59 protein-coding genes (2 of these 59 running past the window's edge) are annotated in these 54,927 nt (G+C 65.5%); 29 read left to right on the top strand and 30 right to left on the bottom strand.

Annotated elements, in window-relative coordinates; genetic code table 11:
• The 6 genes from A3M7_RS0138895 to A3M7_RS0138870 form a co-directional block, all read right to left on the bottom strand.
• Nucleotides 1–2: a 2-nt sliver of a hypothetical protein gene (locus A3M7_RS0138895; protein ID WP_027548714.1), read on the bottom strand. It extends 202 nt beyond the left edge of the window; only 2 of the gene's 204 nt are visible here; the start codon is cut by the window's left edge — 2 of its three bases fall inside, at nt 1–2; its stop codon lies beyond the left edge, outside the window.
• Between the two features lie 145 nt (nt 3–147).
• The gene (locus A3M7_RS0138890) at nt 148–1,455 is read right to left on the bottom strand and encodes an adenylate/guanylate cyclase domain-containing protein (protein ID WP_027548713.1); all 1,308 of its coding nucleotides are present in this window, start codon (nt 1,453–1,455) and stop codon (nt 148–150) included.
• Between the two features lie 108 nt (nt 1,456–1,563).
• Entirely contained in the window at nt 1,564–2,727 is a 1,164-nt protein-coding gene (locus tag A3M7_RS0138885) for an ABC transporter permease (RefSeq protein WP_027548712.1), read from the bottom strand.
• The gene (locus tag A3M7_RS0138880; RefSeq protein ID WP_027548711.1) at nt 2,724–3,656 is read right to left on the bottom strand and encodes an ABC transporter ATP-binding protein; all 933 of its coding nucleotides are present in this window, start codon (nt 3,654–3,656) and stop codon (nt 2,724–2,726) included. The genes A3M7_RS0138885 and A3M7_RS0138880 overlap by 4 nt, the downstream gene beginning before the upstream one ends.
• The gene (locus A3M7_RS0138875) at nt 3,653–4,570 is read right to left on the bottom strand and encodes an HlyD family secretion protein (protein WP_245284421.1); all 918 of its coding nucleotides are present in this window, start codon (nt 4,568–4,570) and stop codon (nt 3,653–3,655) included. Before A3M7_RS0138875 ends, A3M7_RS0138880 begins: the two co-directional genes overlap by 4 nt.
• Complete coding sequence (locus A3M7_RS0138870) at nt 4,567–5,247, bottom strand: TetR/AcrR family transcriptional regulator (RefSeq protein WP_027548709.1); 681 nt, start codon at nt 5,245–5,247, stop codon at nt 4,567–4,569. The genes A3M7_RS0138875 and A3M7_RS0138870 overlap by 4 nt, the downstream gene beginning before the upstream one ends.
• A 108-nt stretch (nt 5,248–5,355) precedes the next feature.
• Here A3M7_RS0138870 and A3M7_RS0138865 point away from each other — a divergent pair, with 108 nt between their 5' ends.
• From A3M7_RS0138865 to A3M7_RS0138855, 3 genes are read left to right on the top strand one after another with little or no spacing between them, the layout of a single operon-like run.
• The gene (locus A3M7_RS0138865) at nt 5,356–5,691 is read left to right on the top strand and encodes a helix-turn-helix transcriptional regulator (RefSeq protein ID WP_027548708.1); all 336 of its coding nucleotides are present in this window, start codon (nt 5,356–5,358) and stop codon (nt 5,689–5,691) included.
• Nucleotides 5,688–6,152: an SRPBCC domain-containing protein gene (locus A3M7_RS0138860; RefSeq protein WP_027548707.1), complete on the top strand. Its 465-nt coding sequence runs from the start codon at nt 5,688–5,690 to the stop codon at nt 6,150–6,152. The genes A3M7_RS0138865 and A3M7_RS0138860 overlap by 4 nt, the downstream gene beginning before the upstream one ends.
• A 12-nt stretch (nt 6,153–6,164) precedes the next feature.
• Nucleotides 6,165–6,578 (top strand): GFA family protein, encoded by a 414-nt coding sequence (locus A3M7_RS0138855; RefSeq protein ID WP_027548706.1) that lies wholly within the window; start codon nt 6,165–6,167, stop codon nt 6,576–6,578.
• Nucleotides 6,579–6,582: 4 nt separating this feature from the next.
• Here the strand turns inward: A3M7_RS0138855 and adhP are convergent, their stop codons facing one another.
• The 11 genes from adhP to A3M7_RS0138800 form a co-directional block, all read right to left on the bottom strand.
• Nucleotides 6,583–7,608 carry an alcohol dehydrogenase AdhP gene (gene adhP, locus A3M7_RS0138850; protein ID WP_027548705.1) on the bottom strand — a complete coding sequence of 342 codons (1,026 nt, stop codon included), beginning with the start codon at nt 7,606–7,608 and terminating at the stop codon, nt 6,583–6,585.
• 143 nt (nt 7,609–7,751) lie between these two features.
• Complete coding sequence (locus A3M7_RS0138845) at nt 7,752–8,162, bottom strand: DUF2000 family protein (protein WP_027548704.1); 411 nt, start codon at nt 8,160–8,162, stop codon at nt 7,752–7,754.
• A gap of 168 nt (nt 8,163–8,330) precedes the next feature.
• A complete protein-coding gene (locus A3M7_RS0138840) occupies nt 8,331–8,720 on the bottom strand; it encodes a DUF4189 domain-containing protein (protein WP_027548703.1) in 390 nt (129 codons plus the stop codon).
• Between the two features lie 197 nt (nt 8,721–8,917).
• Nucleotides 8,918–10,522 carry an NTP transferase domain-containing protein gene (locus tag A3M7_RS0138835; RefSeq protein ID WP_027548702.1) on the bottom strand — a complete coding sequence of 535 codons (1,605 nt, stop codon included), beginning with the start codon at nt 10,520–10,522 and terminating at the stop codon, nt 8,918–8,920.
• Nucleotides 10,519–11,220, bottom strand: coding sequence for an XdhC family protein (locus A3M7_RS0138830; protein ID WP_027548701.1), 702 nt, complete (start codon nt 11,218–11,220; stop codon nt 10,519–10,521). The genes A3M7_RS0138835 and A3M7_RS0138830 overlap by 4 nt, the downstream gene beginning before the upstream one ends.
• A 2-nt stretch (nt 11,221–11,222) precedes the next feature.
• A complete protein-coding gene (locus tag A3M7_RS0138825; RefSeq protein ID WP_008564652.1) occupies nt 11,223–11,546 on the bottom strand; it encodes an XdhC family protein in 324 nt (107 codons plus the stop codon).
• Nucleotides 11,547–11,557: 11 nt separating this feature from the next.
• Nucleotides 11,558–12,760 carry a VWA domain-containing protein gene (locus A3M7_RS0138820; protein ID WP_027548700.1) on the bottom strand — a complete coding sequence of 401 codons (1,203 nt, stop codon included), beginning with the start codon at nt 12,758–12,760 and terminating at the stop codon, nt 11,558–11,560.
• A gap of 146 nt (nt 12,761–12,906) precedes the next feature.
• Nucleotides 12,907–13,815 (bottom strand): MoxR family ATPase, encoded by a 909-nt coding sequence (locus A3M7_RS0138815; RefSeq protein ID WP_027548699.1) that lies wholly within the window; start codon nt 13,813–13,815, stop codon nt 12,907–12,909.
• 63 nt (nt 13,816–13,878) lie between these two features.
• On the bottom strand, nt 13,879–14,685 hold the full coding sequence (locus A3M7_RS0138810; RefSeq protein ID WP_027548698.1) for a xanthine dehydrogenase family protein subunit M: 807 nt from the start codon (nt 14,683–14,685) through the stop codon (nt 13,879–13,881).
• A 36-nt stretch (nt 14,686–14,721) separates the two neighbouring features.
• On the bottom strand, nt 14,722–15,207 hold the full coding sequence (locus A3M7_RS0138805) for a (2Fe-2S)-binding protein (RefSeq protein WP_027548697.1): 486 nt from the start codon (nt 15,205–15,207) through the stop codon (nt 14,722–14,724).
• A 135-nt stretch (nt 15,208–15,342) separates the two neighbouring features.
• Nucleotides 15,343–15,789, bottom strand: a complete 447-nt coding sequence (locus tag A3M7_RS0138800; protein ID WP_027548696.1) for a carbon monoxide dehydrogenase subunit G — start codon at nt 15,787–15,789, stop codon at nt 15,343–15,345.
• Between the two features lie 172 nt (nt 15,790–15,961).
• Between A3M7_RS0138800 and A3M7_RS0138795 the strand changes: the two genes are divergently transcribed.
• From A3M7_RS0138795 to A3M7_RS0138785, 3 genes are all read left to right on the top strand, one after another.
• On the top strand, nt 15,962–17,317 hold the full coding sequence (locus A3M7_RS0138795; RefSeq protein WP_027548695.1) for a 3-carboxy-cis,cis-muconate cycloisomerase: 1,356 nt from the start codon (nt 15,962–15,964) through the stop codon (nt 17,315–17,317).
• A gap of 99 nt (nt 17,318–17,416) precedes the next feature.
• Nucleotides 17,417–18,199 carry a 3-oxoadipate enol-lactonase gene (gene pcaD, locus A3M7_RS0138790; protein ID WP_027548694.1) on the top strand — a complete coding sequence of 261 codons (783 nt, stop codon included), beginning with the start codon at nt 17,417–17,419 and terminating at the stop codon, nt 18,197–18,199.
• Nucleotides 18,200–18,326: 127 nt separating this feature from the next.
• Entirely contained in the window at nt 18,327–18,719 is a 393-nt protein-coding gene (locus A3M7_RS0138785; RefSeq protein WP_027548693.1) for a carboxymuconolactone decarboxylase family protein, read from the top strand.
• On the opposite strand, the gene A3M7_RS0138780 is transcribed toward A3M7_RS0138785, so the two are convergent.
• The gene (locus tag A3M7_RS0138780; protein ID WP_027548692.1) at nt 18,681–19,205 is read right to left on the bottom strand and encodes a hypothetical protein; all 525 of its coding nucleotides are present in this window, start codon (nt 19,203–19,205) and stop codon (nt 18,681–18,683) included. The two genes, A3M7_RS0138785 and A3M7_RS0138780, sit on opposite strands and share 39 nt — an antisense overlap.
• Before the next feature lie 221 nt (nt 19,206–19,426).
• On the opposite strand from A3M7_RS0138780, the gene A3M7_RS48005 reads away from it, so the two are divergent.
• From A3M7_RS48005 to A3M7_RS0138750, 6 genes are all read left to right on the top strand, one after another.
• Complete coding sequence (locus A3M7_RS48005) at nt 19,427–19,648, top strand: hypothetical protein (RefSeq protein WP_198033898.1); 222 nt, start codon at nt 19,427–19,429, stop codon at nt 19,646–19,648.
• Nucleotides 19,649–19,901: 253 nt separating this feature from the next.
• Nucleotides 19,902–20,819, top strand: coding sequence for a branched-chain amino acid ABC transporter permease (locus A3M7_RS0138770; RefSeq protein WP_027548690.1), 918 nt, complete (start codon nt 19,902–19,904; stop codon nt 20,817–20,819).
• Between the two features lie 59 nt (nt 20,820–20,878).
• Complete coding sequence (gene livM, locus A3M7_RS0138765) at nt 20,879–22,156, top strand: high-affinity branched-chain amino acid ABC transporter permease LivM (RefSeq protein WP_371090253.1); 1,278 nt, start codon at nt 20,879–20,881, stop codon at nt 22,154–22,156.
• Entirely contained in the window at nt 22,153–22,986 is an 834-nt protein-coding gene (locus tag A3M7_RS0138760; RefSeq protein WP_027548688.1) for an ABC transporter ATP-binding protein, read from the top strand. The genes livM and A3M7_RS0138760 overlap by 4 nt, the downstream gene beginning before the upstream one ends.
• Entirely contained in the window at nt 22,983–23,726 is a 744-nt protein-coding gene (locus A3M7_RS0138755; RefSeq protein ID WP_027548687.1) for an ABC transporter ATP-binding protein, read from the top strand. The genes A3M7_RS0138760 and A3M7_RS0138755 overlap by 4 nt, the downstream gene beginning before the upstream one ends.
• Nucleotides 23,727–23,876: 150 nt before the next feature.
• On the top strand, nt 23,877–24,995 hold the full coding sequence (locus A3M7_RS0138750; protein ID WP_027548686.1) for a branched-chain amino acid ABC transporter substrate-binding protein: 1,119 nt from the start codon (nt 23,877–23,879) through the stop codon (nt 24,993–24,995).
• A gap of 105 nt (nt 24,996–25,100) precedes the next feature.
• On the opposite strand, the gene A3M7_RS0138745 is transcribed toward A3M7_RS0138750, so the two are convergent.
• Entirely contained in the window at nt 25,101–25,487 is a 387-nt protein-coding gene (locus A3M7_RS0138745) for a response regulator (RefSeq protein ID WP_027548685.1), read from the bottom strand.
• 227 nt (nt 25,488–25,714) lie between these two features.
• Here A3M7_RS0138745 and A3M7_RS0138740 point away from each other — a divergent pair, with 227 nt between their 5' ends.
• Nucleotides 25,715–28,540: a PAS domain S-box protein gene (locus A3M7_RS0138740; RefSeq protein WP_084302902.1), complete on the top strand. Its 2,826-nt coding sequence runs from the start codon at nt 25,715–25,717 to the stop codon at nt 28,538–28,540.
• Between the two features lie 59 nt (nt 28,541–28,599).
• The gene (locus A3M7_RS0138735) at nt 28,600–29,598 is read left to right on the top strand and encodes a P1 family peptidase (protein WP_027548683.1); all 999 of its coding nucleotides are present in this window, start codon (nt 28,600–28,602) and stop codon (nt 29,596–29,598) included.
• Between the two features lie 222 nt (nt 29,599–29,820).
• Here A3M7_RS0138735 and A3M7_RS0138730 read toward each other — a convergent pair whose 3' ends face one another.
• Nucleotides 29,821–30,615, bottom strand: coding sequence for an EF-hand domain-containing protein (locus A3M7_RS0138730; RefSeq protein WP_027548682.1), 795 nt, complete (start codon nt 30,613–30,615; stop codon nt 29,821–29,823).
• 254 nt (nt 30,616–30,869) lie between these two features.
• Here A3M7_RS0138730 and rpe point away from each other — a divergent pair, with 254 nt between their 5' ends.
• The 4 genes from rpe to A3M7_RS50120 all read left to right on the top strand — a co-directional run bounded on the left by rpe (nt 30,870) and on the right by A3M7_RS50120 (nt 32,850).
• Complete coding sequence (gene rpe / locus A3M7_RS0138725; protein WP_027548681.1) at nt 30,870–31,571, top strand: ribulose-phosphate 3-epimerase; 702 nt, start codon at nt 30,870–30,872, stop codon at nt 31,569–31,571.
• 49 nt (nt 31,572–31,620) lie between these two features.
• A complete protein-coding gene (locus A3M7_RS0138720; protein WP_027548680.1) occupies nt 31,621–32,220 on the top strand; it encodes a hypothetical protein in 600 nt (199 codons plus the stop codon).
• A 234-nt stretch (nt 32,221–32,454) separates the two neighbouring features.
• Nucleotides 32,455–32,595 carry a hypothetical protein gene (locus A3M7_RS50125; RefSeq protein ID WP_198033897.1) on the top strand — a complete coding sequence of 47 codons (141 nt, stop codon included), beginning with the start codon at nt 32,455–32,457 and terminating at the stop codon, nt 32,593–32,595.
• 63 nt (nt 32,596–32,658) lie between these two features.
• A complete protein-coding gene (locus tag A3M7_RS50120; RefSeq protein WP_027548679.1) occupies nt 32,659–32,850 on the top strand; it encodes a hypothetical protein in 192 nt (63 codons plus the stop codon).
• A gap of 27 nt (nt 32,851–32,877) precedes the next feature.
• Here the strand turns inward: A3M7_RS50120 and A3M7_RS0138705 are convergent, their stop codons facing one another.
• From A3M7_RS0138705 to A3M7_RS0138685, 5 genes are all read right to left on the bottom strand, one after another.
• Nucleotides 32,878–34,317 carry a bifunctional serine/threonine-protein kinase/universal stress protein gene (locus A3M7_RS0138705; RefSeq protein ID WP_027548678.1) on the bottom strand — a complete coding sequence of 480 codons (1,440 nt, stop codon included), beginning with the start codon at nt 34,315–34,317 and terminating at the stop codon, nt 32,878–32,880.
• A 5-nt stretch (nt 34,318–34,322) separates the two neighbouring features.
• Nucleotides 34,323–35,063 (bottom strand): metallophosphoesterase, encoded by a 741-nt coding sequence (locus A3M7_RS0138700; protein ID WP_027548677.1) that lies wholly within the window; start codon nt 35,061–35,063, stop codon nt 34,323–34,325.
• 117 nt (nt 35,064–35,180) lie between these two features.
• Nucleotides 35,181–35,786, bottom strand: coding sequence for a hypothetical protein (locus A3M7_RS0138695; RefSeq protein ID WP_027548676.1), 606 nt, complete (start codon nt 35,784–35,786; stop codon nt 35,181–35,183).
• Complete coding sequence (locus A3M7_RS0138690; protein ID WP_027548675.1) at nt 35,779–36,450, bottom strand: hypothetical protein; 672 nt, start codon at nt 36,448–36,450, stop codon at nt 35,779–35,781. Before A3M7_RS0138690 ends, A3M7_RS0138695 begins: the two co-directional genes overlap by 8 nt.
• A complete protein-coding gene (locus A3M7_RS0138685) occupies nt 36,447–37,217 on the bottom strand; it encodes a MotA/TolQ/ExbB proton channel family protein (protein WP_027548674.1) in 771 nt (256 codons plus the stop codon). The genes A3M7_RS0138690 and A3M7_RS0138685 overlap by 4 nt, the downstream gene beginning before the upstream one ends.
• A gap of 179 nt (nt 37,218–37,396) precedes the next feature.
• Here A3M7_RS0138685 and A3M7_RS0138680 point away from each other — a divergent pair, with 179 nt between their 5' ends.
• From A3M7_RS0138680 to A3M7_RS0138670, 3 genes are all read left to right on the top strand, one after another.
• Entirely contained in the window at nt 37,397–38,767 is a 1,371-nt protein-coding gene (locus A3M7_RS0138680) for a sensor histidine kinase (RefSeq protein ID WP_027548673.1), read from the top strand.
• A gap of 7 nt (nt 38,768–38,774) precedes the next feature.
• Nucleotides 38,775–39,428 (top strand): response regulator transcription factor, encoded by a 654-nt coding sequence (locus A3M7_RS0138675; RefSeq protein WP_027548672.1) that lies wholly within the window; start codon nt 38,775–38,777, stop codon nt 39,426–39,428.
• Nucleotides 39,429–39,535: 107 nt separating this feature from the next.
• Nucleotides 39,536–39,841, top strand: coding sequence for a hypothetical protein (locus A3M7_RS0138670; protein ID WP_027548671.1), 306 nt, complete (start codon nt 39,536–39,538; stop codon nt 39,839–39,841).
• Nucleotides 39,842–39,857: 16 nt separating this feature from the next.
• Here A3M7_RS0138670 and A3M7_RS0138665 read toward each other — a convergent pair whose 3' ends face one another.
• Nucleotides 39,858–40,445, bottom strand: coding sequence for a TetR family transcriptional regulator (locus A3M7_RS0138665; RefSeq protein ID WP_027548670.1), 588 nt, complete (start codon nt 40,443–40,445; stop codon nt 39,858–39,860).
• Nucleotides 40,446–40,987: 542 nt separating this feature from the next.
• On the opposite strand from A3M7_RS0138665, the gene purB reads away from it, so the two are divergent.
• Both purB and A3M7_RS0138650 read left to right on the top strand, forming a co-directional pair.
• Nucleotides 40,988–42,295, top strand: coding sequence for an adenylosuccinate lyase (purB, locus tag A3M7_RS0138655; protein WP_027548669.1), 1,308 nt, complete (start codon nt 40,988–40,990; stop codon nt 42,293–42,295).
• Between the two features lie 129 nt (nt 42,296–42,424).
• Nucleotides 42,425–43,597 (top strand): M20 aminoacylase family protein, encoded by a 1,173-nt coding sequence (locus A3M7_RS0138650; protein WP_027548668.1) that lies wholly within the window; start codon nt 42,425–42,427, stop codon nt 43,595–43,597.
• Between the two features lie 139 nt (nt 43,598–43,736).
• Here the strand turns inward: A3M7_RS0138650 and A3M7_RS0138645 are convergent, their stop codons facing one another.
• A complete protein-coding gene (locus A3M7_RS0138645) occupies nt 43,737–45,590 on the bottom strand; it encodes an ATP-binding protein (protein WP_027548667.1) in 1,854 nt (617 codons plus the stop codon).
• A 202-nt stretch (nt 45,591–45,792) separates the two neighbouring features.
• Here A3M7_RS0138645 and A3M7_RS0138640 point away from each other — a divergent pair, with 202 nt between their 5' ends.
• A complete protein-coding gene (locus A3M7_RS0138640) occupies nt 45,793–47,154 on the top strand; it encodes an ABC transporter substrate-binding protein (protein ID WP_027548666.1) in 1,362 nt (453 codons plus the stop codon).
• Between the two features lie 64 nt (nt 47,155–47,218).
• Here A3M7_RS0138640 and A3M7_RS0138635 read toward each other — a convergent pair whose 3' ends face one another.
• Nucleotides 47,219–49,126, bottom strand: a complete 1,908-nt coding sequence (locus tag A3M7_RS0138635) for an acyl-CoA synthetase (protein WP_027548665.1) — start codon at nt 49,124–49,126, stop codon at nt 47,219–47,221.
• A 248-nt stretch (nt 49,127–49,374) separates the two neighbouring features.
• Here A3M7_RS0138635 and A3M7_RS0138630 point away from each other — a divergent pair, with 248 nt between their 5' ends.
• Together A3M7_RS0138630 and A3M7_RS0138625 are read left to right on the top strand one after the other, a co-directional pair.
• On the top strand, nt 49,375–50,472 hold the full coding sequence (locus tag A3M7_RS0138630; RefSeq protein ID WP_027548664.1) for a preprotein translocase subunit SecD: 1,098 nt from the start codon (nt 49,375–49,377) through the stop codon (nt 50,470–50,472).
• Nucleotides 50,473–50,732: 260 nt separating this feature from the next.
• Entirely contained in the window at nt 50,733–51,539 is an 807-nt protein-coding gene (locus A3M7_RS0138625) for a Crp/Fnr family transcriptional regulator (protein WP_027548663.1), read from the top strand.
• 13 nt (nt 51,540–51,552) lie between these two features.
• Here the strand turns inward: A3M7_RS0138625 and A3M7_RS0138620 are convergent, their stop codons facing one another.
• Together A3M7_RS0138620 and A3M7_RS0138615 are read right to left on the bottom strand one after the other, a co-directional pair.
• Complete coding sequence (locus tag A3M7_RS0138620; protein WP_027548662.1) at nt 51,553–52,194, bottom strand: glutathione S-transferase family protein; 642 nt, start codon at nt 52,192–52,194, stop codon at nt 51,553–51,555.
• 145 nt (nt 52,195–52,339) lie between these two features.
• Nucleotides 52,340–52,891: a cytochrome b gene (locus A3M7_RS0138615; RefSeq protein WP_027548661.1), complete on the bottom strand. Its 552-nt coding sequence runs from the start codon at nt 52,889–52,891 to the stop codon at nt 52,340–52,342.
• A 173-nt stretch (nt 52,892–53,064) separates the two neighbouring features.
• Here A3M7_RS0138615 and murI point away from each other — a divergent pair, with 173 nt between their 5' ends.
• The 3 genes from murI to A3M7_RS0138600 all read left to right on the top strand — a co-directional run.
• Complete coding sequence (gene murI / locus A3M7_RS0138610; RefSeq protein WP_027548660.1) at nt 53,065–53,862, top strand: glutamate racemase; 798 nt, start codon at nt 53,065–53,067, stop codon at nt 53,860–53,862.
• A gap of 81 nt (nt 53,863–53,943) precedes the next feature.
• Entirely contained in the window at nt 53,944–54,717 is a 774-nt protein-coding gene (locus tag A3M7_RS0138605; protein WP_027548659.1) for an HpcH/HpaI aldolase/citrate lyase family protein, read from the top strand.
• A 70-nt stretch (nt 54,718–54,787) separates the two neighbouring features.
• A protein-coding gene (locus tag A3M7_RS0138600; RefSeq protein ID WP_027548658.1) for a cupin domain-containing protein crosses the window boundary here: on the top strand, nt 54,788–54,927 show its 5' portion. It continues 244 nt past the right edge of the window; the window shows 140 of its 384 coding nt (coding positions 1–140); its start codon is at nt 54,788–54,790; its stop codon lies off the right edge, out of view.

Below are 54,927 nucleotides of genomic sequence, written 5' to 3'. Positions count from 1 at the left end.
ATTGGCTTTCTCCGGGTGACAAACGGAAGCCGAGCTGTTTCGGCTTCCACTGTGCAAGACCCGAAAGCTAGCAGAGATATTTCATCACGCGCCTTCAACGGAACGCGACTGCGCTTCAACCAAACGCGACTCACATTTGAACGCGCGCTATCCCAGTTGAAACACTGCCACCTTCTGCTCGTAGCCGCGCACCTCGACTTCGCCGAGCGCGACGGCATCGTTGCCGTCATCGCCGAGCGCCTCGCGCACGGACGCCGAGATCAGGAGCTGCGAGCCGAACTCCTTGTTCAGCGCCTCCAGCCGCGAGGCGAAGTTCACGGTGTCGCCGATCACGGTGTATTCCTTGCGCCGGGGCGAGCCGATATTGCCGGCGACGACCTCGCCGAAATGGATGCCGATGCCGATCCGCAGCGGCCAGCTCGTCTGCGCGTTGATGCGGTCCATCGCGGTCAGCATCTCGCGGCCTGCGGCGACCGCGCGGTGCGCAGCGTCGGAGGCCTCCAGCGGCGCGCCGAACAGCGCGAGGAAGCCGTCGCCGAGAAACTTGTTCACGATGCCGCCCTGGCGGTCGAGGATGTCGACCAGCACGGCGAAGGCGCCGTCGAGCCGGTCGACCACCTCCTGCGGGGTGCGCGACTGCGCCCCGGCGGTGAAGCCGCGGAAATCGACGAACATCACGGCGACGCGGCGGAGGTCGCGGGCGGCGCTCGTCCCCTCCGCCATCAGCCGCTCCACCACCTGCGGCGAGACATGCTGGCCGAACAGGTTCGTCACCCGGTCGCGCGCGGTGGCGGCCGCGATGCTCGCAGCAAACTGACGGCGGAGCCGCGCGCCGACGGAGCCGGCGAGCACGCCGCAGACCAGGATGATGGTGCTGCGCACCGCGTGGAAGTAGATCAGGGGCTCGCCGGCCTCGCTGGCCGAATTGAAATACAGCGCGACGGCCAGGAGTTCGGCTGCGGCCACAAATCCCGTGAAGGTGGACAGCCAGAAATCGAGCCGCAGCGTCGAAAGAATGACGAAGATGAAATAGACCAGGGGCAGCACGAAACCGAGCGCCTGGCTCGCACCCATGCTGCGGATCTGCAGGATCAGGATGATCGTCGGCAGCGACGTTTCGATAAAGGCGCCGATATAGCGCCTGATCACCGGCAGGTCGCGATCGAGCTTGAGGTTTCGCCTGATCTGGCTGTGGACCCAGACCTCGAAGAGGATGAAGCCTCCCAAGAGGATGTATTCGCGGACGAGGCCCTCCGTTCCGCGCCAGACCCGGTTCACCAGAGCAGGGTCGATCAGGAAGGTTGAGGTGAGGAACAAGATCATGACGCAGCCGGTGATGATCAGTGTCCGCACCCGCAACAGCTCGGTGCGCAGCACCTCCCGCGTCAGCTCGCGCTCGAAATCCTCCGACAAGGCGGCGTGCTGCCGCGCCTTCCTGCTCGCAAAACTGACCATTCCATCCCCCGGTCATTCCGGGGCGCGACGCAGTCGCGAACCCGGAATCTCGAGATTCCGGGTTCACGCTACGCGTGCCCCGGAATGACTCTCAAGGGTTAGTTTGCCTCAATCCAGCGTGCGGCGGAAGCGCGTCACGGCGATGGTCATGGCGATCAGCATCAGGACCGCCAGCGCCAGCGCGTCATAGCGCAAATTCTCCATGGTCGCGCCCTTCAGCATGATGGCGCGGACGATGCGCAAATAATGGGTCAGCGGCAGGCCCTCGCCGACATATTGCGCCCAGGCCGGCATGCCCGCGAACGGGAACATGAAGCCGGAGAGCAGAATGCTCGGCAGGAAGAACATCATCGACATCTGCATCGCCTGGAGCTGGTTCTGCACCAAGGTCGAGATCGTGTAGCCGATCGACAGGTTGGTGGTGATGAAAAGCGTCGACAGCAGCGCCAGCAGGAACAGATTGCCGAACACGGGCACGCCGAACAGGCCGACGCCGATGCTGATGATCAGGAAGGCCTGGACGAAGCCGACCAGCACGTAAGGGATGATCTTGCCGAACATCACCTCGACCGGCTTGATCGGCATCGACAGCAGGCTCTCCATGGTGCCGCGCTCGACCTCGCGCGTGACCGAGAGCGCGGTGAAGATCAGCATGGTCATGGTGAGGATAGTGCCGACGAGACCCGGCACGATGTTGAGGCTTGACGCTGCGGCCGGATTGTAGCGCGCATGCGCGCGGATCTCGAACGGCATCTCCGGGGGATCGCCGATATAGAGATCATGCTTGAGCGCGGTCTGCACGACCATGCCGAGCGAGCCGATCGCCGAGCTCGCCGCAACGGGATCGGTGGCATCGGCCGCGACCAGCAGCGCCGGCCTGTCGCCGCGCCGCACCGCCCGCTCGAAGCCGCGCGGGATCTCGACGCCGAACAGGACCTTGCCCGATTTCAGCAGATTGTCGAAGTCCTCGACGTCGTGCACCTCGTAGAGGAAGCGGAAATAGGCGGTGTTCTCCAGCGCCTTCAGGATCGAGCGGGCGAGATCGGAGTCCTCCTGGAGCAGCACGGCGCTGGGCAAATTGTGCGGCGTGGTGTTGATGGCATAGCCGAACAGCATGAGCTGCATCACCGGCAGCATCACGATCATCGCGAACGAGACGCGGTCGCGCTTGAGCTGGATGAACTCCTTGATCAGCATCGCGTAGGAGCGCCGCAGGAAGCCGAAGCGCTCGCGGATTTCGTGTGCGGGAGCCGGATGATCGACGGCGCTCATTGGAAATTGTCCTTGGACCGGCCCATCAGTTCGATGAACACGTCTTCCAGCGAGGGATTCGACTTCTGCCAGTGCAGGCCGCTCTTCTCGCGCCACGGTGCGATGCTGGCTTCGAGCGCGGCAACGTCGCGCCCCGAGACGTGCAGCGAGGTGCCGAACGGCGCCACCATGTCCACGCCGGGCTTGCCGGTGAGCGCAGCCGCGAGCTCGTTGAGGTCCTCACCGGTCACAGTATAGGTCGAGAGCGCGGATTTCGCGATCACCTCCTCCACCGTGCCGTGCGCAAGCAGATGTCCGTAGGCGATGTAGGCGATCTCGTGACAGCGTTCGGCTTCGTCCATGTAGTGGGTCGAGACCAGCACGGTGAGGCCGTCGGCGGCGAGCGCATGGATCTCGTTCCAGAAATCGCGCCGTGCCTTGGGATCGACACCCGCCGTCGGCTCGTCGAGCAGCAGCAGCTTCGGACTGGGCAGCGTACAGGCACCTAGCGCCAGCCGCTGCTTCCAGCCGCCGGAGAGCTCGCCGGCAAGCTGCTCCTCGCGCCCCGAGAGCCCGAGCCGCTTGATCATGTCGCGCGCCGCGCCGCGTGCATCGGCAAGGCCATAGAGCCGTGCCACGAATTCGAGGTTCTCGCGCACCGACAGGTCCTGGTAGAGGCTGAAGCGCTGGGTCATGTAGCCGACCTGGCGTTTGATCTTCTCGGCATCGCGCCGGATGTCGTAGCCGAGGCAGGTGCCCTCGCCGCTGTCGGGCGTCAGCAGGCCGCAGAGGATGCGGATGGTGGTGGTCTTGCCCGAGCCGTTGGGACCGAGGAAGCCGTAGATCGAGCCGCGCTTCACCTGCATCGACAGATCGTGCACGACCTCGCGGCCGCCGAACGACTTCGTCAGGCCCTTGACGTCGATTGCGATGCCGTTGCCGCCGTTCATCGCTTGTCCGCCATCGGAGTTTTTGGATTGAGATAAACGTCGATCGGCTGCCCGACGCGCAAGGCATCGGGGCGCGAGGGCCGCGCCTGGATCAGGTAAACGAGCTTGTTGCGCTCATCGAGGCTGTAGATCACCGGCGGGGTGTATTCGGCCGAGGTCGCGATGAAATAGATCTTGGCGGTCAGGTCGGCGGCGCAATTGTCGCAGCCGATCCGGACCGTGTCACCGATCGCAAGCTTGGGCAGCTCGGTCTCCGGCACGAAGAAGCGCAGCTTCATGTTGCCGGGCGGCATGATCGAGAGCACCGGCCGCTGCGCGGCCACCATCTCGCCCTCGCGGAAATAGATCTGCTGGATGGTGCCGGCGACCGGCGCAAAGCCCCTGCGCCGCGCCATCCGCGTCTCCGACGTCGCTACCCGCGCTTCCGCCACGCGCAAGGCGGACACGGCGGAATCGAGATTGGCCTGCGTGCCCGAACCGGTCTTGTTCAGCGAGGCCGCACGGTCATAGGTCTGCTGCGCATTGGCGAGCGTCGCCTTGTTCTGGTTGAGATCGGCAAGCTGGAGATCGTCATCGATGGAATAGAGGGCGTCGCCGACCTTGACCTCGTCGCCCTCGCGGACGCTCAGCTTCGTCACCCGGCCCGCCTCATCCGGGCTGACGAAGATCATGTCGGCCTCGACCCAACCCTGGAAGCCGGGATCGCGCTTCTCCTTGCAAGCCGCCAGCCCAGTTGCGAGCACCAGAACCGCGATCGAACAGAGGCGCGGCAGATACCCCTGTCGACCCCTCACCCTGAGGAGCCGTGAAGCGGTGTCTCGAAGGGCGAGGAGCCACAGTGGGGCCTGCATCCTTCGAGACGCGCGTTCCGCGCTCCTCAGGATGAGGTGAGAGATGGTTCGCGACGACCTCATGTCGTCCTCCGTTCGCCAAAAATCAAATCGAGATGGACGCGCAGCATGTCCCGCGCGTCGAGCGGCGCGTGACGCTCAAACAGGCTCTGCCAGATCACCGCGATCATCGCGGGCGCGATCAGGATCTGCGGATAGCGCGCAAGGTCCTTCTCGCGGATCTCGCCGCGGGCGATGCCGAGCTCGATCAGCGCGCGCATGGCGGCGACCCCGCGCGAGACCACCTCGCGATAGTAGAAGTCGGCGACGGAGGGAAAGCGCGGCCCCTCCGCAACGATCAGGCGCACGAGATCGCCGCGCCTGGTGCCGATCACCTCCTTGAGGAAGTTGCCGGCGAAGGCTTCGATGAGGTCGCGCACCGAGCCCACCGGCGGCGGCAACGTGGTCAGCCGCGCCACCACAGGCACGATCACGACGCGCACCAGCTCCTCGAACATCGATTCCTTGTCCTTGAAGTGCAGGTAGATCGTGCCCTTCGCGACTCCGGCCCGCTTCGCAATGTCGTCGAGCCGCGTCGCGGCAAAGCCGCGCGCGATGAACTCCTCCATCGCCGCCTCCACGATCGCCGCTCGCCGCTCCGCCGCGCGTGTCGCGCGGTTCGAGGCGGGCGCGGCTTCGGGCATGTGGCCCCCGGCATGGACCACAGATGCCGAGGCGGCTTTGGAAGGCTTCCTTGTCATCTATTATTTATGACTGACTAGTCAGTCATAGTCAATCGAAGAGTCGGACCGGGACGGCCCAGTTGAATTAGCATTGACTAATGCATTAGCCTTCGCTAATTTATCGGCATGATCGAAGCCGCCCCAAACCCCGTCACCACCGTGATGCGCGCCCTCGCCGATCCGACCCGCCGCGCCGTGTTCGAGCGCGTCTTTGAGAGCAAGGAGATCAGCGTTGCCGAACTGACGCGCGGCAGTGGCGTGACGCAGGGTGCGATCTCGCAGCACCTGAAGTCGCTGAAGCAGGCCGGCCTCGTTGCCGAGCGCGCGGAGGGCCGCAACGTCTACTACCGCGCTGCGCCGCAAGGACTCGAGCCGCTGGTGACCTGGATGGATCATTACGGCGTCTTCTGGCGCGAGCGCTTCCAGAACCTGCGTGACCTCTTGAAGGAGATCGATTCGTGAGTGCTGCCGAGTTGAAAGCTGAAACCAAAGACATCGTCATCGACGAGGTCTTCCCTCACACGGCCGAGACGATCTGGAAGGCGCTGACCAGCGCGCAGCTGATCGCGCGCTGGCTGATGCAGCCGACCGGCTTCGAGGCCGTCGAAGGCAAGGCCTTCACGTTCCAGACCAAACCGGGTGGCGACTGGGACGGCGTCATTCATTGCCGCGTTCTGGAGGTCGTGGCCAACAGGCGGCTCGTTTACGCCTGGAAGGGCGGCGACGAGCGCAACACCGGCTATGGCGCACCGCTCGACACCGTCGTGACCTGGTCCCTCACCCCGGTCGAGGCCGGCACGCGGATCCAGCTGATTCATGCGGGCTTCGTGCTGCCCAGGAACGAGAGTGCCTACACGATCATGAGCGGCGGCTGGAAGACGGTCGTCCGACAGCTCGACGAGATCAGCGGCGAAGACAAGTAAGGAGTCATCACGATGGACAAGCCCTATACCGGCGGCTGCGCCTGCGGCGCGATCCGCTATTCGATCACCAGTGAGCCCATCTTCAGCAATCACTGCCAGTGCCGGGACTGCCAGCGGGAAAGCGGCAGCGGCCACGGCTCCTACGCGACCTTCGCGCGCGCCGGCGTCACGCTGAGCGGCGAGGCGAAGCATTGGGACATGGTCGGCGACAGCGGCAATGTGAAGACGCGCGGCTTCTGCCCCCAGTGCGGCTTGCCTGTTTACCTGACCTTTGCCGCCATGCCCGACATCTTCACCATCCGCGCCGCAAGCCTCGACGAGCCCGCCCGCTACAAGCCGCAGGCGGTGACCTACGGAGCGCGCGGGCATGGCTGGGATCATCTCGACCCAGGCCTGCCGAAATTCGAAAAGATGCCGCCCGGGTGAGGCACTAGCCAAAATCCAGCACCATGCGGCCGTCGATCTTGCCGGCCTTCATCCGATCGAAGACGTTGTTGATCTCTGCGAGCGGCACCTTCGTCACCTCGGCCTTGACCTTGCCGTCCGCGGCGAACGCGATGGCTTCGTCGAGGTCGCGGCGGGTGCCGACGATGGAGCCGCGCACGGTGATGCGCTTGAGCACGACGTCGAAGATCGGCGTCGGGAATTCGCCCGGCGGCAGGCCGACGAGACTGACGGTGCCCTTCCGGCGCACCATCTTCAGTGCCTGGGCAAAGGCGGCGGTCGAGACCGCCGTCACCAGCACGCCGTGCGCCCCTCCCCCGGTTGTCGCCAACACCTTGTCCACGGCATCGGCCGCGAGCGCGTTGACCGCGAGGTCGGCGCCGGTCTCGCGGGCGAGCTTGAGCTTGTCCTCGGCGATATCAACGGCCGCGACCTTGAGCCCCATCGCCTTGGCATACTGGATCGCGACATGGCCGAGCCCGCCGACACCCGAGATCACGACCCACTCGCCGGGCTTTGCCTCCGTCTCCTTCAAGCCCTTGTAGGTGGTGACGCCGGCGCACAGGATCGGCGCGACGCCGGCAAAATCGATCGTCGCCGGCAGTTTGGCGGCGAAGGCAGCCGAGGCGATCACATATTCGGCAAAGCCGCCGTTCACGCTGTAGCCTGTGTTGTGCTGGTGCTCGCACAGCGTCTCCCAGCCGGTCTCGCAATATTCACAGGACATGCAGGCATCGTGCAGCCAGGCGACGCCGACGGCATCGCCCACCTTCAGATTTTTCACGCCGGATCCGAGCGCGGCGACGATGCCGGCGACCTCGTGGCCGGGAATGAAGGGCGGAACCGGCTTCACCGGCCAGTCGCCGGAGGCGGCGTGCAGATCGGTGTGGCAGACGCCACAAGCCTTGACCTTGACCAGAACCTCGCCGGGACCGGGCTGCGGCACCGGCACGTCCTCGATCACCAGCGGCTTGCCGAATTGTTTGACGATTGCGGCTTTCATGGTCGGCATCGGTCTGCTCCTTTGCATTGCGCGGCGCAGACTAGCGAGGCCGCAAGGCTCCCCCTTGATTGGAATCAAACCGCACAAAGTTTGCGCAAGCGCTCGCGCCATCGTGACATCGCGATGACGATGCGGCGCGAGGCGCGGGCGTGTCAGCTATGGAACTTGAGGCCGTCGACGATCTTGTCGATCACCTTGCGCTCGGCGCGAACAGCGATGCCGACGAGGTTGAGATCGGCGCGCACCACCGCCCTCACCACCTCGCGATTGGCGGCATCGTGCGTGGTCTTGAACATGTCCTCGGTATAGACCGCCGGCACCACGTTGCGGGTGAGCGCACGGTCGAGCGCGCGCGACAGCGCCGGACCGTCGGCGCCGTAGATCAGGATCGGCTGGCCGATCAGCGCGTGATATTTCGCGCCCGAGGCATCCTCATAGGGCTCACCGATGCATTCGGAAAAAGCCGCGGCGATACCGCTGGTGAGGAAAGCCGCCACGTTGAGCTTCTGCCAGGCCTGAAGATCGGAGCGGATCACGACGGCGATCTTGGTGTCGAACTGCATGAATACCTCGAACTGTCATTCCGGGGCGCGCCGAAGGCGCGAGCTATGGTGCGCAATTGCGCACCTGAGAATCCATCGGGCCACAGAGTCGGCGGACGAATGGATTCCGGCTTCGATGCTACGCATCGCCCCGGAATGACAGCAAGAGAAATTCAGCGCTCGAAGAATTCAACCCTTCGCGTCGCAGGCCCAGGCGCGGATCACGCATTCCTTGCCGCCGTACTTGTAGCATTCGCGCGTGGCGGCGTTGAGCGAGGCGGAGATCTTCGGCTTGACGGCATAACCATACGCGCCGCAGGGGTTGGCGAGGTCGACCGACATCGCAGCGCAGGCGCGCTTGATGGTCACCGTCGTGCAATCGCCCTTGCACTGCTTCTGCGCCGCGGCGCGCGCCTCGTGCTCGGCGCCGTAATCGAAAGCCTGGCCATAGGCGCCGCACTTGCCGACCGCAAACGCGCCGGCGGCGTGAGCATCCGTGATGTGGCGAGCGCCCGCGACACAAACAGACAACGCAAAGAAAAACATCGCGCAACGGCGCGCGACGACATTCGAAGCCATAAAAAAACCCCTCCCCCCAAGGCAGGTGCGGAGGACTCTAAGCGGTGGTCGTTTCCAGATGGTGAACGGGTGGTTGAAATCGGAGCCCTGGGAGGTGCCGTAGGGTGGGCAAAGCGAAGCGTGCCCACCGCATCCCATCGTGATCCGACGAGATGGTGGGCACGGCGCTGCGCGCCTTTGCCCACCCTACGGCAGCGTCATCCCCGCCGTGCCGCTTCCAGCGCCTGCGGCGTGTCGATGTCGAGGAAGGCGCTCTCGCCGTCGACGGGCACTTCGGCGACCGCCTCGGTGTGCTTGGCGATCAGGTGACGCGCGCCGACGTCGCCGTCGAGGGTCATCAATTCCCTGAAGAAGCGGCGCGACCACAGCACGGGATTGCCGCGGCGGCCTTCGCTGACAGGTACGACGATCAGATTGCCGCGGTCCGGCGCGAAGCTGTCGATGAGACGGTCGATCAGGCCGGCATCGATCAGCGGCATGTCGCCGAGGCAAACCACGGCGCCGTCGCAAGCTTCGGACACGGCCGCGATGCCGGCCTTGACCGAGCTCGCGATGCCGCCGGCGAAATCCGGATTCCTGGCGAATCTCACCTTCAGGCCTTGCAGCGCCTGCTCGACCAGCTCGGTCTGGTGGCCGGTGACGACGATCACCTCGGATGCCTTCGAAGCCAGCGCCTGCTCGGTCGCGATCCGCACCAGCCTCTTGCCGTCGAGCTCGGCGAGCAGCTTGTTCGGACCGCCCATGCGGGTCGAACGGCCCGCCGCAAGCACGATGGCCGCGACCCGGCTGTTGCCCTCGATCTCCGGCGTCGCGCGGGGCTGCGGGCGCGTCACGATCTCCATCAGGAGCCCGCCGACGCCCATGCCCATCAGCTCGGCGCGCGTCACCTTGATGCCGGCAAGCAGCCGCATCAGCACCCAGTCGAATCCGTTTTCGACCGGCGAGCGCGCGCAGCCCGGCGCGCCCAGCACAGGCACGCCGCCGGCCCGCGCGATCAGCAAGAGATTGCCGGGATCGACCGGCATGCCGAAATGCTCAATCTCGCCGCCAATTCCCGTGACGGCCGCCGGGATCACGTCGCGGCGGTCGGCGATCGCGGAGGCGCCGAACACGATGACGAGCTCGGCGCCAAGTCCGAGCAATTCCTTGATCGCGGCCGACAGTGCATGCTCGTCATGCTGGACGCGCCGCTCGGCGATGATGCTGGCGCCGGCCGGCGCCAGGCGCTCGGCGGTGACGCGCAACGTCTTGTCGATCACCTTGGAGGACAGGCCCGGCAGCAGCGTCGAGACCACGCCGACGCGCTGGATGACGTAGGGGGCGATCTTCAGGGCGTCCCTGCCGGCGGCCTTCACCGCGGCATCGCGCAAGGCGCCCTCGACGCCGAACGGGATGATCTTGACGGTGCCGACCATCTCGCCCTCGACCACCGGCTTGTAGGCGGTGAGCGTCGCAAAGGTGATGGCCTCGTCGATATTGTTGATGCGGTCAACGGCGGCGCGGTCGATCACCAGCACGCCCGGGCGCGCGGCGAACAGGTTGGCGCGGCCGGTGAAGGCGCGCTCGACATGGATGCCCTCGCCGCCGACCGCAAGCGCGATGCTGGCGGCTGCGACGTCCTCGGAGACGTCGCCCTCCTCCATCCGCACCACCACGACGTCCTTGATACCGGCGCGCTCCAGCGCCTCGACCTCGGCAGGACCGATCGTCGTGCCCTTCTTCAGCACCAGCGGTCCCTGGCGCAGGGTGTGGACGGTCACCCCGCCGATCGCATCCCTGGGGCTCGCCGGGCCGAATTTCATGCCGCTACTTCTTTTTCTTTGGGTGGCAGCCGAAGCACCGCCGTGATCTCGGCCATGATCGACACCGCGATCTCCGACGGCGAGACGGCGCCGATCGCAAGGCCAATGGGCGCGTGGATGCGCGCGATGTCGCTGTCCTTGGCGCCCTGCGCCCGCAACCGGTCACCGCGCTTGGCATGGGTTTTCCGCGAGCCGAGCGCGCCGATGTAGAAGCAGCCGCGCTCGAAGGCGTGCAGCAGCGCGGGATCGTCGATCTTGGGATCGTGCGTCACCGCGACGAACGCCGTGTAGGCATCGACGTTGAGCGGCGGCAGCGCGGTGTCGGGCCATTCGGCCACCAGCGGAATGTCGGGGAAGCGCTCTGCGCTTGCAAAGGCCGTGCGCGGATCGACGACGGTGACGTCGTAGCCGAGCGAGCGCGCCAGCGGCGCCAACGCCTGACTGATATGGACGGCGCCGACGATGACGAGCTTTGCGGTCGGCGCGTAGACGTTGAGGAAGAGCTTCTTGCCGCCGACCTCGACATTGGCACTCTTGCCTATGCGAAGCTGTTTTTCGAGCTCGACGCGCAGCGGGTCCTTGGCAAAGTCCGCAGCCTTGACCAGGCGCTGTTCGCCGCTCTCGGTGTCCGTCACCAAGATCGCGGGACGGCGCGCGGCGCGCTCGGCATTGAGTTCGTGCAAAATCGCGAGCTTCACGGCTAGCCGACCTTCTCGACGAAGACGCGGATGGTGCCGCCGCAGGACAGCCCGACATTCCAGGCGGTCTCGTCGGCAACGCCGAACTCCAGCATCTTCGGCTTGCCGCTCTCGATCACGTCCATGGCCTCGGTGACCACGGCACCCTCGACGCAGCCGCCGGAGACGGACCCTAAGAACGTGCCCTCGTCGTTGATGACGAGGCTCGAGCCCGCCGGGCGCGGCGCCGAGCCCCAGGTCTCCACCACGGTGGCGAGCGCGACGCCACGGCCGGCCTTCTGCCAGTCCTCCGCCGCCTTCAGAATGTCCTCGTCGCGATCGAGCATGGGGTAACCTCTCAAGCTGCGGAACGGATCAGGCTGCGGTGATGCGGCGGCAGCGGCCGGGAGAGCGTCGTGATCAGCTCCTGGATCGAACTCAAATTATGTACCGGGCGGAATTCGTCAACGTGCGGGAGCATCATTTTGATGCCCTGCGCCTTGGCCTCGAAGCCGCCGAAACGCAACAGCGGGTTGAGCCAGATCAGCCGCCGGCAGGAGCGGTGCAGCCGGTCCATCTCGAAGGCGAGCCTGGAATCGGCCTCCCGCTCCAGCCCGTCGGAGATCAGGAGCACGATGGCGCCCTGGCTCAGGACGCGGCGCGCCCACAATTTGTTGAAGTTGTGCAGCGAGGCCGAGATCCGCGTGCCGCCGGCCCAGTCCTCGACCGAGGCCGAGCAGCTCGCCAGCGCCTCGTCGGGATCGCGCTGGCGCAGCGCGCGGGTGACGTTGGTCAGGCGGGTGCCGAACAGGAACACCGAGACGCGCTTGCGCGCATCGCCGATGGCATGGAGGAAATGCAGGAACAGGCGGGTGTATTCGTTCATCGAGCCCGAGATGTCGAGCAGCGCGACGATCGGCGCCGGCTTCTCGATCCGCCCGAGCCGATGGATGTCGATGATGTCGCCACCGGTGCGCAATGACGCACGTAGCGTGCGGCGCAGGTCGAGGCGCAGGCCTCGGGAATCGGGCCGGTGCCGGCGCGTCAGCAGTTCGGCCTGCGGCAGCCGCATCCGCTCGACGGCGTGCAAGGCCTCGGAGATCTCCGCTGCGCTCATCTGCGCAAAATCCTTCTTCTGCAGGATTTCCTTGTCGGACACCGACAGACGCAGATCCTGCTCCTGGTGCTGCGCCGTCTCCGTCATGCGCGGCTGCGACATCGCTTCCTGCACACGCCGTGCGCCGGCCTGCGGCTTCTTCTTGGCCTGATCCGGCAGCGGCACCGAATCCAGCATGTGCTTCCACTCCTCCGAGGCGCGGAAGAACAGGTTGAAGGCCTGCTTGAAGATCAGCGCATGCTCGTGACGCTTGACGAAGATCGCCTCCAGCGTGGTGAAGACGTCGGCCCGGTTGCCGATGTCGATCACCTCAAGCGCGTTCATGGCATCGATCACCGCACCCGGCCCGACCGGCATGCCCGCCGCGCGCAGCGCGCGGGCGAAGCCGACGATGTTGTCGGCAAACTGCTCGGTCTGCTCGGGTGCCAGGTGGTTGATGGCCATGGTTCGTATCCATCCCCTCGTCATTCCGGGGCGCGCCCTCTTGGGCGCGAGCCCGGAATCCATTTACCCGCGGTCCTCGTGGCTCAATGGATTCCGGGTTCGCGCTGACGCGCGCCCCGGAATGACGAGCTAACTTTGCCGCGAGATCAATCCTCGCTCGTCGCTTCCTTCAGCACCTTCTGCAAGGCGTCGCCCTGCATGCGGGTGATGTCGTCCTGGTACTTGAGCAGCGCGCCCAGCGTGTCGCCGACCACTTGCGGGGTCAGCGAGCGGGCGTCGAGCTCGGACAGCGCGGTGGCCCAGTCGATGGTCTCGGCGACGCCCGGAGACTTGTAGAAGTCCTGGTTGCGCAGCGCCTGGACGAAGCGCACCACCTGCTGCGACAGCTTTGCGGAGATGCCGGGCACGCGCGTCTTGACGATCGCGAGCTCGCGCTCGGCGGCGGGATAATCCACCCAGTGATAGAGGCAGCGCCGCTTCAGCGCGTCGTGGATCTCGCGGGTGCGGTTGGAGGTGATGATGACGATCGGCGGATGCGGCGCCTTCACGGTGCCGAATTCGGGGATCGTCACCTGGAAGTCGCTGAGGATTTCCAGGAGGTAAGCTTCGAACGCCTCGTCGGCGCGGTCGAGCTCGTCGATCAGGAGCACCGGCGGGCCGGCAACGTCGGGCTCCAGCGCCTGGAGCAGCGGCCGCTTGATCATGTAGCGGTCGGCGAAGATGTCGCTCGACAGTTGATCGCGATCGGTGTCGCCGGCGGCTTCCGCCATCCGGATCGCGATCATCTGCGCGGCGCTGTTCCACTCGTAGACCGCGGAGGAGACGTCGAGGCCTTCGTAGCACTGCAGGCGGATCAGCTTCCGCCCCAGCGCCGCCGACAGCACTTTTGCGATCTCGGTCTTGCCGACGCCGGCCTCGCCTTCGAGAAACAGCGGCCGACCCATGCGCAGCGACAGGTAGGTCACCGTCGCCAGCGAGCGCTCCGCGAGGTAGCCGCGCGACGTGAGGAGTTCGAGCATCGCATCGACCGATGCCGGTAGGGCCGCTGAAGTCATGAAAGGGCCAGTCTCGTTTACGCCCTCACCGGGGCAAGTCGTTGGGCCAATTGGTGAGGCCCATCATTCCTTGGCATTGGCGGCGTCGACGGCCCGCCGCGTCAGCACCCCGATGAGGTGCGCGCGGTATTCGGCACTGCCGTGGATGTCGCTGTTAAGACCCTCGGCCGGCACCTCGATGCCATCGAGCGCCTTCGCCGAAAAGCGCTTCTTCAGGGCTTCCTCGAACGCGGTGACGCGGAACACGCCTTCGGAGCCGGCGCCGGTGACGGCAACGCGCACGTCCGAAGGACGCCGCGCCACGAACACGCCGACCAGCGCGTAACGCGAGGCCTGGTTGCGGAATTTGACGTAGGCGGCCTTCTTCGGCAGCGGGAACATCACCTTGGTGATGATCTCGTCGGCCTCGAGCGCCGTCGTGAACAGCCCCTGGAAATACTCTTCGGCCTTGAGGCGACGCTTGTTGGTGACGATGGTGGCGCCGAGCGCCAGCACCGCAGCCGGATAGTCCGCGGTCGGATCGTTGTTGGCGAGCGAGCCGCCGATCGTGCCCTTGTGGCGCACGGCGGGATCGCCGATTCCGCCGGCAAGGCTCGCGAGCGCCGGGATCGCTTCGCCCACGATGGCGGAGGTCGCGACCTCAGCGTGCCTGGCGGTGGCGCCGATCACCAGCGAGCGGCCCTTCATCTCGATCGTGTTGAGCCCCTCGATGTGGGAGAGGTCGACCAGATGCGGCGGGCTGGCGAGGCGCTGCTTCATGACGGGAATCAGCGTGTGACCGCCGGCGATCACCTTGGCGTCTTCGTTCTTCACCAGGAGGTTGGCGGCCTGCCGGACCGTCCCGGGGCGATGATATTTGAATTCGTACATCTGAATGTCCTGATCGCGGGATGCGCGCGTGTCGATTTAGGCGAGGTCGGATTTCGCCATCGCCTTGGCGCCGGCGGAAATCGAGGTGACGATGTTCTGGTAGCCGGTGCAGCGGCAGAGATTGCCTTCCAGCTCCTCGCGGATGGTGTGGTCGTCGACCTCGTGGCCCTTGCGATGAACGATGTCGATCGCGGTCATGATCATGCCGGGCGTGCAGAAGCCGCACTGCAGGCCATGGTGCTCGCGGAAGGCTTCCTGCATCGGATGCAGCGGCGCACCATCGGCGGCCAGCCCCTCGATCGTCTTGACCTCGTGGCCGTCGGCCATCACGGCAAGCGTGGTGCAGGACTTCACGGCCTTGCCGTCGAGATGCACGACGCAGGCGCCACACTGCGAGGTGTCGCAGCCGACATGGGTGCCGGTCAGCCGCAGATTCTCGCGCAGGAACTGCACCAGAAGCGTGCGGGGATCGACGTTGGCCGTCACAGGATTGCCGTTCACGATGAGGGAGATTTTGGCCATAAGCACTCTCTATCAGCGCCCCGACGGGTCCCGTCGAAGCGGTTCTTATAATTATTCCAACCCATCATATGGGCCATTATGGCCCGGGGCAACATCGCCCCGGACGCAAGGCGCCATGCCGAAAGGCGATAGCCTTCAGCCCTGTACCGCCTTGGCGAAGTTCGCGAAAAACTCGTCGGCCAGCTTCTTGGCGGCGCCGTTGATGAGGCGCTGTCCGAGCTGCGCCAACTTGCCGCCGATCTGCGCCTCGACGTCGTAGGAGAGCAGCGTGCCGCCGTCCTTCTCCGCGAGGTTGACCACGGCGCCGCCCTTGGCGAAGCCGGCCACCCCGCCCTCGCCTTCGCCGGAGATCTTGTAGCCGTTCGGCGGATCGAGATCGGAGAGCGTCACCTTGCCCTTGAAGCGCGCCGACACCGGGCCGACCTTCATTTTGGCTGTGGCGCGAAAGCCGCCGTCGTCGGTCTTCTCCAGCTCCTCGCAGCCGGGGATGCAGGCCTTCAGCACCTCGGGATCGTTGAGCTTGGCCCACACAGCCTCGCGCGGCGCCGCAAGCTGGACTTCGCCGTTCATCGTCATGGCCATGGGGTGCCTCCCGGGATCGTGCAACTATAATGCTGTTCAAGTAACGCACGGGGGCCGCAAAGGAAAGGGCGGCCTCCGGTCACGTGCAATGCATATTCGCAACTGCAAAAAATCTTGTGCGGTCGGTTTTGGATTGGCACAGGCGAGCCATGATGGTTAGGTCCCGCGCAACATGAGCACAGCCCTCTCCCCCCTGCTCGCGCCGATGCTGTCGAGCACCGCCATGCGCGCCGTCTGCGACGACCGCTCCACCCTTCAGTACATGCTCGATTTCGAGGCAGCCCTCGCCCGGGCCGAGGCCGCCACCGGCGTGGTTCCCGCCGCCGCCGTGGGCCCGATCGAAGCCGCGTGCAAGGCGGAGACCTTTGACATGGCCGCGCTGGCCGAGGCCGCGACACGGTCCGGCAATCTCGCGATTCCCCTGGTCAGGGCGCTGACCGCCAATGTCGCCAAGGCCGATGCGGAGGCCGCCCGCTACGTGCATTGGGGCGCAACCAGCCAGGACGTCATCGACAGCGCGACCATGCTCGCACTGCGTGCCGGCATCGATGCACTCGACGCCGACCTCAGCCGTGCCATCAAGGGCTTTGCCGCACTGGCGCGTAATCATCGCAACACCGCCATGGTGGCGCGGACCTGGCTCCAGCACGCGTTGCCGATGCCGTTCGGGCTCAAGGCCGCCGAATATGCGGCAAGCCTTGCCCGCGCCCGCTGCCGCCTCAGGCGGTTTTCCCGCGAGGGCCTCGCGCTGCAATTCGGCGGCGCGGCCGGCACGCTCGCGGCCCTCGGCGACAAGGGGCTCGTCGTTGCGGAACGACTGGCGCAGGAGCTCAACCTGCCGCTGCCGGAAGCGCCCTGGCACACCCATCGCGACCGCATCGCGGAAGCCGCATCGGCTCTTGCGATTCTCGCCGGCAGCTGCGGCAAGATCGCGCGCGACGTATCGCTGATGATGCAGACCGATGTCGCCGAGGCGTTCGAGCCGGCCGGCGAAGGCCGCGGCGGCTCCTCGACCATGCCGCACAAGCGCAACCCGGTCGCGGCCGCAAGCGCGCTGGGATGTGCGACCATGGCCCCACAGCTCGCCGCGACGATTTTTGCCGCGCAGGTGCAGGACCACGAGCGCAGCGCCGGCCCCTGGCACGCGGAATGGCCGACGCTGCCGCAACTGATGCTGGTCACCTCGGGCGCGCTCGCCGCCATCGTCGACATCGCCGAGGGCCTCGACGTCGATGCGGCGCGCATGCGCAGCAATCTCGATGCGACGCACGGGCTGATCATGGCCGAGGCGATCACCTTCGCGCTGGCCGAGACCATCGGCAAGAGCGATGCGCATCATCTCATCGAGGCCGCGAGCAAGCGCGCAGTCGCCGAGAAGAAGCATCTGCGCGAGGTGCTGTCAGGCGATTCGCAGGTCACCGCGCATCTTTCGCCGGAAAAAATTGCGGCATTGTTCGAGCCGATGGCCTATCAAGGGGCTTCCCAAGCCCTGATCGACCGGCTGCTCGATTCATTGGATCTCTCCTGATGTCATTGCCGGGCTTGACCCGGCAATCCATCATCCTGGATAGATTCCACTTCTTAGATGGATGCGCGGCTCAAGCCCGCGCATGACGAGGAACATGCCATGCCCATGATCGATGCCGACGGTTGCCTGATCAACGTCTCTGTCGAGGGCCGCGACGGCGGGCCGACCCTGATGCTGTCCAATTCGCTCGGCTGCACGCTTCAGATGTGGGAGCCGCAGATGAAGGCGCTGACGCAGGTCTTCCGCGTCATCCGCTATGACCGCCGCGGCCACGGCAAGTCGAACGTTCCCCCCGGCCCCTACACGATGGAGCGCTTCGGCCGCGACGTGCTGGCAATCCTCGACGATCTCAACATCGAGAAGGTGCATTGGTGCGGCCTGTCGATGGGCGGCATGGTCGGGCAATGGCTGGGCGCGAATGCGCCGGAGCGATTCGGCAAGCTGATCCTCGCCAACACCTCCTGCTACTATGCCGAGCCGACCAAATGGCTGGAACGCATCGATGCCGTGAAGAAGGGCGGCATCGCGGCGGTGGCCGATGCCGTGATCGCGGGCTGGCTCACCCAGGATTTCCGCGAGCGCGAGCCCGACATCGCCGCCCGGATGAAGGCGATGCTGCTCGCCTCCCCCGTCGAGGGCTATCTCGCCTGCTGCGAGGCGCTGTCGACGCTCGACCAACGTGAGCTGCTGCCAAAGATCAAGAGCCCGACATTGGTGATCGCCGGCCGCCACGACATGGCGACGCCGATATCCGCGGGCGAACTGATCCGCTCAAACATTCCCGGCGCGAGCATGACCATCATCGACGCCGCCCATATTTCCAATGTCGAGCAACCCCACGCGTTCACCGATGCGGTGGTGGGGTTCCTGACGCAGCGTTGATTGCGCCTATCGTCATTCCGGGGCGATGCAAAGCATCGAACCCGGAATCTCGATCGGCATTCACAACCTCGAGATTCCGGGTTCGCCTCTTCGAGGCGCCCCGGAATGACTGATCCGGAGAAACACCATGGACGACCAGAAGCGCCGCGATGCCGGCATGAACGTGCGCCGCAAAGTGCTGGGCAATGCCTGGGTCGACAAGTCGATCGCGGGTCGCAATGCCTTCAACACCGATTTCCAGGACCTGATCACCCGCTACGCCTGGGGCGAGATCTGGACGCGGCCGCATTTCGACGAGCGCACCCGGCGGGTGCTTGTGATCGGCACCATGGTCGCGCTCGGGCAATGGGACGAATTCCGCCTGCATGTGCGCGCGGCACTCGCCGAAGGCGGCTTCACCCCCGACGACATCAAGGAAATTCTGCTCCAGCAGGCGATCTATTGCGGCGTGCCGGCGGCGAACCACGCCGTCAAGGAAGCCTCAGCGATTGTGCAGGAGCTCGGCCTGCTCAAGACCTAGCGGCGCAGCGGCCTCGACGGCCTTTGGCGCCGCCACAGGCCGCTCGATCACCATCACGATCGCAGCTCCCAGCAGCAGCAAGAGCTCGGTGGCGTGCAGCCGGAGCGCGGCCATCTCGCCGACCTTCGAGGCCATGACCATGCTCGCAAACGAGATCAGGCTGCCGATCGCCAGCGCAATGCCGAGCGCCTCGTCACTGCCGCCAGTCCTGCGGACGCGGGGAATGCACAGCAGCGCGAGGTAGATCGCGAAGAACGCCACCACGGTCAGCCGTCCCAGTGCCAGCAGCCAGGCCGCGCGCACCGTGTCCATCCCCGCCATCTGGAGATGGTCGCTGAGGTACAGCGCCACCGCGACGCTCGGCCGCTCGTAGAGGCCGTGCACCGGTGCCACTATGATGTTGAAGGCAACCAGCGTCCAGGCCGGGATGAAATAGGCCGCCAGCAGCGCGCCGTTGACCGAGTCGATCCGCCAGTTCCTGAACATGCCGCTTCCCGCTTCGCCTGCCACGCAGCCTTCAATGGGAAGGCTTTGCCGGGAGCTAACTCGCATCAGTCTGCGGCGGCAATTTAAACCCTTTGTTTACCTTAACCGCCAGGCGGCCGGCGCCCCAGACGAAAAAGGCCCCGCCTTTCGGCGGAGCCCGTCCTCACTCACTCCTGCTCACTCGCAACTGCTCACTGGGCTCCCAACTAGTTGTCCTGACCGTGCTGGCCACCCTGCTGGCCGGGCCGGTTACCCTGGCGCATCGGGTCATCCTGCCGCTGCTGTCCGGGTTTCTGCCCGCCGCCCTGCTGCTGCCCTGGCTGCTGACTTGGCTGCTGACTTGGGCGCTGCTGACCGGGGCTCTGAGTCTGCTGACCCGGATTCTGGTTCTGCTGCTTCGTCATCGGGGGGAACTCCCTTGTTGGACGTCAGAGGGACAGTAACAACGGGCCCTGGATTTGGTTGCCATGCGGAACCCGGTTCCTCGCAGCTGCGGAACCCGGGGAGATGACGTCCGTCACCAAATGAGTTCTGTACAAGCCCTTATGCCTAGGCCTGCACTGTTGCGGCCGCCAGTTCCCTCCTGTTACAAAACGAGAAGAATGCTCAAGGGCTGCCGGGGCCCGAGAAGAAACTCAATCACTCTCTCTCGAAAAGCTCCCTTTGAGCCGCGTCAGGTTTGGTAAACGGCAGCCTATGGATTATTTCGCCCAGCAGCTCATTAACGGCCTCGTGCTCGGCTCCATCTACGGCCTGATCGCGATCGGCTACACGATGGTCTACGGCATCGTCGGCATGATCAACTTCGCCCACGGCGACGTCTTCATGATCGGCGGCTTCATAGCCCTGATCACCTTCCTGATCCTGATCTCGCTCGGCCTGACCGCGATCCCGGTGATCCTGCTCGTCGTGCTGCTGGTCGCGATGGCGATCACGGCGCTTTATGGCTGGACCATCGAGCGCATCGCCTACCGGCCGCTGCGGCATTCCTTTCGCCTCGCCCCGATGCTGTCGGCGATCGGCATGTCGTTCGTGCTGACCAACTATTCGCAGGTGGCGCAAGGCGCCCGCGTCAAGCCGATCCCGCCCTTCATCACCGGCGGCTACACGCTGCATGAGAGCGCGGACGGCTTCGTCATCCAGCTCTCCAATATCCAGATCATGGTGGTCATCACCACCATCGTGCTGCTGGCGATCTTCACCTGGCTGGTGTCGCGCACGCGGCTCGGGCGCGACATGCGCGCCTGCGAGCAGGACCAGACCATGGCGGCCCTGCTGGGCGTCGACGTCGACCGCACCATCTCCATGACCTTCGTGATCGGCGCCGCGCTCGCCGCGGTCGCGGGTTTCATGTACCTGCTCTATTACGGCCTGGTCGACTTCTTCATGGGCTTCGTTGCCGGCATCAAGGCCTTCACGGCGGCCGTGCTCGGCGGCATCGGCTCGCTACCCGGCGCCATGCTCGGCGGTCTTGCGATAGGCCTGATCGAGACGTTCTGGTCGGCCTATTTCTCGGTCGAATACAAGGACGTCGCGGCATTCTCGATCCTGATCGTCGTGCTGATCTTCATGCCGACCGGCCTGCTCGGCCGTCCCGAAGTCGAAAAAGTCTGACGGACCGCCGCGTGACACCCATCCCGCACAAGACCACGCACGCAAGCCGCACCGCCGGCTTGACCTACATCCTGAAAAAATCCCTGCTCAGCGCACTGGTCGCGCTGGTGCTGTTCTCACTGATGGTCGGCGTCCGAACCGAGGCCGGCGCCGACGGCCAGCTCACCTATTGGACGCGTTTCGGCGAGGTCGCAGCGCTCGTCGCCGGCGTGTTCGGAGGCTCCATCGTCATCGAGCTGCTCCGGCAATGGATCGGCCCGTCCGGCGCCGAGAAGCTGGTGCCGCCCGCGGTACAGAGCGGGATGTCGTTCGTCGGCCGCTACCTCGCGCCCGCGCTCTTGATCTTCACGCTGCTGGTGCCTGTGATCTTCTATAACCAGCGCTACATCCTCGACCTCGCGATCCTCGTGCTCACCTATGTCATGCTGGGCTGGGGATTGAACGTCGTGGTCGGCCTCGCCGGCCTGCTCGATCTCGGCTACGTCGCCTTCTATGCGGTCGGCGCCTATTCCTACGCGCTGCTTGCCACCAATTTCGGCTGGTCGTTCTGGGTCTGCCTGCCGCTCGCGGGCATCCTTGCCGCGTTCTGGGGCGTGCTGCTCGGCTTTCCCGTGCTGCGCCTGCGCGGCGACTATCTCGCCATCGTGACGCTCGCCTTTGGCGAGATCATCCGCCTCGTCATCATCAACTGGCAAAGCCTGACCGGCGGCCCCAACGGCGTCCCCGGCATTCCCCGCCCCTCCTTCTTCGGCATCCCGCTCGACAACAGCGACGACGGGCTCGCCGCCAAGCTCGGCATCGAGTACTCGCCGACCCATCGCATCGTCTTCCTGTTCTATTTGATCCTGGCGCTCGCGCTGCTCACCAACTGGGTGACGATCCGCCTGCGCCGCCTGCCGATCGGCCGCGCCTGGGAGGCTTTGCGCGAGGACGAGGTCGCCTGCCGCGCGCTCGGCATCAACACCACGACCACCAAGCTGACCGCGTTCGCGACCGGCGCGATGTTCGGCGGCTTTGCCGGTGCGTTCTTCGCGACCCGCCAGGGCTTCATCAGCCCGGAATCCTTCACCTTCCAGGAATCGGCGCTGGTGCTGGCCATCGTCGTGCTCGGCGGCATGGGCTCGCAACTCGGCGTGGCGCTTGCCGCGCTGGCCATGATCGGCGGCTTCGAGCTGTTCCGCGGCCTCGAGACCTACCGCATGCTCGTGTTCGGCATGGCCATGGTGCTGATCATGATCTGGCGGCCGCGCGGCCTGATCGGGCATCGCGCGCCGACCGTGTATCTGACCAAGGCGCAGGCGATCTCCTCCGACCTCGTCAAGGAAGGGCACGGATGAGCGGCGACAAGATTCTCAGCGTCGACCAGCTGACCATGCGCTTCGGCGGCATCGTGGCCGTGCAGGACCTGTCGTTCTCGGCCGAGCGCAAGAAGATCACCGCGCTGATCGGGCCGAACGGCGCCGGCAAGACCACCGTTTTCAACTGCATCACCGGCTTCTACAAGCCGAGCGGCGGTTCCATCCGCCTCGCCCATGACGACGGCAAGATCATCGCGCTGGAGCGGCTGAACGATTTCCGCATCGCCAAGCAGGCCAAGGTGGCGCGCACCTTCCAGAACATCCGCCTGTTTCCCGGCATGACCGCGCTTGAAAACCTGATGGTGGCGCAGCACAACGCCTTGATGCGGGCCTCCGGCCTCACCTTCCTCGGCCTGATCGGTGCGCCCGGCTATCGCGATGCCGAGAAGCGCGCGATCGATCTGGCCACCGACTGGCTCAGGCGGGTCAACCTGCTCGACCGCGCCGACGATGCCGCCGGCAATTTCGCCTATGGCGACCAGCGACGGCTCGAAATCGCGCGGGCGATGTGCACCGAGCCCGCGCTTCTGTGCCTGGACGAGCCCGCAGCCGGCCTCAACGCGCGCGAGAGCGCCGCCTTGAGCGAGCTCCTGCTCTCGATCCGCAACGAGCTCGGCACCTCGATCCTGCTGATCGAGCACGATATGTCGGTGGTGATGGAGATCTCCGACCACATCGTGGTGATGGACCACGGCGTGAAGATCGCGCAAGGCACGCCGCGCCAGGTTCGCGACGATCCCAAGGTGATCGCCGCCTATCTCGGCGCCGACGAGGAAGAGGCGGTCGCCGTGATGGAGGGCGGGTCGTGACTTCGGCGCCCACTCCCCTGCTCGCGATCCGCAGCCTTCGCGCCGCCTACGGCAAGATCGAGGCGCTGAAGGGCGTCGACGTCGAGATCAATGCCGGCGAGATCGTGGCGCTGATCGGCGCCAACGGCGCCGGCAAGTCGACGCTGATGATGACGATCTTCGGCAAGCCGCGGGCCCGCGCCGGCCAGATCCTGTACGAGGGCCGCGACATCACCGACGTGCCCACCCACGAGATCGCGCATTTGCGCATCGCGCAATCGCCGGAGGGACGGCGCATCTTCCCGCGCATGAGCGTGGCGGAAAACCTCCAGATGGGGGCCGACGCCACCGGATGCACCGATTCCGAACGCGACGCGACGCTGGCACGCGTCTTCTCGCTGTTTCCGCGGCTGAAGGAGCGCTACGCCCAGCGCGGCGGAACCCTGTCCGGCGGCGAGCAGCAGATGCTGGCGATCGGCCGCGCCTTGATGAGCCGTCCCCGCCTGCTCCTGCTCGACGAGCCCTCGCTCGGGCTCGCGCCGCTGATCGCGCGCCAGATTTTCGACGCGATCCGCACCCTGAACCGGCAGGACGGCCTGACCGTCCTGATCGTCGAGCAGAACGCCAACCATGCGCTCAAGCTCGCCCATCGCGGCTATGTCATGGTCAACGGCCTGATCACGCTGGCCGGGACCGGCGCCGAGTTGCTGCAGCGCCCCGAGATTCGCGCCGCCTATCTGGAAGGCGGCCGACACGGCTGAGGCGGGCCACGTGCGTCCGAATGGGGCGAGATATCTGCGCCGATGCCCGTATTTTGCCGGTGACTTCTCCTCGAATTCGTTCAAGAATGGCGTCGGTTTGGACCGGGCATACCCGGCAACTTCCACAGGCGACCACCCGCGAGGTATCTCATGAAATCACTGAAACTCATCGGTCTGGCATTCGGCGCATCGATCGCGTTGTCGAGCGCGGCATTCGCGCAGGATGTCAGCATCGCAGTCGCAGGTCCGATGACCGGCGGCGAGTCCGCCTTCGGCCGCCAGATGAAGAACGGCGCCGAGATGGCCGTGGCCGATATCAATGCCGCCGGCGGCGTCAACGGCAAGAAACTCGCGCTCTCCGTCGAGGACGATGCCTGCGATCCGAAGCAGGCGCGCTCGGTCGCCGAGAAGATCGCCGGCGCGAAGATGCCGTTCGTCGCCGGGCACTATTGCTCGTCGTCGTCGATCCCCGCATCCGAAGCCTATGCCGACGGCAACGTGCTCCAGATCACCCCGGCTTCGACCAATCCTCTGTTCACCGAGCGCAAGCTCTGGAACGTGGCACGCGTCTGCGGCCGTGACGATCAGCAGGGCCTGATCGCGGCGCAGTACATCGCCAAGAACTTCAAGGGCAAGAACATTGCGATCCTCAACGACAAGACCACCTACGGCAAGGGTCTTGCGGACGAGACCAAGAAGGCGCTCAACAAGGCCGGCGTCACCGAGAAGATGTACGAGTCCTACAACAAGGGCGACAAGGACTTCAACGCGATCGTCTCGCGCCTGAAGCGCGACAACATCGATCTCGTCTATGTCGGCGGCTACCATCAGGAGAGCGGCCTGATCCTGCGTCAGATGCGCGACCAGGGTCTCAAGACGGTGCTGATGGCCGGCGACGCACTCGCCGACAAGGAGTACGCCTCCATCACCGGTCCGGCCGGCGAAGGCACCCTGTTCACCTTCGGCCCCGATCCGCGCAACAAGCCGACCGCCAAGAAGATCGTCGATGCCTTCAAGGCCAAGAACATCGACCCCGAAGGCTATACGCTCTACACCTATGCGGCGATGCAGGTCTGGTCGCAGGCGGCCAAGAAGGCCGGCACCACCGATGCCAAGAAGGTCATGGAGGCGATGAAGGCCGGCAAATGGGACACCGTGATCGGCCCGATCGAGTATGACGCCAAGGGCGACATCAAGCAGATCGACTACGTCGTCTACAAATGGGATGCCAAGGGCGGCTACACCGAGATCAAGGGCAGCGGCACCTAACGCGTCGGCCTCAGGGCCGCCATCCAAGCATCATCACGCCCCGGCTCGTCCGGGGCGTTCTTCTTTTGGGCAAGGGCTTTTTTGGACAAGGATTTTGGGCAAGGGTCAGACGGCTGCGGGCAGTTCGCCGCCCGCCGCGGCCTGGGCCTTCCGCAGCGCTTGCAGGAGATCGTTCGGTCGAAACGGTTTTTGCAGGCAGACCACGTTGGCAAGGTGAGGCGATTGATCCATGAAATCCAGCGTCGTCATCCCGGACACCGCGATGATCGGAAGTCCCGGCGCGCGCTCGCGCAGGCTCGCGATGACGTCGACGCCGCTGGTGTCGCCAAGGAAGATATCGACGATCGCCGCGTCAAACGGGCTTTCCGCGAAGGCGTTCAGCCCGGCCGCGCCGCTTTCTGCCTCCACGACCTCGAAACGATGGACCCGAAGCACGATCCCGACCATCGCGCGGACGTCCTTCTGGTCGTCGATGACGAGAACGCGGGGCATAGGGAACAACTCCCGGATACAGGGATCAAAATCGACGATTCAGACCTGGAACCCACGACGGCGGAAGGGCATTATGGCACCGTCCAGTAAATCGCATCTTACCCGATCCCTATTCCTTGGTCCCACCAGAATTAAGAAATCTGTAACCTTCGGTTGAGTCGCGGCCGCAACAGTCCAGAATGTGCGACCGTAACCCGCTACCATAGCGCTGGCCTGCGGGGATTTGAATGACGTCGATGAAGATGGCGAAGACCGGTCTGCGAGAGGTGGACGTGCCCGCAACGATCGACCGCAGCACATTCCTTTCGACCCTGCCGGCCACCTCGACCGACCGCACCGCTGCATTGGCGGTCGTCGGCATATCCGCGATCCTGTTCGCGTTGACAGTCCCCTTCGCGGGGACCCCGCTCCTGCCGGTCCCGGGCTTTGTTGCGAGCTATCAATCGGCCCTTGCCGTGAGCGACGTCGTGACCGCCGTGCTGCTGCTGTCGCAGTTTTCGGTCCTGCGGACCCGCGCGCTGCTGTGGCTCGCGAGCGGCTATCTGTTCACCGCCGCGGCGGCGCTGGTTCATGCCCTCACCTTCCCCGGACTGTTCACCCCGACCGGACTTCTTGGCGCGGGCCAGCAAACCACGGTCTGGCTCTACATGATCTGGCACGCCGGCTTCCCGATATTCGTGCTGGGTTATGCCTGGCTGAAGGAGGCCGACGGCGGTGCCAGGATCCGCGGCACGACGATCGGGGCGATCTACAGCATCGTGTTCGGCGTCGTTGCCGCCATGGCCGTCTTCGCCTGGATCGTCACCGCCCAGCACGATCTGCTCCCGGTCCTGCTGCGCGACGGCCGCTACACGCCGACCATGATCGGCGTGGTGTCCTTCGTGTGGTCGCTCAGCTTTGCCGCCCTCGTCTCGCTCTGGTTCCGCAGGCCGCACTCGGTGATCGACGTCTGGCTCATGGTCGTGATGTGCGCCTGGCTGTTCGACATCGCGCTCTCGGCGATCGTGAACGTCGCGCGCTTCGATCTCGGCTTCTACGCCGGCCGCCTCTACGGGCTCGGCGCGGCGACCTTCGTGCTCGCGGTGCTCCTGGTCGAGAATGTCCGCCTCCAGGCGCAGACCGCGAGCATGGTCGGCGCGCTGAAGCGCCGATCGGACGCCGAGCGCGACTATCACGCCGAGCGCGAGCGGCTGTTCACCGCCGTCGTCGAATCCTCCAACGACGCCATCATCACCAAGTCGCTCGACGGCACCATCACGACCTGGAACAGCGCGGCCGAGCGCGTCTTCGGCTACTCCGCCGATGAGGCGGTCGGCCGTTCCATCGACATCATCATGCCGGACGATCAGCGTGACGACGTCGCCGAGAACCTGGCTCGCACCCGCAACGGCGAGGTCATCGACCAGCAGGAGACAGTACGGCTGCACAAGAGCGGCCAACCCATCGACGTGGTGCTGAGCCAGGTCCCGCTGCGATCGACCGAGGGCCGGATCATCGGCGCGTCCAAGGTGGCCCGCGACGTCACCGAGCGGAAGCGAGCGGAGATGGCGCTCAATCGGGAGATCGAGGAGCGCCAGCGCATTTTCGAGACCTCGCAGGACCTGATCCTGGTCACCGACGGTTACGGCAATTTCATCCAGGTCAGCCCCAGTGTGAAGGACATCCTCGGCTTCAGCCCAGACGACATGGTCGGGCACAGTGCGATCGAGTTCATCCACCCTGATGACCTCGAGAGGACGCGCAGCGAGATGCGCGCGGCCCGGCGCGGCGCGGTCAAGCGCAGCTTCGAGGCGCGCTACTATCACTACGACGGTCACGAGGTCACGCTGAACTGGATGGGCACCTGGTCCGAGCCGGTGAAACGCCATTTCTTCATCGGCCGCGACCTCACCGAGAAGCAGGCCGCCGAAGCCCAGCTCCGGCAGGTCCAGAAGATGGATTCGATCGGCCAGTTGACGGGCGGCGTCGCCCACGACTTCAACAACGTGCTGACCGTCATCACCGGCACGATCGGCATCCTGTCGGATGCGGTCGCCGACCGGCCCGAGCTCGCCGCCATCACCAAGCTGATCGACGACGCCGCCGAGCGCGGCGCGCAGCTGACCAAGCATCTGCTCGCCTTCGCCCGCAAGCAGCCGCTCCAGCCGCGCGAGATCGACGTCAACGCGCTGATGCTCGAGGCCGCCAAGCTGCTGCATCCGACGCTGGGCGAGCAGATCACCATCATGCCCCAGCTCACCGAGGATGCCTGGCCGACGCTGGTCGATCCCGGCCAGCTCTCAACCGCCATCCTCAACCTCGCGCTGAACGCGCGCGATGCCATGCCCGACGGCGGCACCCTCGTGCTCGAGACCCGCAACGTCTTCCTCGACGACGGTTATGCCAGCATGAATCCCGACATCGTTGCCGGCAATTACGTGATGATCGCGGTCAGCGACACCGGCAGCGGAATTCCGGCCGATCTGATCGAGCGGGTGTTCGATCCGTTCTTCACGACCAAGGAGGTCGGCAAGGGCACCGGCCTCGGGCTCAGCATGGTGTTCGGCTTCGTCAAGCAGTCCGGCGGCCACATCAAGATCTACAGCGAGGAAGGCCACGGCACGAGCGTGAAGATCTACCTGCCGCGCTCCACCGGCGTGCAGGAAACCGAGTTCGAGGCGCTCCAGAACGCGCCCGTCGCCGGCGGCAGCGAGAAGATCCTGATCGTCGAGGACGACGCGCTGGTACGGCAATATGTCGTGACCCAGATCAAGAGCCTCGGCTATGCCGCGCTCGAAGCCGGCAACGCGGCCGAAGCGCTCACCATCATCGACGCGGACAAGGGCATCGACCTGCTCTTCACCGACGTCATCATGCCGGGCGCCATGAACGGCCGTCAGCTCGCCGATGAAGCGGCCCGCCGCCGCCCCGACCTGAAGACGCTGTTCACCTCGGGCTACACCGAGAACGCCATCGTCCATCACGGCCGGCTCGACTCCGGCGTGCTGCTGCTGGCCAAGCCCTACCGCAAGTCCGAGCTGGCCAAGATGCTCAGGACCGCGCTGGCGAGTTGAGCCTGCGGCATCTCTGCGCTATCGCAGAAGCGAACTCCTCATCAGCGCGCGAGGCCACCTTGAAAAACCTTCTCACCGACATCGCCGGCGTCCGCGTCGGCCATGCCGAGGATGCCAAAGTCGCCTCCGGCGCGACCGCGATCATCTTCGATTCCCCTGCGGTCGCGGCGATCGACGTCCGCGGCGGCGGTCCCGGCACGCGCGAGGACGCGCTGCTCGATCTCGCCAATACCGTCGAACGCGTCGACGCGATCGCGCTGTCGGGCGGCTCCGCCTTTGGCCTCGACACCGGCGGCGGCGTGCAGGCCTGGCTCGCCGAGCAGGGCCGCGGCCACCGGGTTCGCGAAGCGCTGATCCCGATCGTGCCGGGCGCGATCCTGTTCGATCTCCTCAATGGCGGCGACAAGGCCTGGGGACGCTTTTCGCCCTATCGCGACCTCGGCTACGCCGCGGCAGCCGCCGCCGGCACGGACTTCGCGCTCGGCAGCGTCGGCGCGGGCCTCGGTGCCACCACCGCGACGTTCAAGGGCGGGCTCGGCTCAGCCTCGGGCGTGACGCCTGGTGGCGTCAAGGTCGCGGCGATCGTCGCCGTCAACGCGGTCGGCAGTGTCACCGTCGGCGACGGGCCGTGGTTCTGGGCGGCGCCATTCGAGGTGGACGGCGAATACGGTGGACGCGGCCTGCCCGACAAGTTTACGGACGACATGCTCCGCATGCGCATCAAAGGCGGTCCCGCAGCGAGCGCGCGCGAAAATACCACCATCGGGGCCGTCGTCACCGATGCGGTGCTGACCAAACCCCAGGCCAAGCGGCTGGCGATGATCGCCCACACCGGCTTTGCCCGCGCCATCTATCCGGTGCATGCACCGACCGACGGCGACGTGCTGTTTGCGGCGGCGACCTGCGAGAAGCCGATCGAGCCGCTGGTCGGCCTCACCGAGCTCGGCACCGTCGCCGCCAACGTGGTCGCGCGCGCGATCGCACGCGGTGTCTATTGCGCGACGGCGCTGCCGTTCGGCGGCGCGCAGCAGGCGTGGCGGGACCGGTTTGGTGGGTAGTTAAACGCCCGTCACACATCCGGTGTCATCGCCCGGCGAAGACCGGGCGATCCAGTATTCCAGAGACGGTTGTGATTGAACCGGAAGGCCGCGGCGTACTGGATGCCCCGCTTGCCGCCTACGCTAAAGCTTCGGCGCCGGGCGATCTCAACCCCGGCGAAGCCTTGGCGTAGCCGGGTCGCGGGGCATGACAGCGTGATGTGCCGAGAGAGCGCTCTTAGCTCATACGCTCATCGACATCGACGAGCCGGCGGTGGCCGGGGCGCCCTGTCCCTGCCCGCCTTGCCGCTGCATCAACTGTGCGAACAGATCGTAAGCCGAATTAGCGGAGGACTTGGAGGCGCCCGGCACCGTCGTCGACATCTTGAAGCCGTCGGCGTAGGTGACGGTGGTGGTGGTCGAGCCGTCGGCCGCAGTCGTCGTGGTCGAAGTCGATCCGCCGCTCGGCTTCGAGGAGGAATCCGATCCGTCGCCCGATCCGCCGGCACCCTGGGCGTGGTGGTGACCGTGATGGCCGCTCTTCAGCGCTTTCGACATCTCGTCGAGGCTGACGCCGCCGTCGGTATTCGAATCCAGCTTCGAAAACACGTCATCGGCCCGCGCCAGGTTGGTGCCGCCAGCTCCCAGCGCGGTCTCGAATTCCGCCTTGGTGATGCTGCCGTCACCATCGGCATCGATCTGCGAGAACAGGTGCTTCAGCGCGGCGTCCCGGCCCGACGAGGTCGAGGACGTCGAGCTCGACGAGGTCGAGGTGGTCGCGCTGCTGCTGCCGTCCGAGGACTGGCTTTGCGCGGCGAACAACGCGTTCATCGTCTCCGACGATATCTGCGGATATTTGCCTGCATTGACCGACGAGGTCGCGCCGCTCGTGCTGTTGCTGCCGCTATCGATCGCGAACGGATTGGTCGGCGCGCCTTGCGACGATCCCGTCTTGTGGGTCGAGGACGACGGTTTCGAATTCGTCAGCGACTGGATCGCGTCGAGCGCGCTCGAGACGGCACCAAGGGCAAACAACATTGCACAACTCCAACCGATGCGGCATGCCGCGGTCAATGTTCCGGGGAGGACGTCAGCAAGCGTCGTGCCAGCGCGAAAAGCTCAATGAATTCCGCTTCCAGCGCGCCTGGCGCGGCCCGGCAATATCGGCAATTCGTGCCGGAGACGGCAGAAATTTCCGCCCACAGGAAGCGCACCTGTCCTGCATTGCCCGCCACGGAGGCCCATGTTAGGCGAGGCCCATTCCTCTTTCGGCCGCGACGGGAAACAGCGTCATGACCCAAGCCTTCACCCCCCGCCCCCTGGCAATCGCCCCCTCGATCCTGGCCTCGGATTTCTCCAGGCTCGGCGAAGAGGTGCGCGCGGTGGACGCCGCCGGCGCCGACTGGATCCATCTCGACGTGATGGACGGACACTTCGTCCCGAACATTTCCTATGGCCCCGACGTCATCAAGGCGATGCGCCCGCACAGCAAGAAGGTGTTCGACGCGCACCTGATGATCTCGCCTTGCGATCCCTATCTCGAGGCCTTCGCGAAAGCCGGCTGCGACCACATCACGATCCATGCGGAAGCAGGTCCCCATCTGCACCGCTCGCTCCAGGCGATCCGCGCGCTCGGCAAGAAGGCCGGCGTCTCGCTCAATCCGGGCACGCCCATCAGCGCGCTCGAATACGTCCTCGACCTGGTCGATCTCGTGCTGGTGATGTCGGTCAATCCCGGCTTCGGCGGCCAGGCCTTCATTCCCTCCGCGATCGGCAAGATCCGCGACATCCGCGCAATGACGGCGGGTCGTCCGATCGACATCGAGGTCGACGGCGGGGTCGGCCCCGACGTCGCGGGCGCACTCGCCGCTGCCGGCGCCAACGCCTTCGTCGCCGGCACCTCCGTGTTCAAGGGCGGCACGCAGGACGCCTACAGGAGCAATATTGCCGCGATCCGCACCGCGGCGGCAACGGCGCGCGGCGAGGCCATCTGACGGCCATTCGCGGTCCGAACCGGCCTTGCGGCCGCTGCGACCAACGGGAATGGATGAAATCCGCGCCACTCCGTTTTCCGCAGGCCTGCGGCGTCTGTGCATCGAGGCCCTGCAGGACGGGGAGCAGGTGGTCTGGCAGGGGCGGCCCGACGGCGTCGCCCGCATGATGATGTGGCGATTTCTCTGGTGGATCGGATTCCCCTGGCTGTTGCTGACCGTCATCGCCATCAGAAACGGTTGGATCGACCGGGCCGGCCAACCTCTCGTGATGCTCGGAGTTGCGATGGTTGCAGCCCCGCTGGTGATGCTGCTGCAAGACCTGCAGACGCTCTATCTGATCACCGATCGCCGCGCGCTGATCCTGCGAACGGCCTGGGGCAGACGGGCGGTCAGCCAGACACCGTTCCAGGCGATGGACGCGGACTTCGAAATCCTCGACATCGGCGGTGGAGCCGGTCACCTCAACTTCGCGTCAGGGCGATCGACCCGTTCGTCCGATACCGACTACACCGGCCGCTGCGGATTTCGCTTTGTTCGAGACGCTCCGCGCGTCCGCGATATCCTCGCAGGCGCGCGCACAGGCAGGATGCGGCGGCTGCACGCGCGAAAACCTGCGGCTTCTACGGGCGCCGCAGCGCGCGATGCCTAAAATTGTCCCTGCGACCCGTACTCATCCGGGCTTCACTGATTCGCGCAAATCACCGCTACTGGCTCCTGCCTGCTTTTGACGGGAGCACATCATGACGACGACCCTGGTTTGGACTGGCGTGGCGTTGTGGCTTGGTTTCAGTGGATTTGTTGTGTTTGGCCCATCGGTCGGACCGGAGAAGGTTGCGGCACGTTCCGCCCGCACCAATCACCTTCGTCGCCGGGGCTGACGTCCATGCAGATCGCGCTCGTAAAACGTCAGCCGAAGCGCAGGTGCCGGATTCCGCGTCGCCCGCATCCGAGCCTCGATGATTTCTTCGGCCGCCTCGAGCGCGCCGACGGCGCGATGGTCGACGATGCCGGGCTCGACAATTAGGAGCTCGACCATTCGTTTCCCTCGCAGCGCCGACACTGAGAACCTTCTTTTCGGATCGAATCCATGAAACCGCATTGCCCGAACTGCCTGAAGGAAATGACCAAGGCATCCGCGTCGCGTAACCTGTTCAACTGCGAGCCATGCCGCGAGATCATCCAGTATTTCGGCGGCAGCGCGGATCATTGCGAGCCCGGTCCGCAATTCTCCTGGCCGATCCGCCGCCAGCGCTCCGGCCACACCGCCCACGCGGCCTGATCTCACCCTCGAAACGCCAGGCGCAACCTATCCCGCCGCCTCGTCGGCGCTTGCATCGTCCGCATCCGCAGCCATCCGCGGCGGCCGCACCACGGTGACGGTGCAGGCCGCTTCCGCGGCCACCTTGGCCGAGACGCTGCCGAGCAGCGTGCGCCTGAACGAGCCCTGCCGCGCACCGATGATGACGTGGTCGACGTGGTTGACCTCGGCGAATTCCAGGATCGCCGCGGCGGGATCGACCGCCTCCAGCACATGAGCCGACAGCCGGCTCTCGTCCAGCTTCAGCGGCGTGGCCCAATGCCGGAGCGCCACCAGCCGGTCGATATGCTTGTTGGAGCCCTGCTCATCCAGCGTCCGGTCGATCGCGATGCGGTTGAGCTTCAGGACGTTGAGGCAGGCAAGCCGCGCCGAGGGCAGCGTGGCGAGAATGCGCTCGGTGGTGACGCGCAGCGCCTCGTTCAGCTCTGGCGCGCCTTCCGCCGTGTCGAGCGCGACCGCGAGGATCGGGCTCGACGCGATCTGGGCTGCGACATCCGATTTCGCATGCGGCTGCATGACGCCCTGGTTGAAGCGGCGCCGCCAGGCGACGCTGAGGGGGTCGCGTTTCATCCGTTCCGAGCGCGTCGTGAGCCTGACCTGGTCCGGATGGGTCAAATCGAAGGCGAGCTGGGACGCCGTCGGATAGCGCCGCACCGGCTCGATCTCGAGACACCGCAGCACCACCTCCTGGAGCCAGGGCGGATAGTCGGCGCGCAGTGCGCGCGGCGGATGCGGATCGCGCCACAGCCGGCGCCGCATCGCGCGCAGCGTCTCGCCCTCGCCGAACGGCCGCTCGCCGGTCGTGAAGAAATAGAGCAGCACGCCGAGCGAGAACAGGTCGCTGCGCGGATCGTCGCGTACACCCAGGAGCCGCTCCGGCGCCATGTAGGGCGCGGTGCCGTAAGGCAGGCGGAATTCCTCCTGCAAGAGATCTGGCAGATGGTTGTGGTGCGACAGGCCATAGTCGATCAGCACCGCCTCGCCGGACTCGCGGAACATGATGCTGCTCGGCTTGATGTCGTGATGGATCACGTTCTGCCGGTGCAGATCGGCGAGCGCGGTCGCGATCTTTGCGACCAGCAGCCGCGCTTCCTCGTATGGCAGCGGCAGGTCAGCCAGCCGCTTGTAGAGTGTGGTCCCGGCGATGCGCTCGATCACGACATAGGCCTGGTGGGCGAAATCGCCGGTGCCGAAACACGAGGGCACGTGCGGGCCCGCGAGCCGTGGCAGGATCATCATCTCCATCTCGAAGGAAACGATCGCGGCGGGGTCCTCGCCCTCCGATACCCGCGGAATCTTCATCAGCAGCGGGACGTCGATGCCGGGATGGGTGACGGTCCACAGCGTCGCCATACCGCCGGCATGAACGCACTCGCCGATGGTGTAGCCGTCGATCACCGCGCCCGATTTGACCAGGGGTTTCGGCATCGCCGTCAACGTCCCTGCGACAGCCGGTCGGCGAGCCAGGGCGGCAGGCCGTTCTCGCGGATCTTGTTCGCAGCGCTCGCGATATCGTAGGGCACGCGGCAATATGTGATCTGGCACGAGACCGTGTCGAACAGCACGAAAGATGCGGACGGATCGCTATCGCGGGGCTGGCCGACCGAGCCGAGCACCGCGAGCCATTGCCGTCCGCGCAGGAGCTGCACCGGGACGTCGGTCTTCGGCACGAAGCTCGTCATCTTCGCCGTCACCGACATCGAATAGAGCGCGGGACGATGGATGTGGCCGCAGAAGGTGACACGGGCGGAGGTCGATATCAGGCTCTTGGCGGCATCCGCCGTCGAGCGGACGTAGTGCCAGCGCTGCGGACTGGAGGCTTCCGAATGCACGAACAACCGGTCGCTGTCCTCCACCAGCATCGGCAATTCGGCGAGGAACCGCCGCTGCGCGGTGTCGAGCCGACCGCGGGTCCATTCGATCGCGATCTGCGCTTCGGCATTCATGGTCTCGGCCGAGGAATTCACCGCCTGGTCGTGATTGCCGCGCACGGCCACGGCACCCCCGGCGACGAGCTCCATCGCTGTATCCACGACCCATTCGGGATCGGCGCCATAGCCGACGAAATCACCGAGCAGGATGAACCGCTCCGCGCCCTTCGCACGGGCAACCTTCAGGCAGGCTTCGAACGCCTGCCGGTTGCCGTGGATATCCGATAAGACAGCGAGAAGCACGCACCCTCCACCCTCAGGTTCTTATCGAAAGCCGATAAGGCCAAATTGAGGGACGTCAACAGGATGCGCCAGCGCGGGGCCGTTTTCCAGCGTGCCCCCGCCGCGATGGTCAAGGGTCTATTGCTCGTCCTTCGGCGGCATCCGGGGCGGCGGCAGCGGCGTGAACACGACGCCTTGCGCGCCGGCCGGCGGGGCGGTGAATTCGCCGGTCGAGGAATCGCCGCCGCTGGTCTCCAAAATGGTCTTGGGCGTCACATATTCCCGGACCATGTCGATCAGGCTGCCGTCGCCACCGCCGAAATCCGCGGCGCGCCCGCCTTGCGGATGCCCGGCCGCGATCTCGTTCTGTGCGGCATGGGTCTTGTCGGCCAGCCGGTCGTCGTAGGGCACGCGGAAGGCCCGGGGGATGCCGCTCGGACGATTGTCCTCATCGAGCTGCTCGACCCACAGATAGATCGAGCCGGGATCCCCCTCAAGCGAATGCGGCTCGACGATGCGGGCCTGGAGCAGCTTGAAGGTAGCCGGCAGCCGCTCGGTGCTCGCCCAGCCGAGCAGCCCGCGCATTTCGGTGAAGCTGACGACATAGAAGGCGCTGGTCACGACCACCGCGACGGCCTTCAGCGACCAGTGCAGCCGCGCATAGACCAGCACGACCAGCAGCAGCGCACCGATGACGGCATAGGCGACCGACAGCGTCAGGATGACCGTTTGCAGGTTACTCACGGCGCACCCTCACCCGCGTCCTCGGGTCGATATCGGCGCCGTTGCGCCAGCTATTGCGGAACGTCTCCAGCAGCGATTTCGGCCGCTGGTCCACGTTGACGACCTTTCCTTCCGCATCGAGCCGGAACCGCACCGCGGTCTTCTCGTCGCCGGTGTGGTCGAGCGTGAACTTGTTGTCGAAGACCACCTGCGCGGTCGGATTGAGCTTCTGTACCTTCACATTGGCCGTGACGGGCTCGCCGGTCGTCGCCACGAAATGCGAGACGTTGACGGTGTATTCGCCGGCGACAATGCCGCGCACGGTGACGATCTCCTCGCGGATGGGCGAGGCGATCTTCTTGCCGGCGACCATGATGAAATCGTTGGCCCCGCCGCGATCGTCGCGGTCGAGCGTGAGGAAGCCAGCCTCGCGGTGGCGATACCAGGCGATGTTGCCGGCGGGATCCTGCACGAACAGGTCGAGATCGTCGGGGTGGTTATCCGGCCAGTCAAGCGTGATCATGAACTCGGCCTTGGAGTCGATCTTTCCGTCCTTGGCGTCGGGAGAGACCGCGAGGAGCGCGAGGAAGAACAGGAACGCGATCACCTGGAGCGCCTTGAACAGCATCACGCCGAGCGGATCGAACGGCTCCTCGCGCGGATAGAGACCGAAATCATCCATCATGACGGGGTTCCGGCACCCTTGCGTTCCAGCACCGGCGTCACATAGGTCTCGGTCAGCACCACCGCATCCGAGAACACCTGCTGGGTCGCGGCATCCAGCATGTAGTACTGGATGCGGACCAGGATCGAGCCGACGAGACCCGCCAGCGTCGTGTACATGGCCACCGCCATGCCGTCGCTCATCAGCCCCATCGAGGAGCGCATCGCGACCTTGTCGGCGGCGTCCAATCCCGCGATCGGCGCCAGCATGATGATGAAGCCGATGATGGTGCCGAGCAGGCCGAGCTTCATCAACGTGTCCGAGACGAAGGCGCCGAAACCGTTGGAGCCGCGCAGCCGGTCGGCCAGCGTCCGCAGCAGCAGCGTCTGGTCCACCGGGCGGTAGTCCTGCGCGGCGGCCTTGGTGACCAGGCTGTCGATATGATCCCGCACCAATCCGCGCGGTAGTGCGGTCGCGCTCGCATCGAGCACCTTGCTGCCATCGGGCGCCGCGAGCACCGCCCGGCAGCGCCTCGCCGCCGCTCCCTCGCGCGCGATCGCCCGCGTGCGCAGGAAGCAATGGCCGCAGGTGACGACATAGAGCAGCGCGATCACGCTGGAAATGTAGGTGCGGTCCGAGGTCAGCATCAGGTGGATCAGGCCGAAGCGCCACAGCAGCACGACGGCGAAGACCGACAGCCCGGTGAAGATCATCCAGAACAGCAGCGCGCTGCGCTCGGAGGGGTCGGCAGCAGACCCCGCGATCGGCCCAATCGTCATCGAACTCATGCTGCACCGCTCCTGAGCTTGTTCCTCACCGATTAGATCAAAGCCGCCGCGCCCGGTCCAAAGAGCCATGCCCAATCCGGCTTGGGAAATTTGCCCGAGCTGCGATCCTGCCGTTCCCTGCGATTGGCAAGGCGCGGCGGCGTTGTTAGGCTGACCTTACCAAACTTTGGGGTGATCGCATGCGCCTCGTGCTTCAGCTTGTCGCCCGTCTGCTGCTCATCGTGGCGCTCTGCCTTGGCGCCGCGACCGTATGGGCCACGTTCGACGCCTATCGCAGCGTCGACCGGGCGACCGCGGCGTCGGCGCAGCGGGTCGCGCAGGCGCTTCAGGCGCTGTACTGGCACGAGCTGTTGTTGCGCAGCAGCAGAGCGCGCGAACATCTGCTGCCGGTTCCGGAGTGGCGCACGCTGGACACGATGAAGCTGATCTCGCCCGGCGTCTGCGTCGAGTTCCAGCCCGCCGCCGCATTCGAAAAGCCGCTCTGCGGCCAGAGCGAGGGGCTCGGCAAGACGCCGCCGCGCTGGTTCGCATCGATCGTGCCGACCTTCCTCGGCAGCCACGCCGAGGTGGTGCGGCCCGTCAGTCCGCGCGCCGCGGCCGCCGGCACGGTAGTTGCGACGCCCGATGCCGCGGCCGCGATCTCGCTCGCGTGGGACTACATCCTCAACGTCATCGACGTTGCGCTGCTGATGGCGGCGGCGATTGCGCTGCTGGCATCGCTTGCGATCGCGCACACGCTGGCGCCGGCGCGCACGATCGTCACAGCACTCCAGCGCATGGCACGCGGCCATTATCGGACAAGACTGCCGCGCTTCCGCTCGATGGAGCTTGCGATGATCGGGGGCGCCGTCGGCGAGCTCGGCACCCGGCTGGAAGAAGCCACCGAACAGCGCGCGGCGCTGACGCGGCGGCTGATCGAGATTCGCGACGACGAACGCCGCGCGCTTGCCCGCGAGCTGCACGACGAGTTCGGCCAAAACCTCGCGGCCATCCTCGCTTTCGCCAACACCATCGAGACGGCGAGCGCGAAGGAGAAAAGCGATAACGGCATCGTGCAGGATGTGCGGATGATCTCGCAGGCCACGCATCATCTGATGGCCTCGCTGCGCGATGCCCTGAAACGCCTGCGCAATCCCCTGCCCGAGGAGCTTGGACTGGAGGCAAGCCTCGTCAATCTCGTCGACAGCTGGCGCTCGCAGAGCGCGGCGCGGCCGACCATCCAGCTCGACCTCAGGGGCGATCTCACCGACATCAGCGGCGCGGCCGCCACCACCGCCTATCGCGTTGCCCAGGAATGCCTGACCAACGCGCTGCGCCACAGTTCGGCACGCGAGATCTCCTTGCGCGTCGAGCGGCGCGCCGGCGAGGACGACGCGCTGCTGATCCGCGTCGAGGACGACGGCGGCGGCGATGCGGAACGCGTCGCACAGTCGGCCGGCTTCGGCCTCACCGGCATCCGCGAGCGCGTCGCAGCCGCCGGCGGGTCGCTCTCGATCCTGCCGGCCAGAGGCGGCCTCAGCGTCGCCGCCACCATCCCGCTCGCCGCGTGAGGCCGACATGAGCGAGGTTGCGGCAACAGGCATCTCCGTGCTGCTGGTCGACGACCACCCCATCGTCCGGCAAGGCTACCGGCGCGTGCTGGAAAGCCAGGGCGATCTGCATGTCGTGGCGGAGGCCGACAACGCGGCAGATGCCTACGGCGCCTTCAAGGCGCACGACCCTGACGTCGTCGTGCTCGATATCTCGATGCCCGGTGCCAGCGGGCTGGAGGCGATCCGCAACATCCGCGCGCGCAGCCCGCGGGCGCGCATCCTGGTCTTCACCATGCACAACGAGGCCGTGCTGGTGAAGGCCGCCTTCAGCGCCGGCGCCTCTGGCTTCGTCACCAAGAGCAGCGAGCCGTCCGCGGTCGTGAATGCGATCCGCAGCGTCGCCCGCGGCGAGCGCGCCATGAGCGACGACATCGCGCATGTCCTGGCCGAGGACAGCCTGTCGCCGACCGGTTCTGTGCTGGATCAACTGGGCGAACGCGAGATCGAGATCCTGCGCCAGTTCGCCGGCGGCGCCATCACCGAGCAGATCGCGACGCATCTCAATCTCAGCGTCAAGACGGTGCAGAACTATCACTATCTGATCAAGACCAAGACCGGCGCACGCACCGATGCGCAACTGGTGCGGCTTGCGGCGAGCTGCGGGCTGACGAGAATCTAGCAGCGGGGCTGTCGGATTCCTCGAGCGACGTGTTGCTCTTGAATCTGCTGAGCGGGATGGAACAGAGGCCATCTAGCTCCGGTTAGTAGTAGAGTGGAGGAATCGCCATGAGTAAGGCTCATCACAAGGCAGTCGACCATCCCCCGATCATCACCGTAGGCGAGCTCATCGACGAACTTTGCCGCTTGCCCGATACGGCCGTCGTCCACTTCCACTGCCCCATGCTCGAGCAGGAGCTGACATTCTACCGGCTTCGAAAGCGGTCAAAGGATGTCGTCGAAATCGCAGTCAATGCATATCCGGAGAGCCCGCCGGTCGTTCCAACAGCCAACGGCGCGTTTCACCCGCGCAGGCACGCAACTGCCTCACCCTCCGTCCGTGAGGGCGCGCTTCTTCACAAGGCCAGAGGTTGAGTTAGACGCCGCGGCCTCACGCCGCCTTCAATCCGCGCAGCAGCAGCGCGAGCGTCGCATCGACGCGCGCGGGCAGATCGGCGTCCTTCCACTCGTCGGCATGGGCCGGATGGTGGAAGCGGACGGTGGCATCGAAAATGGCGCGGGCGGTGGCCTTGACGTCGCCCACCTCGAACACGCCCTGCTTCACGCCGTCGGTCAGGATCGATGAGATCTGATCGATCATGGTGTCCTTGTGGCACTTGACGGCTGCGCAGGCTTCGCGCGCCAGGGTCAGATAGGTCTCGAACATCTCGGGGTCGTCGAGCACGCGCGAACGCTTGGCGGCGAACAGCGTGCGCAGCCAGCGGTCGAGCCTGTCAGGTGCAGGCCCTTCCTCCTTCGTGATCTGGAGCAACGGCGCGTCGATACGGTCAAGCCAGCGTTTGGCAACGGCCTCGCGCAGCGAGGCCTTGCTCGGGAAATGGCGATAGACGCTGCCGTGGCTCACATCGAGCGCACGGGCAACGTCGACCACGGTGGCCTTGGCAAGTCCGTAGCGCCGCAAAACGTCCTCGGTGACCTCGAGGATCCGCTCGGGCGTCAAGACAACGGTTTCGTTCATGCCAGCACCATGTTCCCGCTCGGGGTTCATTTATCCGGCGATGGCGCTGCTTCCGAAGCGCCCTTGCCGGTCGTTCGGAAAGCTCTCGCCTCAATGAGGCAGTTTTGCAGCCTGCGCCGCGATCTGGCGCGCCACCAGTAAATTGAGCCAATGCCCAATCGTCCCGGTCAAATTGATGATTTCGGTCGTCATTGTCGTAAGTCTCCATTCATCCACGGTCCCCTCTCTTCAATTTCGTCCCTCGATCCGCATTTGTTTCGGACGTCGGGGCTTCCGGGGGTGGCCGCGGGATGCCCAATCGGAGCATCCGAGAACGGATATACACGTCTCGCTGACAGATTTCAATATCTGTCAGTCAATGATCCGTGAATGATAGTTACTTTTGATCCGCCGACCCGGCGGGCGGGTCCAGCGGTCATCCCCCGCTACCTTGCCTCCACCGTTTGTTTCGCCCTCCCCGCTCTGCTAAATCACGGCGTAAAAAGCATTTTGGCCGGTCGCCGCCCCCCTGGGGCCGCCGCCCACCTTCCTGGAGCAGTCTGATGATCCCCCGCTATACCCGCCCGGAAATGGCCTCGATCTGGGAGCCGCAGACCCGGTTCAAGATCTGGTTCGAGATCGAGGCGCATGCGGCGGACGCCCTGGCCGAGCTCGGGACGATCCCGAAACAGGCCGCCAAGACGGTCTGGGACAAAGCCCGTAACGCCACCTTCGACGTCGCCCGCATCGACGAGATCGAGCGCGAGACCAAGCACGACGTCATCGCCTTCCTCACCCACCTCGCCGAGATCGTCGGCCCCGAGGCGCGCTTCGTGCACCAGGGCATGACCTCCTCCGACGTGCTCGACACCTGCCTCAACGTCCAGCTCACCCGCGCCGCCGACCTGCTGCTCGCCGACCTCGACAAGGTGCTGGCGGCGCTGAAGAAGCGCGCCTTCGAGCACAAGATGACGCCGACCATCGGCCGCAGCCACGGCATCCATGCCGAGCCGGTGACCTTCGGCCTCAAGCTCGCCTATGCCTATGCCGAATTCTCGCGCGCCAAGGAGCGCCTGATCGCGGCGCGGAAGGAAGTCGCGACCTGCGCGATCTCCGGCGCCGTCGGCACCTTCGCGCAGATCGATCCGCGCGTCGAAGAGCACGTTGCAAAAGCCATGGGCCTCGTGCCCGAGCCGATCTCGACCCAGGTGATCCCGCGCGACCGCCACGCGATGTATTTCTCGACCCTTGGCGTGATCGCCTCCTCGGTCGAGCGCATCGCGGTCGAGATCCGCCACATGCAGCGCACCGAGGTGCTGGAGGCCGAAGAGTTCTTCTCCGAGGGACAGAAGGGCTCTTCCGCCATGCCGCACAAGCGCAACCCGGTGCTGTCCGAAAACCTCACCGGCCTCTCCCGCATGGTGCGCGCCTATGTGACGCCGGCACTGGAGAACGTGGTGCTCTGGCACGAGCGCGACATCTCGCACTCCTCCGCCGAGCGGATGATGGGGCCTGACGCGACCGTCACGCTCGACTTCGCGCTGGTGCGCCTTGCCGGCCTGATCGACAAGCTGCTGGTCTATCCCGCCAACATGCAGAAGAATCTCGACCGCCTCGGCGGCCTCGTGCATTCCCAGCGCGTGCTGCTGGCGCTGACGCAGAAGGGCGCGAGCCGCGAGGACGCCTACAAGCTGGTGCAGCGCAACGCCATGCCGGTCTGGCGCGGCGAAGGCGACTTCCTCCAGCTCCTGAAGAAGGACACTGAAGTGAAGAAGTATCTCACCGACGCCGAGATCGAGGAGCAGTTCGACCTCGGCTATCACCTCAAGCACGTCGACACGATCTTCAAGCGCGTGTTCGGCGAGAGCTGATTATTCTCGTCATTCCGGGGCACGCGAAGCGTGAACCCGGAATCTCGCGCTACGATCTCCAGATTCCGGGTTCGATGCTACGCATCGCCCCGGAATGACGAGAGAACCCAAAAGAAACGGATCCCCCTCATGCCCATCGTCAACCGCATCGCCGCACTCTCCGACGAAATGGCCGCCTGGCGCCATGACTTCCACGAGAACCCGGAACTGCTCTACGAAGTCCACCGCACCGCCGGCATCGTCGCCGACAAGCTGCGCGCGTTCGGCTGCGACGAGGTGGTGACGGGCATCGGCCGCACCGGCGTGGTCGGCGTGATCCGCGGCCGCAAATCCGCTTCCGGCAAGACGATTGGCCTGCGTGCCGACATGGACGCGCTGCCGATCATGGAAACCTCGGGCGTGCCTTACGCCTCCAAGGTCCCCGGCAAGATGCACGCCTGCGGCCATGACGGCCACACCGCGATGCTGCTGGGCGCGGCAAAATATCTCGCCGAGACGCGCAATTTCGACGGCACCGCAATCATGATCTTCCAGCCCGCCGAGGAAGGCGGCGGCGGCGGCAAGGCCATGGTCGAGGATGGGCTGATGACGCGCTGGAACATCCAGGAAGTGTACGGCATGCACAACATGCCGAACCTGCCCGAAGGTCATTTCGCAACCACCCCCGGCGCGATGCTCGCCTCCTCCGACAACATCCAGATCACGGTCCACGGCAAGGGCGGTCACGCCGGCGCGGGTCCGCACAAATCGGTCGACAGCGTGCTGATCGGCTCGCAGATCGTCAATGCGCTGCAATCGATCGTCGCGCGCAACGTCGATCCGCTCAAATCCGCGGTCATCTCGATCACGCAATTCCACTCCGGCACCGCCTTCAACATCATCCCGGAGGTTGCCGAGCTCGGCGGCACCGTGCGTACGCTCGACCCCGAGGTGCGCGATCTCGTCGAGCGCCGCATCGGCGAGGTCGCCGAGAGCGTCGCACGCGCCTATGGCGGCTCGGCGGAGACGAAATACACGCGGATGTATCCGGTGACGATGAACCATGCGCGCGAGGCTGGCCTTGCCGCCGACGTCGCCCGCGACATCGTCGGCGCCGACCGCGTCAATGACAAGTTCATTCCGATGATGGGCGCCGAGGACTTCTCCTTCATGCTCGAAGCGCGTCCCGGCGCGATGGTGCTGGTCGGCATGGGCGACGGCAACGAATGCCACCACCCGTCCTATATCTTCAACGACAACATCCTCGGCCACGGTGCCTCGTTCTGGGTGCGCCTGATCGAGACGAGGATGCCGGCGACTTGAGACTGTATTCGCTGCACGTGTAGCCCGGGTGAGCGCAGCGACACCCGGGAACGCGAATACCGATCCTCTTGACGTCCCGGATGTCGCTTTCGCTCATCCGGGCTACATTCCCGCAAGGGATCAGGCTACGCGGAGCCCGTCATCGCGCCGCAGAGCGTCGACCACTTACCTCATCCGCCTCCAGCAGGCGAGATGCGGTCTCGTCTAACGCAAGAGGCAGGGTGAACTGAAAGAAGGCGCCCCGAGGCTCGTTTGCGCCGGCCCACATCCGCCCGCCATGCGCCTCGATGATCGAGCGGCAGATGGCGAGGCCCATCCCCATGCCTGTGGGCTTGGTGGTGTAGAAGGCTTCGAACAGGCGCTCCACGTTCTTCGGATCCAGCCCTGGACCGGAATCCCGCAAGGTGACGTGGACGCCGTCCGATCCATGCCGACCGGTGCTGATCAGCAACTCGCGTCCCCCCTCGCCGACCGCGGCCATCGCCTCGATCGCGTTGACGATCAGGTTGAGCACGACTTGCTGAAGTTGGACCCGATCTGCCTGAACCGGCGGCAAGCCCTCGGCAAATTGCGTCCGCACCGACACGCCGTTCTTGAACGCTTCGCTGCGTGTCAGCGCGATGACCTCAAGCACCGCCTGGTTGATCTCCAGAGTCTCCTTTTGCGGGGGCGCGTTCCTGATCAGCGCCCGGATCCGGCCGATGATGTCACCCGCTCGCATGCCGTCCTTTGTGATCCAGTCGAGCGTCTGTCGAACCCGCTCCAGATTTGGCGGTTGAGCCTCCAGCCAATTCACCCCGGCCTCGGCGTTCGCGACTATCGCGGCGATCGGCTGGTTGACTTCGTGGGCGATCGAAGCGGTTAGTTGCCCCATCGTGGTGACGCGATTGGCGTGCGCGAGCTCCATCAGCGCTTCACGGTAGCGCCGCTCGAGTTCGCGGCCTTCGGCTTCCGCCCGCTTGAGAGGCGTCAGATCGAGGACAAAGCCGACGCCGTTGTCCGCACCTTCTCCAAACATGGTCCCGCCGATCAGCACCGGCACACGGCTTCCGTCCTTCCGCACATACTCCTTCTCGAATGGCTGGGCCGTCCCGACCCGCTTCAGTTCCGCCACGGTTTGCACGTCACGGGCGCGCCATTCCGGCGGCGTGAGGTCGGTCCGATGCAGGCGCCCCGCGTTGAGATCGTCCCGGTCGTATCCCACGATGCGCAGGAATGCATCGTTGGCCTCGAGAATGCGCCCCTCAACTTCCCAGATGATGATGCCGATGATGTTGGCATCGAACAGGCGCCTGATCTTGATATCGCGTGCTGCAAGATCACTCTGGAGCTGGATATTCTCCTCGATCGCCTTTCTCCGGCGTTTCGTTTCGAGCCGCGCGAGCGCCAGCGCCGCGCCGGCCAGCGCGATGACGAGGACAACGGCGCCGGCGATCAGCCAGGTCCAGCGTTGCTCGAATGCTTCGGCGCGCGCCTCCCGGTCGGCGAGCCGAAAGCGCTCGTGATCCACCATCTGGTCGATTTGCGAGCGGATCTCGTCCATGCTGCGGATCATTGCCAGCGCGGCCAGCCCGGACGTGCCGGCCGTCTTCAGCAGTTCGTCGATCTCGCGCAGCGTGGCGGTAACGGTCAGCGCCAGATGGCCGGCCCGAAGGCCCTGCAACGGATCGTCCGCGACCAACACCTGCAGCGCCTGAGCCTCCCGCCGTACACTTTCGTCAGAGACGCCGTAGGCCTTGAGATAGGCGGGGTCGAGGGTCATGAGATACCCGCGCCTTTCAGTCTCCAGTTCCGCGACGATCGCCCGCAGCCGATCGAGCGTTTCGAGGACCTGGCGGCTATGTTCGACGAAGTGATGAGCTGCTTGCCGCTCCTGCCAATATTGCAGGCCGAGGAAGCTGGTCGCCGCAAACAGGGTCACAAGCACTGCGACCGCAAGGATCAGCGGACGAGCAAACCATCGCAGAGGCAGGGCCCGAACAGGAACGGACATTGGCCGTGGGTCTTCGATGCTCGTGTGACCGCGCGTGTTCTGGTGCCGACGCCAGAGCATGACAGGACAATAGCACGGATAGGGAGGTCGGGAACCCGACATTCATCGGATACGCCAGGCGGGAGGGCCGTGATGTCGCAGGGCTCCGGCCCCGAGCGTGTGCTATGGATGAATGCCCTTGGTTGATTCAAGGAGCATCATCATGGCACAGGGTGAAAACTCATTGAGCCATCCGGCCAGCCGGCGCAGTTTCATCAAGGGACTGGGGGCGGCTGGCGCGGGCCTGACCGCGCTGCCGCGCTGGAGCTTTGCCGAGGATCCCGCTGCGGCTTACGCCAACGCCGCGATCGACTGGAAGCAATTTTCGGGACAGACGATCGCGCTTTCGGGCGCGATCCATCCGTGGTCGAACGCGATCACGCCGCTGTTGCCGGAGTTCACCATACTCACCGGCATCAACGTCAGCATCGATTTCCAGCTGGAAACCGCCTACCTCGGCGCGCTGCCGGTCAGGCTCGCCCGCGGCAGTAGCACGCCCGACGTCTTCATGTTCACGACCTATGGCCAGGGCATCTCGAACGGATGGGTGGAGCCGCTGAACGGCTATTATTCCCAGAGGTCGCTGACCGACCCCGCTTGGTATGACGAGAGCGACCTGCTCAAGACGGCCCGAGCCTTCCCGCTGTGGTCGGACGGCGAACGGTACGCCGTCCCGATTACCTCGGAGGCAACGACCCTGTTCATCAACGGGGATGCGCTGGCAGCCAAGGACCAGCCGATTCCCCAGACTTTCGAACAGCTGCTTGTCACCGCCAAGGCGGTCAAGACCAACGGGATGTCGGGGATCGCGATGCGGGCCCAGGCCAGCGGCAATTCCTCCCCACCGGCCATGGGCTTCCTGTTCTCCTACGGCGGGGCCATGGTCGAGCACAACAGGGTCGCTTTCGCGAGCCCGGAGGGGATCGCGGCCGTCGAGATGTACGGACAGTTGCTCGGTCAGGCCGGGCCTGCCGGCGTCGGCAGCTATGAATGGTACCACGTGCTGGACGACTTCCTGCAGGGGCGGACGGCCATGGCAATCGACAGCAGCAACTTCGCGACCGACATCTCCAATCCCGCGAAAAGCCGTGTCGCCAAGCAGGCCGGATTTGCAACCTTTCCGCATCTCGGCGGTCGCGAACCCGTCCCCTTCATGTCGCACTGGCAGGCGTGCATCAATTCCAGATCTCGAAACAAGCGGGCGGCTTTCCTGTTCCTGCTCTGGGCGACGAGCAAGGCGACCTCGCTGCGGACTGCTGCAGCGGGGCTGGCGACAACACGCGTGTCGGCCTGGTCGAGCGAGGGCTTCAAGAAGGCGTTCGGCCCGCAGGCCGCCGAGGCGGCGCTGACAAACTTGCAGAATGCCGACGTCGACCGCGCCAAGGCAATTCTTTTCCATCCGCGTTCGAGACTGATCCTGGACGCCTTCATGATCGGCGTGAACGAAGTGGTCAACGGTGCGAGGCCGGCGAAGGAAGCGATGACGGGCGCGGCCGAAAGGGCCAATGCGGCGATCCGCGGGTAGCGGCGATGCGTTGTCCAATTGGAAAAGTTGGGGCCGTGCCGTGCACGGCCCCATTGGGCTCCAGTTAACCGAAAACCACCTCATGCCGCATCACGAACGGTGCAAGCAGCGCGTGCACCTCTTGCCCAACGAGCGCGCGCTGATCCTCCGACAGGCCCGCAAGCGTCACGGTGGCGATCGAGCCGTGGCTGCCGTGGGCGCCGACCTTGACCTTGCAGTCGATGCCGCGCTCGGCGAGCGGCGCCAGTACCTTGGTGAACACGCGCTGCGCGGCATCCCAGCGCAGCTGCGGCTTGAACACCTTGCCGACGCCCGTGACCGGCATCGGGTCGATCGGGATGACCTGCACCGGTACCGCAGCACGCTCCGGCGTGCGCTCGCGCACCCACGCCTCGAGCTCGCCCGGCTCGACGGTCGCGCCCGGCTTCAACTGCACGTAGCCCACGGGCAGTTCGCCCGCATAGGCATCGGGCTGGCCGACCACCGCCGCGAACCCGACGGCGGGATGGCGAAACATGATCTCCTCGATCGGCGCCGGATCGATATTGTGGCCGCCGCGGATGACGAGATCCTTGGCGCGGCCGGTGATCCAGAGGTAGCCGTCGGCGTCGAGACGTCCGAGATCGCCGGAATTGACCCAGACATCGTCAACGAACGCACCCCTGTTGTGCTCGTCGTTGAGATAGCCGCCGAACACGCCGGGCCCGGCCATGATGACGACGCCGATCTCGTCCGGCGCGCAGTCGCGGATCAGACGGCCGTCGGCGTCTAACTGCACGATGCGCACGCGCGCATAAGGCATGGGCAGGCCGACCGAGCCGAGCCGGATCGGCCGCGACGGATAGGCCAGCGTGTGCACGCTCGATGTCTCGGTCATGCCGTAGACCTCGACCACCGGCAGCTTCAGCTTCTCCTGGATCGCCGAGCCGACCGCGACCGGAATCGCCGAGCCGCCGCCGGCGGCATATTTCAGGCTGGAGATGTCGGCATTATCAGGCGGCACCGCCAACGTCGCGGCCAGCACCGTCGGCACGCTCGACAGCGCCTCGGGCTTGAAGCGCTCGACCAGCCCCCAGATGTTCTTCACCGCATTCGGATTGCGCCACCCGCTCGGCGACAGCACGACCAGCGAGCCGCCACTCGACAGCGTCAGCAGCACCTGCGTCAGCGAGCCGCCGACGTGAAACAGCGGCATGCCGAACAGCATGTTGGCGCCGGGCTTCGACTTCAGCAGCAGATTAAGCGCCCAGGCCTGGTAGACCTGATTGGCATGGGTGTGCCGCACCAGCTTCGGCGTGCCGGTGGTGCCGCCGGTGTGGAAATAGGCGGCGATATCACTGCCGAGAATCGTGCGTCCGCTGACCAGCCGGTCTGACGGCTGCTGCTTGATGAGATCGTTGAAGGCAAAGATTCCCTTGGCGGGGTCGCCGCCACCGAACACCTGCACGATCGCCTTGAGATGCTTGAGCTGCGGGCGGATCTGCTCGACCTTCTGCCAGATGTCGGTGCCGGGCATCGGCCCGAGCGCCACCAGGATCTTCGTGTTCGCGGCCTCCAGGATCTCCGCGATCTGGTGCGGCTCGAGCAGCGGATTGACGGGATTGGCGATGCCGGCGGCCTCGGCGCCGAACAGCGTCACGAAGGCATCGGGCACCAGCGGCAGCATGAAGCTGATGACGTCGCCCTTCTCCGCGCCGAGCGCGTGAAACATGTTGGCGGCCTGCGTGACGCGGCCGATGAAGTCGCGGTACGTGACCACGACCGGCGTGTCCGCCGGATCGGCGTTTTGCAGGAACTGGATCGCGGCCCCGTCGGGATTGCGCGCCGCACCGAGCCTGATGGCGTCATAGGTGCTCTCGGCCGCGGCGCGATCGGCGTAAGGGACCTGCTCGAAGGCCCGGACCTCTTCGTCGGTCGCCAGGTCCGGATAGTCGTTGCCGATCAGCCGATCGAGCGCGTGGATGCCCGCCATGGAATTCCGTCCTCCCTCAGATGCATTTCCCCGCCCCCTGTCTTTTGACATTTTGGATCGGCGAGGCCTCGGCCGCTGGCCGGTCGAGCGCGGACAGAATGATGGATGATCGAGCGTTCGTCCATGGCCGAACGGCTACGGCCGTAGCACGCGTATTCGAGGCCATTGAACCTCCGCGCCCGATCCGGGGACCAAGAACTGGCATCGGACTCGCCTGCCAGCGTCCTGCCGCAAGACTCGAGGAAATCATGACCACGCCCCCGCGGGACTGCGTCACCCGGCTGATTGTCGCGCTCGCCGTGACTTCGGCGATCATGACTTCAGCGATCGTCCTGCCCCGCGCGGCGCTCGCCGAGGACAGCCAGTTCGACAAGATGCGTGCCAGGATCGCCGCCTTCGTCGCCGACAAGATGGAGAAGCTGGGCGGCTCGCGCATCGTCTACAAGGTGGACAGCGATGGCCTGCGCGAGAGCGTCGTCACGGATTTGCGCGACGATGTCTACAAGACCTTGCGCGAGGGCAAGATCGCCTTCGCCGGTCTTGCGATCCGCGACGGCGGCGTCGAATTGAAGATCGCGGACGCCAAGGGCCGCGAAGAGTTGAAGCGCAAGCTCGCCTCGGCCGCGGAGGGATTGCCGTCGCATGCGCTCACGGTGACCGACGGCGGCGACGGACTGGTCAGGCTCGCGGCGACCGATGCCGCATCTGCGGCACGGCTGCGCGATCTCGTCGAAGATTCCATCGCCATGATCGAGCAGCGCCTCAAGGACGCCGGCATCAACCTCGCCAGCGTCCAGCCTGATGGCACGGATCGCATCCGCATTTTCATCCCGGGCATGATGGAGCCCGGGCGCGTGACCGCGGTCTTCGCCAGGAAGGTCAAGGTCGGCTTCCGCCTGATCGACCTCTCGATGCCGGCGGAGCAGGCACAATCCGGCACGCCGCCCACGGGCACCGAAGTCCTGCCCGGCTTCAAGGACGGGCGGCATTACCTGGTCGCCAAGGACAGCGCGCTCGACGGCGACGACATCAGCTATGCCGGCCCGGGATTTGCCAGCGGCACGAAGGACCCGATCGCCTCGTTCCGCTTCAACGGCCGCGGCACGCGCCGCTTCGCCCACATCACCGCAGAGAACGTCGGAAGACCCTTCGCCATTGTGCTCGACGACAAGGTGATCTCCGCCCCGGTGATCCGCGAGCCCATCACCGGAGGCTCCGGCCAGATCTCCGGCAATTTCACGCTGGAGGAAGCCAATAGCGTCGCGATGCTGCTGCGCGCCGGTTCGCTGCCGGGGCACCTCGACCTCGTCGAGCAGCAGGTCGTGCAGCCCGCCGCCAAGCCATAAGGCTGGTCGCCCTGCGCCCCGCCCCACCGGGGCGCCACGGTCCACGGCGCCGAAGCCCGGCGCCCCCGGGGGACCCGAATCACGGGCGCGCCACGGCCATGCGCACACCAACGGGCAATTGCCGAAACGCCCGATCAGGCTAAAATTTGCCTCTTGCGGCATGGCGGCCGAAGGCTTCATTTCAAGCGGTCGTCATTCGATTTCGGCTATAGGTGTCGAGCATACCGACCAGGACTGAAGGCCTTACGCGGGGTTAGTACATGCCGTCCGGCAGCGCAGACATTTCCTCGATCCTCGACCGCATTCTCGATGCGGCGACGGACAATCTCAGGATCGCGAAGATCCTGGTCCAGATGGGCCTCGATCCCAACAACGTCACCTACGACGCGATCTTCAATCGGATGCTGGAGATCTTTGTCCAAAACATCACGCTGGCCAATCTGTTCGCCGCGGTCGGCGCCGGGTTCTTCGTCGCCACCCTCCTGATGCGGACGATGGTGCCCCTGCGCGTCGCCAACATGGTCGGCTGTGCGTTCTTCGCCGTGTTCGGCGCGCTCTCGGCCAACGTCTCGACCTTCCTCCTCTATCTGCTGCTGCTTCCGATCAACGCCCTGCGCCTGCGGCAGATGCTCAAGCTCGTCAAGAAGGCGCGCCATGCGGCCGAAGGCGACATGTCGATCGAATGGCTCAAGCCGTTCATGACCGAGCGCAAATATCGCAGTGGCGATACGCTCTTCAAACTGGGCGATCCCGCCAAGGAGATGCTCCTCACGGTCACCGGCAAGTTCCTGGTCAAGGAGATCAATGTCGAGATCGGGCCCGGAGCTCTCATGGGAGAGCTCGGCTTCCTCACGCCGGACAACCGGCGCACCGGAACGATCGAATGCATCGAGGACGGTCAGGTGCTGACGATCACCTATGACCGTTTGCTCGAGATCTATTTTCAGGATCCGCAGTTCGGCTATTACTTCCTGGTGCTGACCAGCCAGCGCCTGCTGCAGAACATCGATCGCTTGCAGAAACAGCTGGCGAACGAGCGGGCGGCCACCACGAACCGGATCGCGTGAACCGGGCAGCCGCTCAGCTCAGCAGCAGCGCCATTCCCGGATCGCCCTTCTCCATCGCGCGCCGGTAGGCCGCCCGCGCGCCGATGCGGCCGAGATAGTTCACCACGTTCGGGCAGCGCGACAGATCGTAGGGCTGGAAGTAGCGCATCGTGGTGAGCGAGAAGCCCATCATGATGTCGGCGGTGGTGAAGGTGTCGCCCGCCAGATATTCGGCGTCGCGAACCCGCGCATCGACCAGGTCGAAGGCGCGGTCGGTCCGCCCTCTGCTCGCGACCAGCATCGGATTGTCCTCGGCGAGCTTGAGGCGGTTCAGGATCATCAGCCGGCCCATGCCGGCCTGCAGCGTGCCGTTGGCGAAGTGAAACCAGTACAGGAACTGCGCGAAATCAGGATGATCAGGGCGGAGCGCAAGGCGTCCATTGCCGTATTTGGCCAAGATGTAATCGACGATGGCGCCGGACTCGGCGAGGACAAAGTCGCCGTCGGTGATCACGGGTGCTGTCCCGATCGGATGCAGCGCCTTGTAGTCGGGCGGCGCCAGCATGGTAACGGGATCGCGCGCGTAGCGCTTCAGCTCGTAGGGGATTTCGAGCTCCTCGCACAGCCAGACGATGCGCTCGGACTGCGACTTGCCGAGATGATGGACGGTGAGCATGGCGCCTCCTGGAGACACTCGAATTGGATCAGTCGTGACGTCGCATCATACCGTCATTGCGAGCGCAGCGAAGCAATCCAGACTGCCACCGGGGAAAGATTCTGGATTGCTTCGCTGCGCTCGCAATGACGATGTGGAGAGACCCCTACCCCGCCTCGTCCGTCACCATCCGTGCGACCACGCGGTCGCGGCGGATGAAGTGGTGCCAGAGGGCGGCGACGACGTGAACCGCGATCAGGGCGAGCAGCACATAGGCAAAGAGGATGTGGCGGTCCTCATAGGCGCGCGCGGCTTCGCGGTCGGGAGAGGTGAATTGCGGCACGTGAAACAGGCCGAAGAAGTCCGAATAATCAGGCGTGTGCGCGCCGGAATGCGCCCAGCCGAGCATGATGACGACAATGACGGCAAGATAAAGCGCGCCATGGCTGATGCGGGCGGCGAGCTTCTGCCAGGGCCGGCTGTCGGCCGGCAGCGCCGGCGTCGGGTTGAAAGCGCGCCAGACCAGACGCAGCACGGTAAGCAGCAGGATCATGTAACCGATATCGGCATGGATCGAGCGGTAGAAGAAGCGGTCGGGCCGCGCCGGGATGTGATTCATCCACCAGCCGAAGCCGACCATGCCGAGGATCGCCAGCGCCAGGAGCCAGTGCAGCCACCGGGCAACGCTGCCCCAGCCGTTACTGGTGTTTCTGATCATGTCGGCCCCCCGGAATTTTGCGGAGATGTCCCTGCCCGCAGCGCAGCATGGCTGCTGATAGCGGGAACATGCGGCAGTCGCGAAATTGAATCGTTCCAAATTGGCCCCAGGCGCCCCCGCCGCAAAACCGCCCCAAAAACCGAATGGTAACCATGACGCCTTAAGGTAACGACGTGACAGACTCCCCGACGATCCTGGTGTTCGATTCCGGCCTTGGTGGGCTCACGGTGCTCCGTGAGGTCGTGGCCGCGCGCCCGGACGCGCATTACGTCTACGTCGCCGACGACGCCTTCTTCCCCTACGGCCACCACAGCGAGGACGAGATCATCGCCCGCGTCGTGCCGCTGATGGGCGAACTGATCGGCACGCATGATCCTGACCTCGTCGTCATCGCCTGCAACACGGCGTCCACCCTGGTCCTATCTCACTTGCGCGCCGCTTATTCCCTGCCCTTCGTCGGCACGGTGCCGGCGATCAAGCCGGCCTGTGCCCAGTCGAAGAGCCGCCGCGTCTCGGTGCTCGGCACCAAGGGCACGGTGAAGCGCGAATACACCAAGGCGCTGATCCGCGATTTCGCGCAGGGATGCGAGGTGACGCTGGTCGGCTCGCCCGAGCTCGCCTCGCTCGCCGAACGCGCACTCGGCGGCCATCCGATCAGCGACGGCGACATCCTCGCCGAGCTCACGCCCTGCTTTGTCGGCGATGCCGCGGACGCAGGCGCGCGCACCGACACGGTGGTACTCGCCTGCACGCATTATCCGCTCCTGCTCGACCGGCTGACCAGGCTCGCGCCCTGGCCGGTCGACTGGATCGACCCGGCACCGGCCATCGCCCGCCGCGTCTCGGATCTGCTCGCCCCGGCTATCGGCGGCATCGCGCAGTCCGGCGCCGAGATGATCTTCACCTCGAACCGCGTGCATGGCCTTTCGGCCACGCTGACGCCGTTCTTCGGCGGCCGCGTGCTGGCCTGACTTTTCGGGGCCCTGGTGCGCTGCTAGGCTCGCCGTCGTCATCTCCGCGCAGGTTTCCCAAGGTCATCCCAAGGTCATCGCATGTCGGTCCCGACCACGCCGCTCAACCGTCTCCGCCAATTGTGGCGCGAGGGCCGCCCCGCCTTCGGTGCGATTGCGACGATTCCGAGCGTGCAGACCGTGCAGATCATGGCGCGCTCGCTCGACTGGATCATCGTCGACCTCGAGCACGGGCCGATCGGCCTCACCGAAGCGCATGCGATGATCGCCGCCACGACCGGCACGCCGTGCACGCCGCTGGTGCGGATCGCGGCGAACGAGCCGTGGCTTGCGAAAGCGCCGATGGACATCGGCGCCTTCGGCATCAATTTTCCGATGATCACGAACCGCGCGGAGGCGGAGAAAGCGGTGCGCAGCGTCCGCTATCCGCCGCGCGGCGATCGTCTCTGGGGTCCCTTCCACGCGCCATTCCGTTGGGGCCAGTCGATGCCGGACTACATGGCCGGCGCCGACGACGAGATGATCTGCATGATCACCATCGAGCATGTCGACGCCGTCAACCGCATCGACGAGATCATGGCCACGCCCGGCATCGACGTCGCGGTGATCGGCCCCGGCGATCTCGCCACCTCCATCAACAAGCGCGGCCAGATGGACGATCCGGAACTCTTGGAGCTGGTCGCGCGCGCCGAGGCCGGCATCCTCAAAAGCGGCGTGCCGATCGGCGGCGTCGCCCGCACCGCCGACCAGGCCAACGCCCTGGTCGACCGCGGCTACCGGGCCATCGCGCTCGGCTTCGACTGGTCGCTGTTCCAGCGCGGCATCATGGCAGCGTTCGAGGGCATCAGGCGCTGAACAAGCCGATGACCGACCTTGCCGGGAACGGCCGCGCTGCTAGGGTCGGCCGTTCCAGGGAGGAAAAACCATGCTCAAAAAGACTTTGCTCGCTCTTGCCTTCACCGGCCTTGCCGTTGCCGCCGTCGCCCAGCAGCCCGGCATCAAGCGAACCCCGCTCCAAAAGGTCGAATTTCCGGACGGCTACAACACCATCACCGCCATCGCGGA

It is taken from the genome of Bradyrhizobium sp. WSM2254, from assembly GCF_000472645.1.
Classification (GTDB): domain Bacteria; phylum Pseudomonadota; class Alphaproteobacteria; order Rhizobiales; family Xanthobacteraceae; genus Bradyrhizobium; species Bradyrhizobium niftali.
The sequence above is the reverse complement of the archived record's forward strand: the minus strand, read 5'-3'. Positions and strand labels throughout refer to the sequence as shown.

Bases quoted from the DNA above. Each gene is read 5' to 3' on its own strand.
- A3M7_RS0138890 (WP_027548713.1), bottom strand. From the start codon at position 1,455: ATGGTCAGTTTTGCGAGCAGGAAGGCGCGGCAGCACGCCGCCTTGTCG.
- A3M7_RS0138885 (WP_027548712.1), bottom strand. From the start codon at position 2,727: ATGAGCGCCGTCGATCATCCGGCTCCCGCACACGAAATCCGCGAGCGC.
- A3M7_RS0138880 (WP_027548711.1), bottom strand. From the start codon at position 3,656: ATGAACGGCGGCAACGGCATCGCAATCGACGTCAAGGGCCTGACGAAG.
- A3M7_RS0138875 (WP_245284421.1), bottom strand. From the start codon at position 4,570: ATGAGGTCGTCGCGAACCATCTCTCACCTCATCCTGAGGAGCGCGGAA.
- A3M7_RS0138870 (WP_027548709.1), bottom strand. From the start codon at position 5,247: ATGACAAGGAAGCCTTCCAAAGCCGCCTCGGCATCTGTGGTCCATGCC.
- A3M7_RS0138865 (WP_027548708.1), top strand. From the start codon at position 5,356: ATGATCGAAGCCGCCCCAAACCCCGTCACCACCGTGATGCGCGCCCTC.
- A3M7_RS0138855 (WP_027548706.1), top strand. From the start codon at position 6,165: ATGGACAAGCCCTATACCGGCGGCTGCGCCTGCGGCGCGATCCGCTAT.
- adhP (WP_027548705.1), bottom strand. From the start codon at position 7,608: ATGCCGACCATGAAAGCCGCAATCGTCAAACAATTCGGCAAGCCGCTG.
- A3M7_RS0138845 (WP_027548704.1), bottom strand. From the start codon at position 8,162: ATGCAGTTCGACACCAAGATCGCCGTCGTGATCCGCTCCGATCTTCAG.
- A3M7_RS0138840 (WP_027548703.1), bottom strand. From the start codon at position 8,720: ATGGCTTCGAATGTCGTCGCGCGCCGTTGCGCGATGTTTTTCTTTGCG.
- A3M7_RS0138835 (WP_027548702.1), bottom strand. From the start codon at position 10,522: ATGAAATTCGGCCCGGCGAGCCCCAGGGATGCGATCGGCGGGGTGACC.
- A3M7_RS0138825 (WP_008564652.1), bottom strand. From the start codon at position 11,546: ATGCTCGATCGCGACGAGGACATTCTGAAGGCGGCGGAGGACTGGCAG.
- A3M7_RS0138820 (WP_027548700.1), bottom strand. From the start codon at position 12,760: ATGGCCATCAACCACCTGGCACCCGAGCAGACCGAGCAGTTTGCCGAC.
- A3M7_RS0138815 (WP_027548699.1), bottom strand. From the start codon at position 13,815: ATGACTTCAGCGGCCCTACCGGCATCGGTCGATGCGATGCTCGAACTC.
- A3M7_RS0138810 (WP_027548698.1), bottom strand. From the start codon at position 14,685: ATGTACGAATTCAAATATCATCGCCCCGGGACGGTCCGGCAGGCCGCC.
- A3M7_RS0138805 (WP_027548697.1), bottom strand. From the start codon at position 15,207: ATGGCCAAAATCTCCCTCATCGTGAACGGCAATCCTGTGACGGCCAAC.
- A3M7_RS0138800 (WP_027548696.1), bottom strand. From the start codon at position 15,789: ATGGCCATGACGATGAACGGCGAAGTCCAGCTTGCGGCGCCGCGCGAG.
- A3M7_RS0138795 (WP_027548695.1), top strand. From the start codon at position 15,962: ATGAGCACAGCCCTCTCCCCCCTGCTCGCGCCGATGCTGTCGAGCACC.
- pcaD (WP_027548694.1), top strand. From the start codon at position 17,417: ATGCCCATGATCGATGCCGACGGTTGCCTGATCAACGTCTCTGTCGAG.
- A3M7_RS0138785 (WP_027548693.1), top strand. From the start codon at position 18,327: ATGGACGACCAGAAGCGCCGCGATGCCGGCATGAACGTGCGCCGCAAA.
- A3M7_RS0138780 (WP_027548692.1), bottom strand. From the start codon at position 19,205: ATGTTCAGGAACTGGCGGATCGACTCGGTCAACGGCGCGCTGCTGGCG.
- A3M7_RS0138770 (WP_027548690.1), top strand. From the start codon at position 19,902: ATGGATTATTTCGCCCAGCAGCTCATTAACGGCCTCGTGCTCGGCTCC.
- A3M7_RS0138760 (WP_027548688.1), top strand. From the start codon at position 22,153: ATGAGCGGCGACAAGATTCTCAGCGTCGACCAGCTGACCATGCGCTTC.
- A3M7_RS0138750 (WP_027548686.1), top strand. From the start codon at position 23,877: ATGAAATCACTGAAACTCATCGGTCTGGCATTCGGCGCATCGATCGCG.
- A3M7_RS0138745 (WP_027548685.1), bottom strand. From the start codon at position 25,487: ATGCCCCGCGTTCTCGTCATCGACGACCAGAAGGACGTCCGCGCGATG.
- A3M7_RS0138740 (WP_084302902.1), top strand. From the start codon at position 25,715: ATGACGTCGATGAAGATGGCGAAGACCGGTCTGCGAGAGGTGGACGTG.
- A3M7_RS0138730 (WP_027548682.1), bottom strand. From the start codon at position 30,615: ATGTTGTTTGCCCTTGGTGCCGTCTCGAGCGCGCTCGACGCGATCCAG.
- rpe (WP_027548681.1), top strand. From the start codon at position 30,870: ATGACCCAAGCCTTCACCCCCCGCCCCCTGGCAATCGCCCCCTCGATC.
- A3M7_RS0138720 (WP_027548680.1), top strand. From the start codon at position 31,621: ATGGATGAAATCCGCGCCACTCCGTTTTCCGCAGGCCTGCGGCGTCTG.
- A3M7_RS50125 (WP_198033897.1), top strand. From the start codon at position 32,455: ATGCAGATCGCGCTCGTAAAACGTCAGCCGAAGCGCAGGTGCCGGATT.
- A3M7_RS50120 (WP_027548679.1), top strand. From the start codon at position 32,659: ATGAAACCGCATTGCCCGAACTGCCTGAAGGAAATGACCAAGGCATCC.
- A3M7_RS0138705 (WP_027548678.1), bottom strand. From the start codon at position 34,317: ATGCCGAAACCCCTGGTCAAATCGGGCGCGGTGATCGACGGCTACACC.
- A3M7_RS0138690 (WP_027548675.1), bottom strand. From the start codon at position 36,450: ATGATGGATGATTTCGGTCTCTATCCGCGCGAGGAGCCGTTCGATCCG.
- A3M7_RS0138685 (WP_027548674.1), bottom strand. From the start codon at position 37,217: ATGAGTTCGATGACGATTGGGCCGATCGCGGGGTCTGCTGCCGACCCC.
- A3M7_RS0138680 (WP_027548673.1), top strand. From the start codon at position 37,397: ATGCGCCTCGTGCTTCAGCTTGTCGCCCGTCTGCTGCTCATCGTGGCG.
- A3M7_RS0138675 (WP_027548672.1), top strand. From the start codon at position 38,775: ATGAGCGAGGTTGCGGCAACAGGCATCTCCGTGCTGCTGGTCGACGAC.
- A3M7_RS0138670 (WP_027548671.1), top strand. From the start codon at position 39,536: ATGAGTAAGGCTCATCACAAGGCAGTCGACCATCCCCCGATCATCACC.
- A3M7_RS0138665 (WP_027548670.1), bottom strand. From the start codon at position 40,445: ATGAACGAAACCGTTGTCTTGACGCCCGAGCGGATCCTCGAGGTCACC.
- purB (WP_027548669.1), top strand. From the start codon at position 40,988: ATGATCCCCCGCTATACCCGCCCGGAAATGGCCTCGATCTGGGAGCCG.
- A3M7_RS0138650 (WP_027548668.1), top strand. From the start codon at position 42,425: ATGCCCATCGTCAACCGCATCGCCGCACTCTCCGACGAAATGGCCGCC.
- A3M7_RS0138645 (WP_027548667.1), bottom strand. From the start codon at position 45,590: ATGTCCGTTCCTGTTCGGGCCCTGCCTCTGCGATGGTTTGCTCGTCCG.
- A3M7_RS0138640 (WP_027548666.1), top strand. From the start codon at position 45,793: ATGGCACAGGGTGAAAACTCATTGAGCCATCCGGCCAGCCGGCGCAGT.
- A3M7_RS0138635 (WP_027548665.1), bottom strand. From the start codon at position 49,126: ATGGCGGGCATCCACGCGCTCGATCGGCTGATCGGCAACGACTATCCG.
- A3M7_RS0138630 (WP_027548664.1), top strand. From the start codon at position 49,375: ATGACCACGCCCCCGCGGGACTGCGTCACCCGGCTGATTGTCGCGCTC.
- A3M7_RS0138625 (WP_027548663.1), top strand. From the start codon at position 50,733: ATGCCGTCCGGCAGCGCAGACATTTCCTCGATCCTCGACCGCATTCTC.
- A3M7_RS0138620 (WP_027548662.1), bottom strand. From the start codon at position 52,194: ATGCTCACCGTCCATCATCTCGGCAAGTCGCAGTCCGAGCGCATCGTC.
- A3M7_RS0138615 (WP_027548661.1), bottom strand. From the start codon at position 52,891: ATGATCAGAAACACCAGTAACGGCTGGGGCAGCGTTGCCCGGTGGCTG.
- A3M7_RS0138605 (WP_027548659.1), top strand. From the start codon at position 53,944: ATGTCGGTCCCGACCACGCCGCTCAACCGTCTCCGCCAATTGTGGCGC.